Raw genomic sequence first — 57,671 nt, forward strand, 5'->3', positions numbered from 1 at the left:
TCGCCTAAGGGAGTGCTCTCCGAATTTGACGCCGCTGAGAACAGGGAGGGGGCGTCCTTCAGGGACGATTTTTATGGTCGCAGACTTAGTGAGCTTTATGATTTCTACAAAAAAGAGCTCGTGAAGCGAAATGCTATGACGTTTAACGACCTGCTTCTTCTTGCAAACAGGCTTCTTTCTGAAAACCAGGGGGTTTGCGTCCGTTACCAGGACAGATTCTCTCAAGTGCTAGTAGACGAGTATCAGGACACAAACGTTTCCCAGTACCGCTTCGCAAAGACCCTCTCGCAGCGCCATCGCAACCTCTTCGTCGTGGGCGATGACAGTCAGTCGATTTATGGGTGGAGGGGGGCCGACATAAATAACATTCTGAACTTCGAGAAGGACTTTCCGGGAGCAAGGGTCGTTAAGCTTGAGCGCAACTATCGTTCGACACTTAACATACTCGGCATTGCGAACTCGGTTATAAGGAAAAACCCGGGCAGAAAGGAAAAAACCCTCTGGACCGAGAATCCCGAGGGAGAAAGAGCGCTGGTGTTCAAGGCCTTAGACAATGCCGACGAGGCCCGTTTTGTTGCGGAGCGGATTTCGGATCTGGCCGAATCCGGAGATTTCAAGTGGAGCGACGTGGCGATTTTCTACAGGGCCAACTTCCAGTCAAGGGTAATCGAGGAGGGACTTAGGGTCGCCAAAGTCCCCTACAGGATAGTGTCGGGAGTAGGGTTTTACCAGAGGGCGGAGATAAAGGATGTGATTGCCTACCTGCGGCTGGTTCAGAATCCGAGGGACGACGTCAGCTTCCTTAGAATAGTGAATGTCCCGCCGAGAAAGATAGGGGGAGTCACGCTTCGGAAGCTTCGTGAAGCATCCCAAGCCGGCGGATTCGCTCTTTTTGAAGCGTCCGAATACTGCCAAGAACATGATCTCCTGCCTGCGCAGGCTCTAGGTGCCCTATCACGTTTTCTTGAAATCATAAAGGGACTTGGTTCGGCGGCGGAGAGTCGGCCGGTAGCACAGGTGATCAAGAATCTTCTTCAAAGTACGGCCTATCTGGATTACCTGGGGGATGATCATCAGAGGGCGGAGAACGTAAGGGAGCTTTTAAACGCGGCCGAGGAATGGGACGACATCACTCTTTCTGATTTCCTTGACCTCGTCCTGCTCGCGACCGATGAGGACAGGGGAGATTCCGGAGAGGAAAAGGTCTCCCTCATGACGATTCACGCGGCCAAGGGGCTTGAGTTTCCGGCGGTGTTCGTGGTCGGGGTAAACGAGGACCTTCTTCCGCACAGAAGATCTGCGGAGACCCTTGGGGGTCTGGAGGAGGAGAGAAGGCTTTTCTATGTCGCGGTTACCCGCGCCAAGCGGCTGCTCTACCTGAGTTACGCTTCCTTGAGAACTGCTTCGGGCGGGACATACCACACCCGAAGGTCTGCTTTCCTGGATGATCTCTCGCCCGAGCATGTCGTCTGCGAATCCCGCAAGAAAAAACTCTCTGGCCGAGATTCCGATTTGCCTTCGGAAGAAAAGACATACGAACTAGAAGATGTCGGCCTGAACTTAAGACCCGGACAGAGGGTCACCCATCACGTTTTCGGTCCCGGGGTCGTTAAACGGATTGACGGAAAAGGAGATAGGGCGGTGGCTACGGTCGATTTTTTCGGTTCCGGCGTGAAAAAAATTCTCGCAAGCTTTTTTGCCGACTAGGAAAAACAGCTCACGACGAGGCTCTTGGCCCACTCGGGAGAGGCGCCCGCGTAGCTTTCATGCTCCGGCTGCTCCGAGAAGGGATTCTCGAATATTTTTCTTACTTTTTCTATCTCCGAGTAGTCCTCCCGCTCAAGAGCCTCCTTTATTGCGGTCTCCATTATGTGGTTTCTCAAAACGTACCTGGGGTTGACGGAATCCATGAGCTTCTTTCTTTCGCGGTCGGGAAGCGAATTCTCCCTAAGCTCCCCGGCGTACTCTGAGATCCACTGCCGCCATTGTCCCGAAGCCGCGCAGAGTTCCGCAAGCCAGGGATTTCCTTCAAAAGAGCCGTCGCGGCTTACGTCGGAGAGGCTTCTGAGAAAGATATGATAGTCCGTCCCGGATTCGGCCAGCATCCCGAGGGTTTTTTCAACAAACCGAAGGGATTCTCTTTTTTCCTTTTCAAAGCCGAACTTGCGCAGCATGAGTTGTCTGTAAGTCTCAGAAAAGGTCTTGTTGTAAACCTCAATTGCGCGGACGGCCTGTTTTTTGTCCACTAGGCTTTCCAGGCATCTTGCGAATTTCCCGAGGTTCCAACGCGCGATTGCGGACTGGTTTCCGTAGCTGTACCTGCCGAAGTGATCCGAGTGATTAGAGACGTAATCCCTGTCGAACGTCTCCAGAAATCCGTACGGTCCGTAATCGAGAGTGAGACCCGTTACGGACATGTTGTCGGTATTCATTACTCCGTGGGTAAATCCGAAAGCCTGCCACTTGGCGACGGTGAATGCCGTTTTTTCTGCCGTCGCGAGCAGAAAAAGCCCGTAGCCCTCCTTTGCCCCGCTCGGAATCTCGGGGTAGTGGCAGGCGATTACGTAATCGGCAAGCGTCTGGATACTTTCCTCTTCACCTCGGTAGTAAAAACCTTCGAACGAACCGAAGCGCACGTGGGTCTCCGCGACCCGGAGCATCATGGCGGCGGGTTCCCGGGTTTCCCTCTCGATTTTCTCCATGCCTCCCACTATGCAGAGAGCCCTCGTGGATGGAATTCCCAGATGGTGGAGAGCCTCGCTTCCGAGATACTCCCTTATGGAGGACTTGAGCGTAGCCCTTCCGTCAAAGCCTCTTGAGAATCTGGTGGTCCCGCATCCCTTGAGGTGAAGATCCCATCTGCGGTTCCGCTCGTCGATTATCTGCCCGAGCAGAAGTGCTCTCCCGTCTCCAAGGTGCGGATTGTAGACCCCGAACTGCCAGCCGGCGTAGTACATAGCCAAGGGGTCTGCGCCCGCAAGAGGCCTTTTCCCGCAGAGGTACTCGGCAAGAAGGGGGTTTTGTTTCTCGCCCGGGTCTATGCCGAGTTCCGCCGCCAGGGTTTCGTTAAACGCCACCATATGGGGGCTCTTGAACGGAACAGGATCTTTTTTCTGGTAGAACTCGTGTGGCAGCTCCGCGTAGGAATTCTCAAAACGAAGGTCTGTTATTTTTCCCATCTCACGACGCCCCCTGCGCTTCGTTGCGGATTATGCCGACGGAGGACCGGGCAGCCCGAGAAATCCCCGCGCCCGGATACGTACTAACCCTTGGTCCTATAAAGAAGTATAATATTCCCCCGGGAAATCATGAAATATAGAAAAAACAAGATAAAAACCGAACATTCGATAATAAAGGGACTACGGCGTTTTCTCGAGAACAACATCTCGGACCTTGACCACGTAACGGGAATCATTCCCGGGGAGATAAAGGTCGGCCGCGCCACCGGGGAGAATCTGGCTGTGAGCTACAAATACAGCACCCGAAGCGGGGCCAAGCTCATAGCGAGAAGCGGCACTTCGGTGCAGGAGGTGTTTGTCATCACGAAGGACCCCGAGGAGCTAAAAGCGCTTATAGAGCGTCTAGGCAAATGAGCTTTCCCTGAGGGTCACCGCGCCTTCCCCGAGCAGTCCCTCGATGTTTTCTATGAGCTCGTCCCCGAAGTCGACCTTGCAGTTTCCGACCCTTAGGACGGCCTCTGAGTGGTTGGTCTTCATGTCGATTATAACGGTCGAGTCTCCCGGGAACTTCTCGAGGATATCCCTCAGGCTGAGTATGTTCTGCTCGCTTGCCGATTTGCGGGCGATGCTTATGCAGACAGCGGAATTCGTCCTGGTCTCCCTGAGCGAGGAGATGTCGCTTGCAAGAAGACGTATCTTGTCATCCGAGACCTCGATTTTCCCCTTCACTATCACCGGTTCCACCTTCTGTTCCAGAAGGGAACTGGACGTGCGCAGAGTGTCGTTGAACACTATTGCTTCTGTGAAACCGTTCAGATCCTCCAGGGTGAAGTAGCCGATGAGGCCGGTTCCCCTGCGGGTGTTTTTGGTTTCGAACGATCTCACCACTCCCGCGATTCTCACTTCGGAGCCGTCTCTTGCCCGTTTTATGGATTCGGTGTCGTGAAGGCGGCTGTATTTTTCAAGCTCGGAGGAGTGCTTTCGAAGCGGATGGGAAGATATGAAAAACCCGAGCACGTCAAGCTCGTTCTCGAGCCTGATGCGGTCATCCCAGGGTTCGGTTTCGGCAAGAGTCGGGGCGGCCACGGAATCTGGAAGGTCAAACAGCATTCCCTGCCCGTTCGCCGGCGTGTGCTGTTTCATGGAGTTGTACCCGAGCAGGGACTCGCAGGAAGCGAACAGCCGCGCCCTGCTTGGTTCCAGGGAATCGAAAACGCCTCCCTTTATCAGGCTTTCAAGTGCCTTTTTGTTTAGTTTTCTCGAATCCACCCTGGCGCAGAAGTCGAAGACGGATTCGAATACCCCGTCTTTTTCCCTGCTTCTGACTATTTCCTCGGTCAGGCCATCCCCGACGTATTTGATTGCGGTGAATCCGAACAGCACCTTTCCTTCCGACACCGTGAACCCGGAGCAGCTTCGGTTTATGTCGGGCTGCAGAACGTCGATTCCGAGTTTTCTGCACTCGGTTATGCCGGAGATCACCTTGTCCACGTTGTGGGCTTCCACGGACATGAAGGCTGCCATGAATTCAGCCGGGTAATGCGACTTGAGGTAGGCCGTCTGGTAGGTGATCATGGCATAGGCGGCGCTGTGGCTCTTGTTAAAGGAATACTCAGCGAATTTTTCGAGGGTGTCGAAAAGCTCCGCGGCCAGCTTGCTCTCGAGGCCCTTTTTTTCCGCTCCCGTAAGGAACCTTTTGCGTTGCGCCCTCATTTCGCTTGATTTTTTCTTGCCCATTGCCCTTCGCAGGAGGTCCGCCTCCCCCATGGTGAAGCCCGCAAGCTCGCTCGCGGTCTGCATTATCTGCTCCTGGTAAACGAAGAGGCCGTAGGTTCCTCCCAGTATCTCCCGAAGCGCGGGATGCGGAAAATCAACCGTGCCACCGTTTTTCCTCCGGGTGAACTCCTCCGCCATGCCGCTGTCAAGAGGGCCTGGGCGGTAAAGCGCTAGGGCGGCCGTTATGTCCTCGAACTCCGCGGGCCGCAGCTTCGCCAGAAGATCCTTCATTCCCTGGGATTCAACCTGGAATATCCCCATGGTTGCGCCTTCGCAAAGCAGGGCGTAGACCTTCGGGTCGTTAAGGGGGATTCTGTCAAGGTCGAATTCCTTTTCGTCTTTTCCCTGATTTTCCCTGACGTACTTAACAGCCTTGTCCAGTATTGTAAGGGTCTTTAGGCCAAGGAAATCGAATTTCACGTAGCCGAGCTTCTCTATGGAGTTCATGTCGAACTGGGTTACGATCTCGTTTTTGCTTCCCCTGTAAAGCGGTATGTAGTCGGCAAGCGGCTCATTCGATATCACCACCCCTGCCGCGTGGGTGGAGGAATGGCGCACCATGTTCTCAAGCGACCTCGCAAGTTCCACCGCTTCGGCAAGCTCCTTGTTCTCAGAAAGCCGCTCCTTTATTTCCTTTACCTTGCCTACGGCTTCCTTTATGCTGAACACCTTTCCCCGGAAAGAGGGGATCATCTTCGAGAGCCGGTCGACTTCCGCGTAGGGAAGCCCGAGCACCCTTCCCACGTCCTTTATCACGGCTTTCGAGGACATGGTTCCGAAGGTGCCGATCTGGGCAACCTTGTCCGCCCCGTACTTCTCCGTGACGTATCTTATTACCTCGTCGCGGTGCTCACCGCAGAAATCGACGTCTATGTCGGGCATGCTCACCCTCTCGGGGTTAAGAAACCTCTCGAAAATAAGGTTGTGCCTTATGGGGTCGATGGCCGTTATGCCGAGGGCGTAGGCGACCAGGCTCCCGGCGGCGCTTCCCCGCCCCGGCCCAACCGGGATATCGTTTTTTCTGGCGTGGAATATGAAGTCGGAGACCACGAGGAAGTACGCGGAAAATCCCATCTTGCAGATGGTGTCAAGCTCCGAGCGAAGCCGCTCGCGGTAGGTTTCGTGGGACTCTTCGGGTATTTCGTTTTCCCGGAGCATTCTCTCGAGATTCCTGCCCGAGATCTCGCGCATGAATTCGTCAAGCGACTTTCCCTCTGGAGGGACGTATTCGGGGAACCTGTATCCCTCGTTTCTGAATTCGAAGTCGCAGCGCTCAGAGATTTTCACAGACTCCTCAATGGCGTCCTCGAAACCCTCAAGTTCCTGCGTCATTTCCTCCCTTGTCTTGACGTAGAAATCATCGCTCTGGAATCTCATTCTCTTGCGGTCGGCCACCATGCTCCCAGTCTGGATGCACAAAAGTGCGTCGTGCGACTTGTAGTCCTCCCTGGTGAGAAAATGGCAGTCGTTGGTCGCCGCGAGCTTTATGCCCATGCTACTGGCGATTTTGCGAAGCTGACTGTTGATCCTGCGTTGCTCGGGAAGGCCGATTGCCTGCACTTCAAGATAGTAGCGGTCCCCGAATATCTCCTTGTATACAGAAGCGATTCTTATCTGCTCCTTCTGATCTTTTTTGAAAATGGCCTGGGAAAGCTCGCTGCTCATGCACCCGGAGAGGACTATGAGCCCCTCGTTGTGCTCAGACAGCATCTCGTGATCAACGCGCGGACGGCGGTAGAACCCCTCGAAGTATCCTTTTGTAACAAGTCTCGAGAGGTTCCTGTATCCCTGCTCGTTCATGCAGAGCACGGTGAGATGATAGTTCTTTCCGTCCGAAGGTTTTTCAAGCTTGAGGGTCGGGGTGACGTAGAGTTCGCAGCCTATTATGGGCTTTACGCCGCGGGCCTTTGCCTTTTCGAAAAACTCGTACGCGCCGAAGAGGTTTCCGTGATCGGTCACGGCAACGGCGGGCATGGCCTGGCTCTCGGCTCTCTCGATCAGCTCGTCGAACTTTATCGAGCCGTCAAGAAGCGAGTACTGCGAGTGTAGATGTAGGTGAACGAAGGAATCTGCCATTGCGGGTTATGAAGTTAAATTATACACCTTCCCTCGGTTTCATCCAGTAGCAGAAGGAAATGACAACCGGGCCTTAATCGAGTAAATTAATAGTCTAGTTTCCGACAAACCGGGTGGTTGAATCTTTACGTCATGTACGAGGAAACGGAATTCAAGCTGTCCCTTTCGCCCGCCGTGGCGAACCGGATTCTGCGTTACAAGGGGCTTAAGCCCCTTCGCAGGGGCCGTCGCACAAAGCGCCATCTCGTAAGCACCTACTTCGATACCCCGCGCCATGCGCTTAGAAAATCCGACATAGTCCTTCGGGTGCGCGATAACGGCAACGGCAAGCAGCAGACTATAAAGGTGCCGTTCCAAGGCCCCGCAGGACTTCAGAATTTCCGGGAATGGACCGTTCCGGTAAATGGCGATTCCCCGAATCTTCGCGCCGTGGACGACCCGGCGCTCGCTCGCGCTCTCTCCCGTCGGCGCTACGAAAAGCGCCTAGGCACCGTGTTCATCACGGACTTCGAGCGCGAGGCGGTTCGTATCAGGACCAAGGGTGCCGAATTCGAACTGGCAGTGGATCAGGGAGTGATTCACGCCGAAACATCCTGGGGACGCATTGAGGAGCCTATCTGCGAAGCGGAATTCGAACTGCTCTCGGGGGATCCGGCGCGGATGTTAGACGTGGCCCTTGAACTTTGCGAGGCTTACGACGTACGCCTTGCCCACCTTACTAAGGCGCAGAGGGGCTACGCGCTCGTAAGGCCGGCCCTTCGGCCAAGACCGCTTAAGGCCCCGAAGGTCACGCTCACAGAGGATATGAGCGTGGGAGAGGCGTTTAATTTCATCATTGCTGGCGCGCTTGAGCACATGTTCGCAAACGAGATTCCGACCCTAGAGGGAAGGGCGGAGGGAGTTCATCAGACAAGGGTGGCTATGAGGCGCGTGCGCGCGGCGCTTCGGGCCTTCAAAAGAATACTTCCATATGACAAGCGAAAGGCCTTTAACGGAGAGTTCCGCTGGTTCCAGCAGCGCCTGGCCCCGGCCCGCGACTGGCAGGTGTTTTTAAGCGAGACCCTTCCCAGGATAGCCTCCGCGGCGCCAGGGCAGGAGGAAGCGATAGAGCGCCTTCGGCGCATTGCCCGTGCAGAGCGGCGCCGCGCCGTCGGGGATGCGGCCGGCTATCTTGAGAGCCGCCGCTACGCCCGTCTTCTACTCCAGTTCGAGCGATGGGTCGCGTCTGTGGAGAAAGAGGTCGGCTCAAAGACTTTCAGCCAGCCCGTGAAGCCGTTTGCAAAAAGCGTGCTCAGGAGAACATGGCGCTATTTTCTCGAGGATACGAGGCCCCTTTCGCGTCTTCCTGACGAGGATCTTCACGAAATAAGAAAGCGTGGGAAAAAGGCCCGCTACGCAACGCAGTTTTTCAACTCGCTCTGGAGCGGTCCCGAGGTTCCGCCCTTCATGAAGCTCATGGGACGCTTCCAGGACAGCCTCGGAAAAACAAACGACGCGATAGTCGCGCGGCACATCCTTGCGGCGGTCAAGCCCGGAAGACTTGATCCCTCGATGGTCCGTCTTGCGCAGGAATGGTCGCAGGCTAGGGTTAGAAAGTGCCTTCGCACGGCGCAGCCGCAGTGGAGGCGCCTCGTGAGGATCACCCCGTTCTGGGAGACGGGGCAGTGAGTATGGCTTTTCACGCAGCAGGTGATTATGTAAACTCACGGGTTGTGGGTGTTAGGACGCAGAATCTTATCGTCCAAGGAGACTGCAGGTGGCTTCTTCGGTAACGGACATTTCGAGCAAGAGGTTCCCGCTTCGCCCTTCTGAGCGGTATATCAACAGGGAGCTTTCCTGGCTTGATTTCAATCTGCGGGTTTTGGAGACGGCGGCCAGCAAGAATGTTCCGCTTCTTGAGAGGGTGCGCTTTCTCTCCATCTCCGCAAGCAATCTCGATGAGTTCTACATGGTAAGGGTAGCGGGTCTTGCGGGACAGGTTATGGAAGGTGTGACCGACCGCAGCAAAGACGGCCTTACACCCTCCCAGTAGCTCGAAGCCATAAGGGGGAAGGTCCGTTCCCTGCTTGACAGCCAGTACGAGTGCGAAAAGGAACTGTTTTCCCTCTGCAAGAAGGCGGGGATCAAGATCGTAACTCCCGAGAAACTTGACCGCTCGGGCGCGAAGTGGCTCTCCGAGTGGTTCTCGAATAAGCTTTTCCCGGTTCTTACCCCGCTTGCCATAGACCCGGCGCATCCGTTCCCCTTCATACAGAGTGAGCGCCTTGTATGCGCCGTGCAGCTAAGCCGCGCCGAGGACGGAAAGCGCATGAAGGGTCTTATACTGCTGCCTTCCCAGGTGGAGCGCTTCATAGAGGTTCCGGGAGGAAAAAAAGTACAGTTTGTTCCGATCGAGAAGGTTATCGAGCACAACATGAAATTCCTTTTCCCGGGTTTTGAGGTTGAGGACAACGGAATCTTCCAGATCACCCGCGACAGCCTTCTTGAGATAGACGAGGACGCGGAAGACCTGGTAGAGACGTTTGAGACGGCGCTTAAGCAGCAGCGCAGGGGAGGCTCCGTGATCAGGGTTGACGTCAACGCGGATATGCCGGATGCGATAGTTGACTTCATAATGGAGAAGATTGAGGCCCACGACGCGCATTTTTTCAGGATCAAGGGGATGCTCGGGCTTGAAAGCGTGAAACAGATAATAATCGATGAGCGAAGCGACCTTCTTTACAAGCGCATGAATATCCGCTACCCCGAGAGGGTAAGGGAATTCGGGGGCGACGTAATAGCCGCCATACAGCAGAAGGATTTCGTCGTTCACCACCCTTACGAGAGTTTCGACGTCGTCGTTGAGTTCCTGAAGCAGGCCGCGGCGGACCCGGCGGTCGTCGCGATCAAGCAGACGCTTTACCGCACCTCGGAAGACTCCCCGATAGTGAAAAGGCTCATAGAGGCCGCCGAGACCGGAAAATCCGTAACTGCCATGGTGGAGCTAAAGGCCCGTTTCGATGAGGAGGCCAACATTCGCTGGGCGCACGATCTCGAGGACGCGGGGGTTCAGGTCGTGTACGGATTCATCGATCTTAAGACCCACGCCAAGGTGTCTCTTGTGGTGAGAAGGGAGGGTTCTGACATCCGCACCTACACCCACTATGGCACCGGCAACTATCACCCCGTAAACGCCAAGATATATACTGACCTCAGCTACTTCACGGCCGACGAGGCGCTGGGTCGCGACGCCGCCAAGCTTTTTAACTACATGACCGGCTACGCCACTCCTAAGAAGATGGAGAGGATATTCTTCTCTCCCGTAACGATGCGCCCGAAGGTGCTTGAATTGATAAGGGACGAGGTAGACCACGCGAAGGCCGGCCGTCCCGCGGTTATATGGGCCAAGATGAACTCCCTTGTGGACAGCAAGATAATAGACGCGCTTTACGCGGCGAGCCGCGCGGGGGTGCGCGTCGAGCTTTTCGTTCGGGGAATATGCTGCCTGCGGCCCGGGATGCCTGGGCTCTCCGAGAACATAAGGGTGAAGAGCATCGTGGGACGTTTCCTCGAGCACAGCAGGGTCATCTGCTTCGGCGCGGGGGAAGGGCTTCCCTCTAATGCCTGCAAGGTCTTCATCTCGTCCGCAGACTGGATGCCCCGCAATCTTGACCGCAGGGTGGAGTCGCTTGTTCCGATCGAAAACGCCACCGTGAAAAAGCAGCTCGTTGAGCAGGTGATGGTCGCTAACTTAAACGATGTAGCTAACAGCTGGGAAATGCTTCCCGACGGTTCTTTCCGCAAGCTTAAAAGCGATGCGGACAGCTTCTCGGCTCACAAGTACTTTATGACTAACCCCAGTCTTTCGGGACGAGGCAAGGCGCTTGCCGAATCCAGGCCGGTAATGCCGGCTGAGTTTGTGCAGGAATAATTCATGGCAGAGATTCTTTTCCCCGCCTCACCCTTCGGCAAAAACGGAAGTATGCGTGTATTATCTTAAGTTCAGGAGATAAAGCTGGCAGTGTGTAGTGATTAAAAATCAAGCAATCTTTTACAAAATTTGAAACCACGATTAAAAAAAGGATAATTGTTATCAAGTTATTTGAGTGATTCAGGAGGAGATTTAAAACATGGACCCCGAGAAACAACTTAAGTCCGAGGATAAGAAGAAAGATATAGATGATCAGTCGTTTGAACATCTGCATCGTAATTTGTTTGACCATCCGAACGACGAAGAATGGAGTGCGACTCGCTCACTGGCCCAACCTTCATTTCTCAAGCAGATTAACAGCCACGGTAGTGCCCACAGCCAACCAATGAAGGTTTCCCCAACCACTTCCGAACAATAATGCCTAACTGGTCAGAAGTACTGAACGAGATCAGGAATCTTGACGCTAAACTAATATCCCAGTCAGCGCCTGATCAGGTTCGTCGCAAATATCTTAAAAACCTGTTTGAAAAAACCGGTCGCAATACTGTTGCCTACTATTCGGGCTGGCTGTCAAAGCCCAATATAGAAGGCATTCATATTAACGACGAAGATAAGAACGGCTTTATGATGGCTGTTCATGAGCTTGACCGTTCAGTTGGACTTGACTTAATTCTGCATACCCCGGGTGGAGAGCTTCACGCAACGGAATCAATTATTCATTATCTTCACCAGATGTTTAATGACGACATTCGCGTTATCGTACCACAGATAGCCATGTCGGGTGGTACCCTTATTGCGTGTTCCAGCAAGCAGATACTGATGGGCGCTCATTCAAACCTGGGTCCGATTGATCCACAGTTACGGGGAGTGCCCGCATATGGTGTAATTGAGGAATTTCGAACTGCTGCGGCACAGATTAAGGAAGACCCCAGCAAAGTCCATGTTTGGAATCCAATTCTCTCCAAGTATCATCCGACATTTCTCAGCCAATGCAAAAACGCAATTGAACATAGCAGCGAAGTTGCCCAAAACTACCTAGAAAGAGTTATGTTTAAGGGTGTTGCTGACAGGAGGAAGATTGCCGAGAAAATTGTCAAAGGTCTGACTGATTACTCAGGCAACAAATCCCATGCCAGGCACATTCATATCGATGAATGCAAAGCTCTTGGATTAAAAGTTTCGGAGTTTGAATCCGATCAAGAGCTGCAGGAACTTGTTTTAACCGTGCATCATGCGTTTATCCATACCCTTATGAATACACCATCGGTTAAAATCATCGAAAATCACCTTGGTCGAGCTTTGATCAAGACTTTCGTATCAGGGTAGCAATAGCCGTTATGGCTAGACTGCTTCAAATAGAGAGTTTTTCCGACATTACGACAGGTCTAGGACGGATGAAGCTGCTTAATGCTATGGACAATCTGAATACCTGGAAACGAGGTGACAACCGAAAAATCCTTGCTTTTTCTATCTGCGCTTGTTGAGCAAGCCGGGAACAATCCATGACAGAAATCTCTCCTCCCGCCACGCCGTTCGGCAAGGCCGGAACCGTGGCGGTAATTGACGTGGGATCGAATTCCATACGTCTTGTGATCTACAAGGGCCCTAGGCGCGCCCCGCTTCCGATACTTGATGAGAAGGTTCCCTGCGGCTTGGGGCGCGGGATGGATTCTCAGGGCAGGATGTCTCCGCAGAGCATGGATCTCGCCCTGCGAACTGTAAGCCGCTTTGTCGATATCGCGCGGTCCATGAGGGTTTCCGGCGGAATAAAGGCGGTTGCCACCGCTGCGGTGAGAAACGCCGCAAATGGCCCCGATTTCAAAAAGGCCGTTGAGCAGCAATGCGGGATTTCTCTTCGGGTGCTCTCCGGCATGGACGAGGCTAGGCTTTCTGCTCTTGGCACTCTCTGCGCTATCCCTGACGCTGACGGCGTAATGGGGGACATAGGCGGCGGAAGCCTTGAATTGGTGGAGATCTGCGAGGGGGAAATAGGAAACCACGCTACATTGCCGCTTGGCACGATACCGCTTCTTGAAAGCGGTCTGAGTCCCGTGAAAGCCCGCAAGAAACTGATTGCCCCCCTCCTTGACGAGCTTCCCTGGCTTGAGAACGCGAAAAAGAAGACCTTCTACGCCGTCGGGGGTTCGTGGAGAGCCTTGGCTAAAAAACACATGGAGTCTGATGATTACCCGCTTCGAATAGTTCACGGCTACAGTCTTTCCAGATCAAGGGCAGTTGATATGGTCCGGGAGATAGCCGAGATGTCTTCAGGTTCGCTTCAGGACCTCTGGATTCTGGGGCGAAACAGGGTGGAGTCTGCTCCTTACGCCGCCACGCTTATGAAGAGTCTTTTAAAAAAAACGGACGTTAACAACCTTACGTTCTGCACGTACGGGCTTCGGGAGGGATGCATATACGACGATCTTTCCCCGGAGCAGCGTTCTCTGGATCCTCTGGTTGTCATGTGTGAGGAGATTGCCCTTAAGATGGGAAGATCCATTGAGGAGGGCAAGGCTTTCTGCAGGTGGATAGATCTGGCGATTCCTGATAAATACTCTAGGGACCCGAGGTTGAGACTCGCTGCATGCCATCTCTCGGACATAGGAATTTCCGAGCATCCGGAGTACCGCGCGGAGCAGGTGTTTTTGAGGATACTGCGGATGCCGTTTGTGGGAATTGCTCATCCGGAGAGGGTGATGGTAGCTCTGTCGGTGGCCTCAAGGCACGCAGCGATCGGAAACTTGGTCCGTCGCTGGGAAGTCTCGGATTTTCTTTCCGGAGACGATATTGAAGAAGCTAGGGTTACGGGGCTTGCGCTTCGCCTGGCCTACACGGTTTCAGGAGGAGTGGCGCGGATTCTTGAGAGCACTAGGCTTGAGAGGACCGGAGAAAAACTTGTTTTACATATGCCTGACCAGATTCCACATCCGGAAACTGTAGGTAGGCGTCTGGGCGCCCTTGCCAAGGCCGTCGGATGCGATTACGAGACGATTGCAGGGGAGGTGTCTTTGGTTAGAACAGCAAGATTTATGTAAGATTTAGAAGATTAAAAGCCTCTGTATATTTACCTTGTACTATCGAAAAAAGCTTATAATTCTTACAGAAAATATCAATCAGAAGGGTAAAAGGAATTGAACATCGACTCGCTAATAGACTTTACCAATGAAGCTACTAAAGAAATAGCCAAGTATAAACGTGATTTTATACTGTCTCAGCCGAAAATGATAAAGAAGGATAAAAAATACATTATTTCTACTCTTGATTGGAACTCTGTTAGCTATGGTCCTGCAGAAGTGAATAAGGTTCCGAATGATAAACGTGGTATATACGCTTTTGCGATTTGTCAAAAGAGTGCTGTGTTACCGCCACACGGGTATATTTTATATATAGGAATTGCGGGTCGTGATTCAAAACGCTCACTTAGAAAGCGCTATAAAGACTACCTGAATGAGCACGAAGTTAGAAAACGTGATGGGATCGCACGAATGATTGGGACATGGCATAAAGTCCTAAGGTTCTTCTTTGCTCCGGTAGATGACAATGTTTCTTCTGATGATCTCAAGAAATTGGAACAACAGTTAAATACGGCACTTATGCCACCGTTCTCTATAAACGATTTGGAAGCTGATACGAAGAGAAAGATAAGGGCGTTCAAGTGAGGAAAATCAAGCCAAAAAAAATTATCTTACCTGCTCTCCGCGGTATTATGGGTGATTGGGTGTACTATTCCTGTCTTTTAGATTTGCGAGAATTGAGTTTAAGAGTTGATTATGCAAAGGAAATTCATAATAACGAAAAGCTTTCGGACATGATACAGAGAAGGTTAGAAGAGTACCGAGGTAAACTAATTGCCGAATATCTCCATATGCAACCGGAGCGGTTTTTCAATTCTCTTATTGTTGCTGTATATGGTGGTCAGCCCAATTGGCATGCATTGTCCGATGTTCGGAGTAAAGGGGAGAATGACGAACTCAAGAACCTTACTGAATCGACTATTGCTTCAGTAGGGTTCTTAACTCTTAGCGGAGACGAGAAACTCTTTGCACTAGATGGACAACACCGGCTTGCGGGCATCAAAAAGGCCATCGAAGATGGCCTCATTCAAGATACTTATGATGAGGTATCAGTTATCTTGGTTGCGCATAAGAATACAAAAAGAGGTTTAGAAAGGACACGGCGCCTATTCACAACGCTGAATAAGACTACAAAACCTGTATCAAAGGGTGGAATTATTGCTTTGGATGAAGATGATGTTATGGCTATCTGCGTTCGACGTCTTATAGAAGAGACAGATTTATTTTCTGGTAAACGCATAGCATTTGTGGCGACCAATAATATGCCGGTGACAAATGTATCAAGTTTAACAACTATCGGAAATTTATACGACATACTGACAATATTGTTCTCAGTTGCTAAATCCTCACTGAAAAAACCAAAGACAGGTCTACAGAGAGTACGCCCGGATGATGAGAAACTTGATTTATATTTCGAATTTTCAAAAGATTTCTTCGTTCAATTATCCAGAAGCTTACGTGAGCTAAATGAATTTTTTGGTGCTAGCAGTACAACCAAAATTGTTAAGAAGTATCGTGGAAATCACGGAGGAAGTATGCTGTTTAGACCTATAGGGCTAGAAATTTTTGTGCGTATCGTAGCACGATTGACGGAAGACATGTCTCTTTCCAATGCGATAAAGTTAGCTGCGAAACTTCCTCGTGACCTTAGCAAAGTCCCATACAAAGGGTTGATGTGGGATGTCAATACCAAAAGAATTCTTAATTCCCACAGAGTGACGCTTCGTGAAATCTTACTTTATATGGTTGGGGTCTCAAAAATATCGGATGAAGATTTGCTGGAAAGATATCGTAAAGAGATTGGAAATGAGAGGGCAAAGTTGCCCACTGTTATAAAATAGCATTCAGGGAACATTTTGGTTTCTTAAGGCTTCGTCAAACTTGCACTAGAGATTCTAGGTGAGTACTGCATTTTTATCCTTTGTCATCTCAAAGACTTTTGGTAGCTCTGTCACTACAAGACCTTTTGGAGTTATCATTTTTGATCAATTCTATTTAGTTGGAACACCGACAGAATAGCCTATGTAATGTAAATGAAGCCGATTAAATCCTTTTGGCTTTAATGAGTTTTATCGAGTCTTGTGTCGTTTGGTATTCTGTTGGAAGAAAGTACGTGAACCAACGTTCAAGTATCTTAAGAACATCGCGGGGTTTGTGCTCTTTAACATTAACACCGATTTTGATAAGCAAATCGCTGAGCGTATCTTCAGTCATTTGTCCTTCCTCATTAATATGTTCAATTACTCGACTAACAAGAGGAGTTTGGGTGATTGTAGCAGCAACCCACGCTCGAAAGCCTTCCTCATCCATTCCTGAAACGATACCTATTTGTGCAAGGTCATTCCGCATCGTCTGTTGAGCAGAACGACTGATATCATCGTTGCCACAGTACATTGAATAGAGTTCTTCGGGATTTCTGACACGTGGAACCCAATTAGGAGGTAGTATCCCCATGTTTGTTTCTGGTGTTATAGAAGGTAGTTTACGGAGTTTGTCAAGTAAACCCTCAAGACGATTGCGTTGTTCCTCTGTAGCACGCACTGCTCCAGCAAGCAATGTTCCCTCAAACTTGACGATTTGATCAACAGTTCGGGGGACTGGTGTTAGTAGTTCTAAGTTTGCAGGTGTTTTCCAACCAAGTGCGGTGAGAGTTACGTTAGCCGATCCGATGAGGCACATATCATCTGCGGAAAAGAATTTGGCGTGCAGATCATGTCGTAAGTACAATGGTATAGATCTCGATTCAGCCAAGTCGTAGATCCCTAAGTCTGAAGTTCCCGCAAGTAGGTCTGCTAAGCGCCACCGTGTAACAACTATAGTTTTTGTACCGATTGGAATACTGTCAAGGAGTCGAGAAAATGCCTCGGATCGTATGAATGGTGCTACAATTAACACGTTTTGTTGAGCACCATTTAGGAGCGAAGAGAGTTCGTCTCCCAAAGTTTTCATGTTTCGATTACCTTTAAGAATTTGCGAGCTTCTCTCCCCCAATCCATTCGAATATCCTCAAGTCTTTCTTTGATTTCAGATGGAACCTTATCTTCGTGACGGGCCCAAGCGATCAAAAGCATTTTGAGTGTGAACTCAGCCTTGCGGAGGCGTTCAACAAGTTCTTCGGAAGATTGGTCTTCAATTTCAGCGGTTAATACCTGAATAAGGTGTTTATGGACCGGATGCTGGTCATTCAACCATATTTCCAGCACATCGTTGACCGACTCGACATCGAAAAAGGCATCCTGATGACCGAGGGTAACCGCTTTTATGAGTACACGGCGACCGCCACGAACAGTTTCTTCTGCCCATTCGTAAGCAGTTTTATCGCCTACTCTGACTTGCTTGGTTGACTCAACGATCTGTTGAATTTTTTCTTCTTCATTTGTCTCAGGGGCCTTATCGCTATCTCCAGTGTCACCTTTTTGCATCTGCTCATTTATGACTTTCGTCGCAACATCTTCCACTTCTTCACCAGTTTGTGGATGTCGAGTTTGTGGACCCGTACCAAGCATTATCATTCTGCGCTCTCTTCTCATCTGTGCAATCTGTTTATCAATCCAAATCCATATCTCAAGAAGATGGCCCATAGGGTCGGATGTTTCTTTAAGTCGTTCAGAGAACTCGCCGAATGTCTCTCCAGGATTGGACCACTCGTTCCAATCGAATCCGGCACCTTTAACGAATGTATGAGCGTGTTGTTTGTTATTTACAACTCCGAATATTTCATCAAGAATAGGATCGAACTCCACCTCTACTGACCACCAACGTCCCTCCGGTTCGTAGTTATTTACCCAAGCTGTACTCAGTTCAAGTTCACGCCGGGCCCGAACAATCGATACTCCTTTGTTACGAGCAGCATGCTTGCCCCATGGTGCATCTCCGGCCTTGGAGTAAGATCTCGGCCACTGAACCTCGGACTTCTTCTCATTAATTGCGTCTGGACGTGCCATAGTACAACGTACATGGACTTCCCCTTGGGTGTTATTATTTTTGATCGACCATGTTTTTTCGTTGAATAATTGGAACATGGATTTATCTTGGAATGGCTCAGGTGTTGAAGAAGGGCTCATCAGGTAAAGCGGGTCGTTGGGAAAACACTTCCCTTCCTGTTCAATGGCCAAGTGGGGGTCTTTGTCAGAAGCAAGAATTAGCTTAATCGTAACCGGCCTTTCGTGATCTGTGAGAAACTTACGGTAGATACGGCCACATAGGTCTGCTGTTCGCTCAATGGTTTTCGCTCCACCGCGCCACTGAACTCGATCAAGTTTGCTCCATACGACTAAGGTTCCGGTTGTTTCAGAGGTTATTGCTACAACCTCTTTCCACTGTTCTGGAACTGAAGAAGAGGTTGATGTGGGCACTTCCTGCTGTCCAGTAGATTTGATTTCGTCTAGGTCGAGATAGCAATGGAAAGCGTTGTCAGCACCGTTTTGCCATGTCCATACATCCACACGCCGACACTGCGAAATCGAGGACTGTGGAAGTCCCACGCCAAAGCGACCTATCCCCCTTTTTTGACGATTTAGACGGCGGGTTCCATCGCCAAATTTCAAAGCGCGTCTTAATGTTGTACTATCCATCCCCTCACCATTATCGGCAACAGCGATTTCGCTTACTTGAGGTCGCGCATAGGGCTTTTCTGGGTCCGATAGCTTTTCAACAGCTATAATCTCTACTAGATCGGCTTTAGCTTCGACAGAATTATCGATGAGTTCCGCAAGTGCGTGATCGGTGTCCTTATAACCACTATCGCGCATTGCTTCAATTGTCAGTTCCGCCGAAACAATCGAAAAATCAAATTCTTGTTGAGTTAGTTTAGAATCCATTATGCTACGTTCCATACATCCTCCCAGTTCATGAAGGCTTCAGCGACATCGCCGAAACCCGGCAAGTTAGTGTCAACTACCGTAACTACTTTACAGTGTTTTGTACCCCCCGCTTTAGGTCCTCTAATTACCCGGCCTACCATTTGGCTGTACAACACCAAAGATTTTGTTGGACGAGCAATCAACGCAGCACTTGCTGCCGGTGCGTCAAAGCCCGTTGTAAGTACACCGTAATTGATTAATATTCGGTGGGGACCACCGGGTCGCTTGAATCTTTGAATCACATGTTTCCGCTTCCAGGAATCAGTTTTGGCGGTAACTGCGTCTGCTTTGAGTCCCATGCCTCTACAAACGCTTGCCAGAAGCAATGCGTTATCGACCGAGGCTGCGAAAACGAGTATCCGTGAATGAGTCTCTACAAGTTCCAGAAGACATTGAATAATGCGTAGATTACGTTGTTCATCCTCGCCAAATCGTGCGGCAAAGTCGTCAGAAATGTCCAATGCTTTTGATATTTCCGCTAGATCTTCGGTAGAGAGCTGGAGCCCTGGTTCAACATTGAGAAGAGAGAAATCAACTTCGGCGAGGTAGCCTTCATCGGTAAGGTGTTTAATTGGGTTAGATCCGTTAAAACTAATCATCACTTTATTTCCACAAAACAACTCCGCTACAGCGGTATCTATATTTGGATCTCCCCATGTTCGTCCAGGCGTTGCACTCAATCCAAGGAGCGGTGTCTTGGGGTTTCGGCTAACAACTGTCTCGATAATATCTCGGTAAGTTGTGGCTACCGCTTGGTGTGCCTCATCAAATACTACCATAGTTGTCCGATCACCAAGACTCCATAGTTTCTTGCGTTCTTTTCCATAGGAATGCAGTTTAGCCAAGCCCGCAATAACCATACCATCTGTAATTTTATCAATCTGTGGGTTATGACTTGACCAGAATCGCAAACAATCAACTTGCCGATCTCCCAAAGCCCTCCAAGTCAATTCGAATTCTGTCGCCGCTTGTTCCAGAAGTTCACGAGTTGCTGCTAACCAGAGCACCAGACCTTTGGGACGGGTACGAAGGTGGGAAGCAACAATACTCATTGCCGTCCGTGTTTTCCCAGTACCTGTTGGGAGGTGTAGCATTGCGCGGCCTTCCTCAAAATATAGATATCGCTCAATATCGCTTGCGGCTCGTTTCTGGTGAGGAAATAATCCTCTTTCGGGCAACACGGTTTTAGCTGATTCGGAAATAGTAGTCATTTGATTAGCAATCGTTGTGAATCCAAAAAATCCCAAAAGATTTCGGCGTAAGGACTGCTCTAGCTTGTCTTTCTGTCGTAACTGATTGATGCTTATCCCGATTCGATCCTCTAGTTCACCGATTTTGGATTGTGGTACAGCATTCAATAGAATTTCTCGTCTTTGAGTATCATTTATGACTAGCTCAAGAGAGAGAGTTCTACTAAGAGTTTCTACACGTTTTGAGCTATTGATGCGTCCAGGGTCGATTGCATTGATTAGGTTGAATGCCCCGGTGGGTAGAAGCTGCGCAGCATGAAAATCATCTAGTTTCTCACAAATCTGAGATGGTTGAACTCCTGGTAATTCTGTGGAAACAGTCATAACTATTTGTTCGGATTTGCTACATTACATAGATAAAGGGATTAACCTCGGAAAACATAATTGAGTTAATGGATTTTTTCAAGATATACAAAGAAGCAAGTCTGGTGTCTCTAACTCAGACTGGTAGCGAATAATATTTGTAATACCATTGGGGATTATGGGTTAGGCTTTTAGTTTTAGAGAATAAAAATTATGAAGAAATATACTTGTGTAGTTACTTGTGGCAGACAATGCACGACGCAGCTACTTCTGGAACTCCATATATTTCGTCAATCTCTATACATTCAAGGCCTTCATGGAGCGGGTTTCTTTGTTTGCGCCTTTTCTCTCTTTCAACCCGTTTGTTATAGTCTCTTTTTATTTCTTCCATTCGCTTTGGGTGCTCAAGTTCCGTAAGAGACTCGTTCTCACTCCAAGTAAAAGGTGAACCATGTTGTAAAGCGGTTTTTTCATAACGTTTTGCTTCTTCAAAGGCTTCCGGATGCTCATGTTTTAGTCTTACCCACTCGATTTTCTGCTGAAAGAAGCAAAATGTACAACCACTCCGCGAACGCCAACGATAATAGCTAGGAAGTCCAAGACCCGAGGATTCAAGTAGGTTAATCACCCCAGCTTTGTCAATTGCATTTTCTCTAAAAGGAAATTTGATCTGAAGATTAGCATGAGTGGTTTGCATGCCTAGTCGTTCCGGCTCATCGGCCCTGATGGCAATATAGCTGAAGACTTTCACCCCAGATTCCAGATCATTCTTAATCCATTGCTCAAATGGTCTTAGCTTGAGTTGGCGTGTACACCACCGAGAGCGTGCCGAGGGAAGATAGTTGCCGTATTGATGAAGCCAGAAATCAAAATCTCGATCTGGGTTAAGTCTTTCTATAGGTTTCCCCAAAAACCCTTCAATGTGTCCGAGAAATTCATAAACCTCCGGTAGTTCTTTGCCCGTATCAGTAAAGAAGTAGTGAATATTAAGATCGGGGTAATTTTGCCGCATAAATACAGCTAGTGCTGCACTGTCACGGCCTCCAGATAAACCTAAAACATGTTTTTCTTTCACTGTGTGTTTTTCCTAAATATTTATTTCTCTATTGATATATGTTTTAACGTTTCCGCTAAAGCGGCTAATTTCTGTTTGTTGTTAATACCGTTTTTATTGAGAATGGATTCTATATCTCGTGCCAACATTAAGATTTCTTTTTTTTCATCTTCGGTGATATCAAAAGTCTCAATCATAGTATAGCCGTTTTCTCCTGTACCGAGCATTAAGGCTAAGGCTTCAGAAGTCGGATTTCGCTTTTTTAACTGTGCCAACATTTCCGCCTGACGGAACTTAAGAGTAAAGTTTGCAATCTCGAGCGCGGCGGCTTTAGGGTCATTATCAGACCAATCACGAACTGGCTTGTTGATTGCCAAGCTTGCGATTGATTCCATATCTTCTAGAGCATCGGAGAATTCTTCAAGTCTTCCCACGAATGCGTCAAGACGAAAGTTTCCGGTTATGCCGCGAATAATTTTCGCCCGCCTGTGCAAGCTTTCTAGGTTTAGTTTTTTTTGCCCTAGTCCTTCAAGCATGTTTTTGCGTAGACTCGCTACCATTTTCGGGTATGCGTCTTCGAGTTCTTTCAGTGTGTCTTTGATGAATACGCCGAAGTGCCCATAGGACTCCTTCTCATGAAGCGGATTTCCTTGAAGCTTGGCATCCTCGAATATAATTGGCAAATCCACAAACAATGCCTGAAGAGGGTCATTGGCTGATAAGAGCACGCCTCGTACCTTTCGGGCTTCATCAGAAATTGAAGATGCTCTTTTTGTCCATGTGGGAAGTTTGAATGCAAACCGGACTAAGGCCCTTGCAACCTCAAGCGGTTTTTTGGGAACTGAATTGTCGCTGGTTTGATTGGCTACATCCCAGAGATACTCAAGTAACCTCTCGTTACGTTCTCCTAGGTCAACCCAACGCAGCTGAATTGTGCTGTTTTTTTGCAAAAGATGGTCTACTACCAATTCGTTTATTTCCGTCTGGAATATGCCTTCGTTATAGACTGCGACCGATGTACGGTTTGTCATTACAAAGGCCATGGTGAGAACAGGAAGTACCCCGCGACGTATACCAAACGGAGGGGATGTCCAGTGCTTATATATTTTCGAGACAGAAACGATTTGGTTTTCTTTAAGAAGCTTTTCGGTTTCTTTCCAAAGTTCAAAAACCCCTTTGGTCTCCTTATTTTGCGATAAAGGCTTAAGAAATCCATAAGCGTCGTTTTTTGTCTTGCCGTGGAGTTCTAGGGCTTCAAGAATGCTTTTATATATTCCTAGTTCTGAGGGGAACCCCTTTATGTCGAGATTTTCTTGATCGGGATGTTTAACCATGCTGTAGAGCAGTTTTCGTATGGCTGCTTGTCCATTTCCCGAGGGTTTTTCCCGGTTAACTAACTCCGTACGAATCTTTGGCGCATGTGGAAATGTTTTGTATGCTAGGTTTGAGGCAAAGACGGACAAAGAAGATGTTGTTTTCCTTTGCTGCAGACGTCCTTCTATGAACCATCTAGTTTGATTAAGGGAAGTTTTTAGAATGGTCTGCAGTTGTTCTTTTACAATGGTGATTCTTGCCTCGATCTCTCGCCTTGCCACGGAATCACCTTCAAGTTCGGGATTGTTTCTTTTGATATCATGCAAGGCGCTTAATTCTTTGCCTAAATCGTTTATGCTTTTGTATTTAGGGCTGAATCCTACAGCAACCGGATAACCGCTGACAACCGACTTAGACGCTTCTCTGCAAATGGCTTTTATGTTTTCCATGTCATAATCTTCAGATGGAATTACTAGAAGGAATGTTCCCGCCATTCCATCGGCCGGTCGGAAGTTTTTTGCTAAATCGTGCACTTTTTCGGCCGACACGATTTCTACTTTGAACCACCTGAGAGTACCGATTTCGTGATAATGCTTTTTGGCTATAATGGGACGCATTTGAACTAGATTGCCAAGTTGTTCTATATCTAATTCTCTTACGATAAGTTCTTTTTGAAGCGAGCCTTCAATGTCAAAATCACTGCCCGCATATATGGCCCATGAATTAAAATGTTTTCTGAATATTACGGCTGACCATCTTTCTACATCCTTAAGTGCTTTTTCTATATCGCTTTCTCTAGCTTCTGCAACGCAGGCTTTTAAGACTTCATTTTCCGGCATCAGTCCGGATCCGTGGCGGAACATCTCGACAACCGCAATGGTTTTAGCAAGTTTTGCGTGTAGTGAGTCGCCCCTAGCTTCACAAAGCGCTATTGACTCTAGAGCCTGAGCCCACCTGTGACTGTCTGTAGATTCCATAATTGCCGATTCAAGGTTAACTCTCAGATAATTCCACAAGCGCCACGGTTCATATGTAGTTCCATTGACTTCGGTTGATTTTAGGAAATTTTGAAAACCTTCTGGTTCACTTGATCCCAGAAAACCAAATACGCTTCTTTCATTCTGTCCGAATCGCCGTCGCGACAGGGGACCAAGCAATACGGCCGTTGCGGGATGAATGGGCCAGCAAGAATCAAGACAAGCAGCAAAATCAGATGGAATGCCAGCCCGCCTGTTTCTTATAGAGTTTGCTATGACCTTCGCTGTTGAAAGACTTTCAGGGTGTTTCAAATCTGTATCTATTGCTTTGCCTATCAAGTCAACTACTTCTTCAACCGCAGTAACGAGAGGGATATCGACATAACGCCCCTGTACTTTAGCCCATTCCTTGCGCGCTTTTTCTCCAAGGCGGGAGGCGTATTGTTCAAATGACTGATGAAGAATTCCCAATACTACAAGGTGCCCCTTGGTGCGGCTTGCTGACTCAGCGAGTTCTTGGAAAAAGTGAATATCTCCTCCATGCCGGGTAGCTTCTTCGAGGTATTTACCCATCTCATCTATTACTAGCAGGACTCCATTGCCGGGGCGCTCTTCCGCTTTTTCCCGAAGAAATTTTATTACGTCTCTTGCTGATTTCTCAGTTTGGTTTTGTTTTCTAGTCTGAAAGAGATTTTTTCTGAGATCGTTTACTAAATCACCTCTGTGCCCCACCAACGGAATAACGAGCCAGCCCGATTCATCTGACGGGAAAGCTTTCTCAAAGTAGGGAAGCTCTTTTGTTAATTTCTTAGCTTGGCATCTAATAGGGTTTTTAGTAACAGAAGCACATAAAACCAAGGCTAGGCTTGATTTGCCCGCACCATAGGGCCCCGTGCAGGTAAATGCCCGGCGGTTGGATTCCGCAATCATCTGGGCCATTCTTTGCAGTGCATACTTGGCTGAATCGTGAAAGACGAATCCGTCAAGGGCTTCAGGAGTCTCTAGATCAGTATCAATGCGTGCAGACTGCTGAAAGGGTCTGGCTATCTTGATTTTTTCGAAAAGCAGCATTTCACTCTAAATCAATTGTCAGTATAAGAAAGATCAAGGAGACGCATTGATTCTATGTTCTCTTTTGCCTTAGCTACGTTTCTTATTCCCGAAGTATCGGTCCACTGAAAGCGCCCACCTGAACTTTCTCCTATCTTTACAAGTCGTTCAACTAGAGATTGTTCATCAAGCTTGAAGACTCGTCCGGGCGAACCAGGAGCATAGGTAAGAAGTTCTACCGAAGCGAAATTCTGGTTAGGTATCTCAGCTTGCCAAAATTCATTCAGGGAATAGAGAAAGACACCTTCGGGCAGGTTCGGTTTCGGTCCATAGTTAAACTCAAACATATGAGACCCTACTGCGTTGATTAGTTCTAATTCTGACAGAACAGATTCTATCGAGTCTTCAGAAAACTTTTCATCTCCTTGATGCACGTAGCTTCTGAGGAAGCAGTCGACATCTCTTTTGATGGTTGTCTCGGATGTACGTTTCCACTTCCGGTTTTCACATAGATTTTGTATGGATTTAACAATGTCCTCGCGCCCGAATTTCCTTTCGGAAAAATAGTTGAAGGCATAGTACCAAGTCGAGGTCCTTCCCCATTGTCCGGCTACCATCCAATGTATTAGCCACAAAGTCGCTTCTTTTTCCATAAAAGGGTCGCGACCGGTTTTGGGATTAAAAAGAAATTCGCCAATACTAGTTGGCTTAAATGATCCGTTCTTGTGTTCTATGATTTTACAAGCGAGGGACCAATGGCGAATTGAATTTACCATGTTTTTTCCCACACCGAAGTTTACTATGGCGTCGGGATCGGAGAACGGGTTTTTCCTGTGATTTTCTTCACTGAGATCGGCAACTTTTTCGTAAGCCTTGCATAACCAAAGATATCTAAGCGGAAAGGTCTCGTGACCTGTAAAATGTCCTTTGTTTTTTTCGTCTGCTAGGGGTCCTGTGTACACAAAAATAGCCTGACTGGATAGATTATCCAGTTTATACCCTACATTCTGTGCAACGGAAACTCAAGACTGTTAAGAATTGGAGGAAATAGCGCAATTTCTAATTTGGATAGCTTTTTCAGAAATCAGGTCTATGGCACGATTAACTTCTTCGAGCGAGGTAAACCTGCCGAAGCCGAGACGAATAGAGCAGTTTATTTCATCTATACTAAGCCCTAAAGCAGCGAGCACGTAGGAAGGCTCGACAATACCGGCATTACAGGCGGCTCCGGTTGAGAAGGCAACTTTATCTTGGAGCATGGTAACGAGTGCATCTGAATCAACGCCGGGGAGTTGTATGTTAAGATTGCCGGGAATTCTTTGGTTAAGGTCTCCGTTAATTACCAAACCTGGAAAATGAGTACGCAGTTTGTCTATCAAAGCGTTTCGGAGCAACAAATTGTGTGTTCGGTCTTTTTCAATTTCTTCATCAGCGATTCTGCAGGCTTCTCCTAGTCCTGCGCAAAGAAATGCGGGTACTGTGCCGGCACGTAAATTGTTTTGCTGTGCTCCTCCGAAAATAATCGGTTCAATTTTTGAAGAATAGTGGTGAGATACGTACAGTGCTCCTATACCCTTTGGACCGTAAACCTTATGGCCGGATATGCTGAGTAGGTCAATTTTCATTTCTTTAACATTTATTGGAACCTTTCCTACTGCCTGTGCCGCGTCTACATGAAACGCAATGCCTTTCTTATTGCATAGTTCACCGATTTCTCTAATCGGCTGAATGGTTCCGATCTCGTTATTGACTAGCATGACGGAAACAATGACGGTGTCCTTGGTAAGAGTGGATTCTATCTTTTTAATGTCAACGATCCCGTTTTTCTCCACTGGAACCACATCAACTAGGCACCCATATTTCCTCATGGCGCGTGCCGTGTTCAACACGCACTTATGCTCGATTGAACTTATAACTAAGTGTTTCGATCTAGATTTGTTATTGCGCAGAAGACCTTGAATGGCCAAATTGTTTGATTCGGTAGCTCCAGATGTAAAAAGTATTTCTGATGGTTCCGCTCCTATGATTGAGGCAATTAATTCCTGCGCTTTGTCAATTGCTTCGGCGGATTTCCAGCCAAAAATGTGTTCGGAATGTGGATTGCCAAACCACCGTGTCATGTACGGTTGCATTTTCTCAACAACTCTAGGGTCTAATGGGGATGTAGATTGATAATCAAGAAAGATCATGAAGAGTTCTAGGTTTTTCTATTTGATTTTATGTTAGCGATTCGGCAAAAGTTTTGACTCTGTTTATAGCAAAGTAAGCTAACCAATTTTTTATTGATATGAGATAGCAGCGACGGAAATCCCTAGGTTAATTCTTGTCTGTCCTTTTACACTGCTTGATTACGACTTGCTCTATGCGTTGCAGTGCCGGATATTCGCCGAACTGCTCCTCAAAAAAAGTTCTTGTTAAAATGAGATTCTCAGACAACTGGGCTGCAACCTCCTCGACAAGACCAACCAGGTATCGCGGTCGTATGTCGCACTGCCTAGCCATATCTTCCCAATGTTGCTTGAGAATGGCACTAGGATTCCTTTCTTTTCCAACGGACAATGCCAGGTGGTAATCGATTCTATCTATGGCCCGGGTACACACAAGATCGTAAAAGGGCGCCAGCCGAATCTCTCCATCTGGCGTATGCAGAAGCGATAGATTCTTGGCGTGACCGTCAGAATTGCCCGCAAGCACGTTGAATATCTGCCAGCGCAGCAGGTGCGGAAGATCCGTGGCCGGATCACTCGATACATTCCGTAGCATCCCGAAGCACTGTGCGAAGGACGGTCCGCCGTCTTCCTGATATTTTCTTTCATGACCGTACCCAAGCGCTTGGCAGAAATCTTCCTGGTGTGCTCGCAGAACCTCTCCATCGTCGCTTGGGAAGCGGTCGTAGCGCTGCGTAATCGTGTAATGGATCTTGTTTATGGAACGCAACTCGATGTCGATGACCGGCAGGCCGACGGCACGGGCGAGTAACGTGGTGAAGGTCTCATAGGCGGGCACGTTACGGTATCCTTCAATCTCAAACTTGAGTATGTGACTCGAAGGTGACTCTCCCTGCGGCAGCAGATATTTTCCTTCCCGCACGAGAATAGGGAATTTGTTCTGGGCACCGGCCAGTGAGAACCTTGCTCTTTTTTCTTCTGACCAGGAGTACGGCTGTCCGCGTTGAGCTATCAGACCGGCGAGTTCTTCATCGTCTATAGGGCGATAGCTTTGCTCCACTGAGGGTTGCCGCCCTTCCGGGAGAACGGATAAAGCGCCTGCGCACTCACCGCCTATAGCCCGCAACAGATTAAAGTCCGTGTCAGATATTTTCAGGTCGCGGACGATGCGCTCCCGAAAACCGCCTTCGGGAAGCAGGTTGGCGAAGAACCTGTGGGCAACGCCTTCTTCCGCTGTAAATTCCTCGGGACTGAGAGGAAGAGTCTGCGAGATAGCGAATCCCCCGCCCGAGAGCCAGTCGTTATCATAACGAAAGCTTATATGGCCGAAGGAATCTCGCCGCAGATGGCCTACCAGCCTGCGCCTGTTCCATATGTTTAGCGCATCGGGGTCACTCATCGGTTTCTTTTCCGTTCTCCGAAATCTTGGATAAGGGTGTTGTCCTGCGAGGCTGGATTACGACTTCAAGTCCGACGGTTTGCAGCGCTTTTAATACTTTGCCGATCTCGGCGGTCTCCTTGCCCCGCTCGAACTCGGAGAGAAAACGAGGACTCAAGTTTCCTAGTCCGGAAACCGTTTCTAGCGTAAGGCGGCGGTTCTTGCGATGGGCACGGGCTGTACGGCCCAATTCTTCCGTTGATCGGATGATGCCATATTCTGGGTTTTGTTTTTTCATTGTATCACCTAAAATATTCCTGTACGGTAAAAAATATCATATTGTACAGAGAGAGTCAATTAAAAGTTATCGTATGTGACTATATTATTAATAAAAGCTGTTTAATATAATAGATAATCACGTACGATAAAAATAAATCAATATAATAATTGGAACTTATCTTTAGACGGTATGTTGAGATAGAGACCGAGTTGAAAGATGTTTTCTTTCTACCTCTTTAACTTGTAGCCGGCTTCCACCATGTCCCAGGTGTCTTTGGTAACGCCCTGTTCGCGAAGCTTGTTCTTCTGAGTTCTCTGCGTGCCGGTTTTGGGGAAGGAATCTACAGACCTTATGAATCTTGGAATCATGAAATAAGGCATTCTGGGCTGCAGGTAGTCTATCAGTTCCGGGGGGTCTACCTCTTTTCCTTCCTTCGGAATCACTAGTATCATGAGCTCGTCTTCTGCGTATTTCCCGGCTTCTGACTTTATGCCTATAGCTGCCGATTCCTCGACATCAGGGTGGGAGTTGACAATTTTCTCCACCTCAAAGGAGCTTATGTTCTCCCCCCTTCTCCTTATGTAGTCCTTCACCCTGTCGACAAAGTATATGTAGCCGTCTTTGTCCATTCTTCCCGCGTCGCCCGTATGGAACCAGAAGTTCCTGAAGTCCTCGACGGTCTTCTCTGGCATTTTGTGATAGTAGTGAAGCATCACGTTCGGTATCTTGGGGCGGACTATGATCTCCCCTATGTCCCCCCTAGGCACCTCTTCGTCTGTTTCCGGGTCGGCGATCTTTATCTCGTAGTTTGGGGCTTCCTTTCCGCAGGACCCAACCCTGAAGGGCTCTCCCGGTCTCATCCAGGTGCACTGGCCTATCTCGGTCAGGCCATAGCCTTCCATGAACTTTATCCCGAAGCGCTCCATGAACTCCTCTATCATGTCGTGAGGGGCGGGCGAGCCGAGAACGAGCTTTATCTTGTGCTGCTTTTCCTCCGGCACGGGAGGGGTGTTCCAGAGAAAATACGACATGGTCCCCACGGTGTTGAACTTTGTCACCCCGTGGTCTACCATCCATTTCCAGAAGCGGCTTGAGCTGTATCTCTCCTCGACCACCGCTTTTGCTCCCTTTATCAGTGCCGGGTAGACGGTCATCACCATGGCGTTTGAATGGAAAAGCGGAAGGCACGTGAAGCACACGTCCTGAGAGCCGACATCCATTATCTCGGCGTAGTTCCTAGCGCTGCTGTAATCGGCGGCGCAGGGTCTCATTACCCCTTTTGAGCGGCCCGTGGTGCCCGACGTGTACATGAGCCTCGCGTAATCCATGAAGGTAACCTCGACGTCCGGCTCCTTGCCCGAACCCGAGTTTATGAATTCTGAGTAGGAAATCATCTTGCGGAACCTGTATCCGTGTCTTTTAAACTTCTTGCTCCCGCTTCTTGTCCAGACTATGACATGGCGAAGCTTTGAGAGGTTCTTCGCTATGGGGGGCATCCGGTCTAGGTACTCTTCCGCTATGAAAAGCACCTCGGCATCCGAACTGTCGATTATGTATTCAAGAAAATCCATCTTGTAGGCCGTGTTTATGGGTACCATCACGGCTCCCATCTTGAGGATTCCGAACCACGTTATTACGTAGTCGTCGGAGTTCGGCATGTAGACGGCGACTTTCTTTGCCTTTTCCACCCCGAGGGCGCAAAGGGCGTTTGCCACGCGGTTGGCGAGACGGTTTGTCTGGTAGAAGCTAAGCGGCTTTTTGTATCCGAACTGAAGAAAGGGCTTTTTGCCCAGTTTTTTCGCCTGTTCGCGAAGCACCTTGGGAAGCACCCAGTTCGACCTGTCTTCCTTGAGGTACCAGTTGACGTCGAATTTCCCGTTCTCCCGCTTGTAGGTGACGGGATGCATGAGGTCCTTAGGTTTTTTTCTTGTCATTTTTCTCTCCTTTTCCGCGTTGCGGCGGGGACTCTCGGTTAAGGGTCAGGTCTTTTTTCTTAACCGAATTCCTCTCCGGCCGGTTCTGTTTCAGGTTTTTTCTTTGCGAATACTTTTGCGATAATTATTCCAAGCTCGTAGAAGATGAAAAGAGGAACGAGCATGAACATCATCGATACGGCGTCTGTAGTGGGTGTTATGAAAGCGGCGAGAATGGCGTTTATCAAAAACGCGTATTTTCTGTTCCTAGCGAGAAATCCCGCTGTTACAAGCCCGAGCCTTGAGAGGATGAAGACTATAAGCGGAAACTCGAACACGAGCCCGAAACCTATCATAAGCGCCGTAAGGAACGACAGCGCCTCCTTTATGCTGGGAAACGCCTTTACGTACTCTGTAGTGTATTCCCCGAGCAGAAACCGAAGCCCCTGCGGGGCGGCGATGAAGTAGCAGAAAAGCGCGCCGATGATGAAAAACAGCGTTCCGAACGTGACAAGCGGAATAACGACCCTTTTTTCCCTCTTGTAGAGCGCGGGGGAAACGAAATGCCAGACGTTATAGAGAATGAACGGAACAGAAAGGAAGAAGGAGAAAAACAGCGATACCTTGAGATAGGTAAGAAACCCCTCGGCTGGGCGTGTGAATATGAGGGAGCTTCCCTCGGGCAGGCTCCTTATTATGGGTCCCATGAGCAGGTCGAAGAGCTGCTTTGAGAAAATGTAGCAGGGAACGAAAAAGACGAGTATCGGAATCAGGGAATATATGATTCTTTTTCTGAGTTCTTCTGCGTGCTCAAGAAAATCCATGCCGGTTTCTTCTTTCATTACGGCAGGTTAGGGTAACCCAAATCGCGGTTTTTAACAATTTCGCGCTTCCCCGCGGGTTCTTTTTGCCCGCTCCGGAAACACGCCCCGGCTGATTGACATTGTCTTTCGTTTAACTATTATCTTAGTGGTTTTTATCCCGCCATCCCGGAGGAATTTCTTGAAAATACTGATAACCGACGGACTTGCTAAGCAGGGCCTTGAACTTCTTAAGGCCGCCGAGGGGGTCGAGGTTGACGAGAGAAAAGGCATCTCTCCCGACGAGCTTGTCGATATAATAAAGGACTATGAAGGCCTCGTGGTAAGAAGCGCTACGAAGGTTACAAAGGAAGTCATAGAGGCTTCGGGTGGCAGGCTTCGGATCATAGGACGCGCCGGAATAGGGATAGACAACATAGACCTTGACGCCGCGACCAGAAACGGGGTGGCCGTTATGAACACCCCCGAGTCAAACTCGATAACCACTGCGGAGCACACCATCACCTTGCTGCTTTCCCTTGCCAGAAGGATTCCCCAGGCCCACTCCTCGATAAAATCGGGCAAGTGGGAGAGGAACAAGTACAAGGGAGTTGAGGTCTATGGAAAGACGATAGGTCTTGTGGGCCTCGGAAACATAGGAAAGCTGGTGGCAGAGCGTGCTATGGGTCTTAAGATGAAGGCGATCGCGTACGATCCTTACCTAAGCAAGGAAGCCGCGAAGAAGCTAAGCATCGAGCTTGTCTCCCTGGATGAGCTTTTCCGTCGCTCGGACGTTATAACGGTGCACACGCCCCTAACGGACGAGACGAGGGATCTGGTGAACTCTGAGTCTTTTGAGAAGATGAAAAAAGGTGTGATAGTGATTAACTGCGCCAGAGGGGGGATAGTGAACGAGGCGGACATGGCTGAGGCCCTCCGCGAAGGCAAGGTGGGAGGAGCGGCGTTTGACGTTTACACCTCAGAACCCATAGACCCCGAAAACCCCGTTCTCTCGGTCGATGAAAACATAGTGCTCACCCCGCATCTAGGCGCTTCAACGGAGGAGGCGCAGATAAAGGTCGGGACCACAATGGCGGAGCAGCTTATAGATTTCGCGCAGAAAGGGGTAGTCAGAAACGCGGTTAACATGCCGTCGCTTACAACGGAGCAGCTTGCCGTCATGAGGCCTTATATGTCAATCTGCGAGAAGATAGGCAGTCTTCACGGGCAGATCTGCAAGGGCGCGGTTCGCACTGTAGAGGTGACTTACGAGGGCGAAGCGGCCGAAATGGACTGCGGGTACCTGACGGTTTCCGTGCTGAAAGGCTTTCTCTCGCACATAATGGATATCTCGGTGACTTACGTTAACGCTCCGTCGATAGCCGAGGAAAGAAAAATAAAAGTGGTGGAGTCAAAATCCGCGGCCATGAGCCAGTACACAAGTCTCATTACCGTGACCGTTACGACCCGCGAGGCGACCAACGAGATTTCGGGAAGCGTTTTCAGCGGGAACCACGGGAGGATAGTCAAGGTGAACGGGGTCGAGATCGACGTCGTTCCCGAGGGATTCCTGCTCGTGAGCCACAACTACGACCGCCCGGGCTTCATAGGTTCCATGTGTACTGTTCTCGGGAAAAACGGCGTAAACATCGGTCGGATGCACCTTGGAAGAAAATCCGCCGGCGGGGAAGCCATAGTTTTTACGAACGTCGATACCGAGGTTAGCGAAGAAGTTATCCAGGAGATTTTGACCGTAGAGAATATTATTTCGGTAACCCAAGTCAGTTTTTCAGATGAATAGATTTTTGACACTGCCCCAGGGAGTGAAGGATTTCGGTCCCGTAAAGGCAGAGAACCTCAAGCGGATAGAGAACGTGCTCCTTGAGGAGTTTTCCTACTGGGGGTACAGGAGGGTTATAACCCCTCTTTTCGAGTATCTTGACACCATGTCCGCGGGCATCGGGGAAGACTTCAAGCACAGGCTGATGAAGTTTGTCGATCCGCACACGGGTGAAATAGTGGTGCTGCGCCCCGACATTACTCCGCAGATCGGACGCATGGTCGCCACGCAGTTAAGCGATTATCGCTACCCACTCAGGCTTTGCTATTCGGGAAGGGTGGTGAGGTACGAGGAGAAGGGCAGCGGCAAGGAGAGGGAAGTTTTTCAGCTCGGCTGCGAGCTTCTGGGGCTTAGTTCGACTGAAGGGGATTCCGAGATAATCGCGCTGGCCCTGAAATCGCTTAACCGTCTCGGCCTTAAAAAAATAACGCTTAACCTCGGGCATACGGGCATTCTTGATGCGGTTCTTCGCGACGCCGGGGAGATACGGGACGAGCTTGTGCAAGCTCTCGTGAAAAAGGACCAGGAGTGGATAAGAAGGATAGTGGAACCCTCCGGGATTCCCACGGACGTAAAGGATGTTCTTCTCTCCCTTTCTGATTACTACGGCGATGCCGATATCCTTCGCAGGGCCGCCCGGAACGAGGGATTCAAGCTCTACATTGAGGAAATCGTCTCTGTGATCTCCGTGCTTGAGGAATACAATATCGAATGCGAGATATCGGTTGATCTTGTTGAGGTCAAGGGTTTTGAGTACTACACCGGAGTTACTTTCGAGGTGATATCGTCCGTCGCTCCCGTTTCCCTGGCTACGGGCGGCAGGTACGACGGCTTAGTCAGCCGGTACGGGCGCAGCGTCCCCGCCGCGGGATTCGCGATAGACGCCGAGGCGCTTATGCAGAACACCAAGAGCAGAGACGGCGAGAACCAGGTCCATTTCATAATAGTGCCCAAGAGCCAGGATCTCAGAAGTGACGCCATAAGGCTTGCCGAATGGCTACGTTCAAGCAGCTTCAAGGTCATACTTGACTTAACCGGAAGCCATGCGGACATGATCGATTCCAATAATTTCTTCGACGGGGACGGCTCGTTCGCCACATACGGGATCATAGAGCTTGAATCTCCTTCCAAGATGAAGCTGGTCGAATCCCGGACCGGGTCGATCAGGGAATTCTCCAATCTCGAGGAACTTCTTACCGGAGGAGGGCTCTAGGCTTGCCGAGCATAGTGGTCCTTGGTACGCAGTGGGGGGATGAGGGCAAGGGAAGGATAGTGGATCTCATAGCCTCAAGGACCGACCTGGTGGTGAGATACCAGGGCGGAAACAATGCGGGCCACACCATTGTTACGGACGGAAAGAAGATCATACTCCACCATGTGCCCTCGGGCATACTCAGGGAAAACAGCCTGTCTCTTATCGGAAACGGGGTGGTCGTTGATCCCAAGGTGCTGGTCGCGGAAATAGACGCGCTCAGAAGTGCCGGGTATCCGGTGAGCCCCTCTAATTTCCTCGTAAGCGACAGGGCCCATGTGATAATGCCCTATCACAGGGAAATAGATCTGCTTAGGGAGAAGCGGCGCGCAAGCGGAAGGAAAATAGGCACTACCGGCAGGGGAATAGGCCCGGTCTACGAAGACAAGTACGCAAGGCGGGGCATAAGGATGCTTGATCTTACCGAACCCGAAGCCTTTCGCCAGAGACTCATTTCCGTCATGACCGAGAGAAACGCGTATGTAGAGAAGGTTCTCGGGGCGGAACCCCTCGATCCCGAGAGCGTGTATGAAGAGTACGTCGGGTACGGCGAGGTTCTCGGACCCTTCATCGCGGATGTCTCCGCGATTGTCCGCAGAAGCGGCGATGAGGGCAAGAGGATCCTTTTTGAAGGGGCTCAGGGGTCACTTCTTGATATCGATTTCGGCACTTATCCCTACGTCACGTCGTCAAACGCGGGTCTTGGGGGTGTGTTTTCCGGTACCGGCGCGGTACCGGCGCTCGTAAGCTCCATAGTGGGAGTTGCTAAGGCGTATACCACCAGGGTCGGGGAAGGTCCCTTCCCAACGGAGGAATCGGGCGAGATACAGGATGCCCTCAGAAGGGAAGGAGAGGAATACGGGGCTACCACGGGGAGAAGCAGAAGGTGCGGATGGCTTGACGCAGTCGCGCTTAACTATACGCTGAGAACAAACGGCGTAACCGCCATTGCCCTTACGAAGCTTGACGTGCTTTCGGGCTTTGAAAAAGTAAAGATATGCACAAGCTACGGATATAACGGATCGAGCATGAAGGAATTCCCCGCAAGCCTCTCCGTTCTTGAGAACTGTGAGCCCTCATACGAGGAGATGGACGGGTGGGATGAGGATTTGGCCGGGATAAAGAGCGCCGAACAGCTACCCCAAAACGCCCTGCGTTTCATAAAGAGAGTTGAGGAACTGACCGGAGTTCCGGTCTGGATCGTTTCGGTGGGACCGCAGCGCGACATGTACTTGGAGTTAAGCGATTGCGTATTTTCCCGGTAGTTAGTCCTCTTTGAGAACCCTGATCGACTGCGCCGCAAGCTTGGGATCGAACCTGTTCTCAGATGAGATGAAGTTGCTGTCGAAAAGGCCCGAAGCTTCCACTATGTCCCCCTCGGCAAAAGAGAGTTCTTTTTCCCAGACGACAGTTATGTAGTTTCCGTCGCTGTCGGCGAGCTTAAAAGTCGCCGATTTCGCCGGTTCCCCCATCGTTTCGATCTCCCACACCTTTCCTTTGACGCGCACTTCCTGCATCGCGTATACCGAGGGATTAAGCACGAGAACCACTACGGATTTGTCAGCCGAGATCATTGAAGTTGCCGGATTCTCCCATCTTTTGCACGAGGGAGCAAGAAGCATGGCTGCGAGAAGAAAGGCGGCGAGTGTTTTCATCTGTTTTCTCCTGTTACGGGGTACGTCCGCTCACATTATCCTTAATTTTTTCGTACGCGTCTATTATTTTCATCACTAGAGGATGCCTTATGACGTCAGTTTTCGAGAAGTTGACGAACTCTATTCCCTTTATTCCGGAGAGGATGTTCATGGCTTCGATCAGCCCGGAGTTCTGGTCCTTGGCAAGGTCTATCTGGGTAATGTCTCCCGTTATGACCGTTTTTGAGCCGAATCCGAGCCTTGTAAGAAACATCTTCATCTGTATGGCTGTCGTGTTCTGCGCTTCATCGAGAATTATGAATGCGTCATTCAGCGTTCTTCCCCTCATGTAGGCTATCGGGACGATTTCAATCATGTTTTTCTCAATCAGCCTGTTTGCCCTCTCAAAATCCATCATGTCGTAAAGAGCGTCGAAAAGGGGCCTCAGATACGGATTCACCTTTTCTTGGAGATCGCCGGGGAGAAACCCCAGTTTTTCTCCCGCCTCCACGGCGGGCCGAGCGAGCACTATTCTGTTTACTTTCTTGTTCGTAAACGCCGAGACGGCCATCGCCATCGCCAGGTAGGTTTTTCCCGTTCCCGCTGGTCCTATGCCGAACACCATGTCGTTTCTTCTTATGGCGTCGATGTAGAGTTTCTGGTTTATTGTCTTGGGGGTTATTATTTTTTTCCGTACGGATATGCAGACCGTGTCGAGGAATATCTCTTCAAGGGAGGCGTCTTTCTGGCTTAGAAGCCTTTTCGCTATCTTTATGTCCGAAGGCTGGAGAAGGTACCCCTTTTCTATAAGAGAATACATCTGCCCCATGAGCATGCCCGCCTCCGCGGTCCTCTCCTCGTTCCCCTTGAGAGTGATTTTGTTGCCCCGGGTGTGGATGCTTATGTCGAATTCGTTCTCTATTTCCTTGAGATTCGAGTTAAATTCCCCGTAGAGGACCTTTACCGCTTCTATGTTCTCAAGTTCGAGTTCCCTGATTCCGTCCATAGGCACCTAGGCTGCCGCGCGGGAGAAATTACGCTTCGTGTTTAGAAATTTTATGGCATCCACCCGAAACCAATACTGTACAACTTGGCGTCTCACTTCTGTTTATTTTCCCTTTTTTAGTATTTTTCTCAACAGTTCTCCAGTTCTTTTCCCTGTAACGGATATATCCTATGAACTGGGCATTCTATTCACTACCTTGCCGATTCGGCGGCTATATGACCCGCAAGTTCCGTTACAAAGGTGCGAAGCCCTGTAATTTCACTCATTTCGGTATATTTGCCGGTGCTTGCGGCGGAGCGGGGGGACATGAGGACGCATGCGGCCGAGTAGAGTCGTTCCTGAACGAGTTTTTTGCAGAAAACGTCGTAGCGATCCGCATAGGAAGCGTTCTGAAAATCCGGGAACAGTTGGAAGTGGGGAGACCGATTTTTTACCGGTTTGCGCGATACATGGGTATCTTCAAGAAGGATCAGCCATCCCAGAAATGGTCGTGACTGTTCACCGAACGCGCCTTCGCGATAGGCCGTCCACAGATCGACAGCGGTTCCTATAGCTTCTTCGGTACGGTTGTTAAAATTGTTACCGAATGAGGGGCCGACCTGTGATTTCAACTCGATAGCCGCAACTAGGCGGCCTCTCCTCAATATCAACAAATCCCAAATCTTTGTTGGGCGGAAATAACCGGGAAGAGTCAATACGCGTCCTTGTTTCAGAACTTTTGCATCCTTCATACCGTTTCTACGGACAAGACTGGAGACCAGGTCGAGAAAACCGTCCATATTCTTTCCGGCCGTGACGCTTGCGCGCTCCCCTTGGTCGGCTCTCCCAGAGTCACTTTGTCGCTTGCGCGCTGCTTCTCGGTTTTTCCAGAACTTTCTTACCGCTGTTGCGGTTTTTCTCTCGTAGTTTGCAAGATCAAGTGCCATAATTTTTCAGTTTCCGGTTCCGCAGAAGGCAAGACGCTCATTTCCCTTCATTCCGTATAACTCGAAGATTGCTTCATTACGTTTACCGATGTCCCTGTTTTTAACTGTGGTGGCAAGTTCACAACGAAGATGTTCCGGCACATCTTTCCAGAACGGTATGCGTATGCGACGCAGGTACTGAGCCTGAAAACGGAGATATCCTCCGCGCATTTTCGTTGAGTAGGTGTTTACGAACAGTTCGGCAACACCTGATTGCAAAACGGCCTGCAGCACCTTCAAATCCCACCGTTTCGAGGTTATGTAGTAGAGATTATGGTGCGGGTAAAATATCCCGTCTTCGTATACTATCTGCGCTTCCCCTTTGATGTCCGGAATCAGCAGTTTCGGCTGTTTTGCCAGTGCCGGATAGATGCGGTCAATTGTTCTGTACCAGCTATGCGGACTCTTTCTGGAGATATGACGTTTCCTGATTTCATGCTCGTAGCGCCTAAGATAGTCTGCTAGCTTCGGGTAGTCGTCTAAAGAGACAAGACCATCTTCATCATCAAACGGGTTAATGACCCCGTATCCCTGCCACCGCACTTGTCCCGAGACAATGTCGCGCGTAGTGACAAGGGGAAGCTTGCGGTCCTCCTCAACGTCAAGTGCGTCAAACGGTGCGATGAAAAACTTGTCCGCACCTGTGGCTACTCCGATTCCCACATCGCAGCCAGCATCTTTGAGCGAAGGAAACTCTCGTTCAATCCGCCGTACTAAAGCCAATCTGTCAAAGGACTCCAATATCCATGGTTCGGTCCCTGCTGCGACTCCGCTAATTTCCTCCACGTCTTCTGTATCGGCTGGTTCTTGGGACAACATCTTCTGAGATAAAGCGGCCAGACCGTCAACGCTGATCTCAGGTTGGCGGGCGAGACGAGTTGGGCCTGAGGGTTCTTTGGAGATGATTGTTATCGCCGGATAGGCAATAACATCGGAATTGAAGGCAGGTGTATCAACCATGTCCACGTAGAATTTTAAGCGATAATTTTCTGCCACCAGTTTACGAAGAGGTCCCCCGTATCGGTTTTTCATCCACCTGTCCGCGCAGATAAATCCCAGTGTTCCATCTTTGGACAATAGCGACAGGGATTTTTCAATGAATGGGATATATATGTCCGCGCGGTCGAAGATCGTGGTAAACCGACGTCGGTATTCCTTCATCAAGACGTCGGGAATCATTTCATGTCTTACATAAGGCGGATTGCCGACCACATAATCAAAATGGCCGTTTATAGATTCCAAAAGAAAGTCTCCTTGAGTTAACCACCTGTTCAGTAATGCGACCCGCGTCTCTGCCGTGAGTTTTTCCCGGGAGAGAATATTGTCCAAACGCTCGCGAGTTCTTTCAAAGGTGGGGTGATGTAATTCCACCGCACAGATAGCATCTTGCAGGGCAGTGTCGGGAATTTCAGAATTGCGCCAAGTGGCCAGAAGACGTTCCACGGCAGCCAGGAGGAATTCGCCATCGCCGAAAGAAGGTTCAAGCAGGCGCTGCTTGTAAAGCACCTTGTCAGTTGTGTATTCCGTCAGATCAAGGATGAAGTCCACTACTTCGCGACGGGTTGTAACTGCACCGCGCTCTTTTACCCCGCTTTCCGCCATTGTTGTCGCTTCGGCTTCAGCGGTATAAATTCCAGGCAGAAATGGTTGGCGTGTGAAACGGATTGCTCTGACCATTACCTCAGTTCGACTTCTTTTTCTCTAGGAATAACGCACCCTGTTCCTGACGTAAAACCATTAAACATGTTACCATGCCTCGGGAGAAATACATTTGGAAGTACGAGTTATAATCGGGATTTCAAGCGAAAATATTTTCCGCCGGAACCGACAATTGACTGTAAGATGCCGTTAGGCGTTTTTCATATAGCTTTTGTCTCTTTCAGGGTATGGCAAGCGGATCCGGGTAAATGAGCCTGTACCCGAGTGTTCTCTTCAGTTTTTCGTTCGAGACTATCTTGTATTGCGGGGGATTTTCCGTTTCGAAAAGCGGCGGCGGGATTCCGTATTTCTGGGCTTCACGGGAGTAATACTCCCTTCTTGTGGGATGTTCGTCGCAGGTGGCGTTAAGCACAGTGTTTCTCACGTCAAGATCTATTACGCTTCGGACGATTGCTATGCAGTCGTCGCGGTGTATGAGGTTAAGGGGGCAGTCGGGGTTTAGCACCAGTTTTTTTCTTCTGATCGATTTTATCGGAGCCCTGTCGTAGCCCATGAGTCCTGAAAAACGTATCACGGTCGTATCGAATTCAGGATTATCCATTAAAAGCCTCTCCACGTGCAGAAGAGCCTTTCCCGACGGCTTGTCGGGATGGAGGGAGTCCTCTTCCCTCACGACTCCGTTTGTGTTCGGATAGACCGAGGTTGAACTGGCGAAGATGACCATTTTCCCCCGGGGGCCCGGTATCGCTTCGATGAGATTTTCGATCTGCTTTTTATGATAGGTCTCGATGTCGTCTCTTCGCTCGGGGGGGAAGTTTATGAAAAGAACATCAGAAGAGAAAAATTCATCCGCCCTCTCCGCGTTTACCTCGGGGGCTATATCTATAAGGTAGGGTTCTATCCCCTTTTCCGAAAGGGCGGGGAGCCCCTCGGGTTTTCTTGCCGACCCTCTTACCGAAAAACCCGCATCCTTAAGAGATAAAGCGAGCGGCTCTCCGAGCCAGCCACAGCCAAGGACGCTGACGGTCTTCACTGGTTCTGCTCCGCTTCCCGCTGCGTTATTTCACGCATGACCTCGGCTCTCTGCTCGTCTGAATAGTCCTCCCAGCCTGCTATTTCGTCGCTTGTGCGAAGACATCCGACGCAGAGCCCCGTGTCCTCGTCCATTATGCATATGCCGTTACATGGAGAATTCGTCTTTCCCAAAACCCTATCCTCCGCGGAAAAGCCTGAGCATCTCGAGATACTTTTCGCTTGTTTTCCTTACTATGTCGGGTGGGAGTTCGGGAGCCGGGGGATTTCTGTTCCAGCCCGTTTGCTTGAGGTAATCCCTTACGAACTGCTTGTCAAAACTCATCTGCGGTCCGCCGGGAGCGTAGTTCTCCAGGGGCCAGAATCTTGAGGAATCCGGCGTCAGGGCTTCGTCTATCAGGATGAGCTCTTCAGTGTCGCGGTCTATCCCGAACTCGAATTTCGTATCGGCTATTATCACTCCCTTCTCCTCGGCTATTCTGGCGGCGGCAGTGTAGATCTCGATGCTTGTGTCCCGTACCCTGCCTGCGAGTCCCCCACCTATCATATCGCGCACTTCACCGAACGTTATGTTCTCGTCATGGGTTCCCTGCTCGGCCTTGGTTGACGGGGTGAAGATGGGTTCCGGAAGCTTCTGGGACTCAACTAGGCCTTTCCCCAAGGGGATGCTGCAGACGGAACCGGTTTTTCTGTACTCCTCCCACCCCGAGCCGCTTATATAGCCTCTCACTACGCACTCCACGGGAAGCGGGTCGGTCTTTTTCACGAGCATTGAACGGCCCGAGAGTACCTTGGCATGGTCCCCGAAGGGATCGGGGAAATCCTCGGGATCCGTCGAGACCATGTGGTTCGGGATTATATGCTCTGTTTTCCGGAACCAGAACTCCGAGATTCGGTTCAGCACCTCACCTTTTGAGGGTATTCCGTTTGGGAGTATCACGTCAAAGGCGGAGATGCGGTCGGTGGCTATCATCAGGATGCACTTGCCGAGATCGTAGATGTCTCTTACCTTGCCCCTGGTGGGTTCTGCGAATCCGATGAATTCTGTGCTGAGTATCGTTTTGCGAATGGTTCCGTCACTTGATTCCCGTTTTTGCGGGATGCTTTGACTGAATGGTGAAACTACCCGAAACCGAAGTCATTCTCAAGCGTCCCCGCCGTTGCTGTAGGACTTCCTGTTTTTTAGCAAGCTTAAATTTATGTATAGTGCGAATTTCCTTTTTTAAGATTCCTCCTCGATTTTCTCTGTTCTTTTGTTCTGCTTTCCCTGACGATTTCATTCCTGCTTGGTTTCCATTCACACCGCAATATCCTCCAAGGGTTTCTTGAACTCCTTGTCGAACAATTCTCCCTTTTTCAGTATAGCGCAGGCAACCGATAAAAGACGATCGCATACAGTACGAACAGATCTGCAATGACGATGGCCTTTTGCGCGAAGTGCTTTATATTTGGCCTTGCTCGCCGGATCATTGACTGCGGCTATCCTGCCCAGAACATGAAACGCGTCGGCGAGGTTCCTGCATACCGCTCTTCGCAGAACAACCTGTCTGCTTTTGCCCGACTGTCTCGTTACAGGGGCCGTACCTCCAAGACATCGAAGCGCCTCGCGGTCTCGACGACGTATAAGGTCCCAAGCCTCGGCAATCAAAGTAGCGAGAACTACATGTCCCACCCCCGGAATGGAGATGAGTATCTCAATGTCGGTTGGCCCTTGGCCCTCGGTCTTGAGTTTTGAGTTCATGGTCTCAACAATCTGTTTGATAGAGTCTTCGGTCTCTTTTATCTGGCGGTCTATCACTTTCATGCGTTCAATGATTTTCCTTATGTGCCAAACGCAGCTCTCGGTGGTTGCATCGTTTAATTCTATTTTCTTGTCATGCAATACCCTGAGCACCTCCTTCGCGTTAAAACGCCTCACTCCGTTGCGTCTGAGGAGGTTCTTGACCGTTGAGACTCTTTTTCCTTTTGTAGAGTCAGGACAAGGCATAAGCTCCCATAGTTCCAGGTGCCACGCGCTTACCTTCTTGCCCAGAAGCTCGCCGAACTGGGGGTAATACCTGAAGAGCAGTCCGCGGAGACGGTTTACCAAGCGGGTGTGTTCTGCTGTGAGCTCCTCTCTGGTTCTGTTGAATTCCCGCAGGATTATGACATTGGGGTCCTGGGGTTCAATAAAGCGGAAGTGATAACGATCCGTTCTAAGCGCCGAAGCCAGTACCAAGGCGTCTCTTCTGTCATCCTTGGCTCCTGAGACGCAGAATCTGTCCCTGAAGCGGTCAAGCTGTTTTGGGTTTATGGAATAAACCCGGAAGCCCTGTTCAACAAGACTTTCCACGACAGGGCCGTGGTTTACCTCAATAGCTGCTGCTATGTCGCAGACCTCAGAGTCTGAGATCTTTCTCATCCACTGAGCCATTTCCAAAAGACCGCCTCCTGAGTGCTTGAAGCTTTTTTCTCCGATGACGGAACCTTCGCGATCAACAACGCAGACCTGGTGGGAATTTCTCCCCCAGTCAATGCCTGCAAAAAATAGAGATTCATGATTCTTCATGTAAATTAATACCTCCATGTAAATTCGGGTTAGCCGTGATGTTTGTCGGATCCAGTACGGGTGCTCGATGGCACGAACTTCCTGTTGGACATTTATCACGGTGGTGCTTGACCGAGGCGCTTGTCCTACACAGGCGCTCTTTGGCGCGGAAGCAAATTAGGCAGCTCTCGGTCAGGCAACCCGTGAATTTAAGCAAACTCGATTTTAAATTTTTTCGCTTGATTTAAGCTTTCAGAAGGGTACTGGAAGTAAATTATCCGGTCTGATAATGGGCCGGGAAGTGATTTGGACGTAACTGTATAATGACGGAATCTTGGGGAGAGCCCTTTTCATCTGGATTTCTCAACCTACGGAGTCATTAGGCACGCCAGAGTTGTAGCGGTGTCCATTCTGAGATGTGGCTGAAATCACGGTCAGTCGTCAACATAACCAAATTGTGACGGATGCAGAGTTGCGCGAGCAGTGCATCAATAGTTCCAACCTGAATGCCGTGGTGGCGGCACGTGTTGCGGAGTTCGGCCGCGTCGATATGGTCATCACGTGCCGGGACAATCAGAGCAAGGGCGGTGAAACGTTCCACAATCTGTGCCTTGGCCCTTGGTCCCCGATAGCCTTGCAACAATTCTTGGAGCACGATTCCGGTCGTGTGAACCGCTTCACCGCCGCTGAGCGCATCCCGCAGGCGTCGCACATGGGGTACTTCGGGAGACGGGTCTCGTCGCAAGGCAAGCGACCAGACGCTGGTGTCTGCAAACAGCATTACCGGCGCGTCCGTTCCCGCTTGTAGTCGTACTCGTCGTCCCAGTCGAGTTTGCCGAACAGCTCAAGCAAGCGTTCCTGCTCACGCCGTGCAATGAACTCCCATAAGGCCCTGTTGACGGTTGCCTTCTTCGTTTTCTCGCCACCGACTTCAAGCGCCCTGTCAAGCAGTTGTGGGTCTATCGCCAAGTTTGTAGCTATTGTGTAATCCTCCACACATAAGAATACACATAAAATACCTGCCAGAGGATAACGTGGTCAAGTATCGTAACAGGCATGTAACAGGCATCATCGCCGTTCTTGACAATACGGCATAATTAAAGACAATACCAAGTTTTTGAGCACGTAGCTCAGTGGCAGAGCACTTGCTTGACGTGCAAGGGGTCGCAGGTTCAAATCCTGCCGTGCTCACCATGGAGTCCAGGGGACGAATCGGTTGGATATGCAGGTAAATATCGACGGAAAGCAGGGCATTTTTTCTTCGGGAACGACCGTCGGGGAAGCGCTCGCGGAGCTTGACGCAGACAAACGCACCGTAGGGGCCGTAGTAGATGGCCAGGTTGTTGATTTCTGGCACCGCCTTGAGGGTGACTGCGATCTTCTGCCCGTAAAAAGCAATACCGAAGCATCTCTGGGGCTCCTTAGGCACACCACGGCCCACGTTCTGGCCGAAGCCGTCCAGTCTCTTTTCCCCGAAGCCCGTGTCACCATAGGTCCCGTGATAGAGAACGGCTTTTACTACGATTTTGATTTCAAAAGAGGCTTTACCCCCGAGGATCTTGAGAACATCGAAGCGAGGATGCTCGAGGTAATAAAGAGAAACCGTCCTCTTGTAAGAAAATCGGTCACCAGAGAGGAGGCCGTCGCCATTTTCTCCGGGATAAAGGAGAACTACAAGGTGGAGATAATAAACGATCTTCCCGAAGGGGAGGAGATAACAATATACGATCAGACTGACTGGTATGATCTCTGCAGGGGACCGCATCTTCCCTCTACGGGGCTCATAAAGGCCTTTAAGCTCACGAGTTCCGCAGGGGCTTACTGGAGGGGCAACGAGAACAACCCGATGCTCCAGAGAATTTACGGAACGGCCTTCTGGGACAAAAAGGATCTGCGCAAGTATCTGCGCGACCTTGAGGAGGCCAAAAAAAGGGATCACCGCAAGCTTGGAAGGGAGCTTGATCTTTTCAGCGTGAACGATGAGATAGGTCCCGGTCTCATCCTCTGGCATCCGAGGGGGGCCAGGGTAAGAAGCGTGATAGAGGATTTCTGGAAGAAGGAGCATGTCTCAAGGGGCTACGAGTTGCTCTACACTCCGCACATGGCCAAGCTTGACCTCTGGCGCACAAGCGGTCACGTGGACTTCTACTCGCAGAACATGTTCTCGTGCATGGAGGTTGAGAGCTCCGATTACCAGGTAAAACCCATGAACTGCCCTTTCCACATACTGATTTACAAATCAAAGACGAGGAGCTACAGGGACCTGCCAATCAGGTGGGCGGAGATAGGAACCGTTTACCGCTACGAGCGCTCGGGGGTTCTTCACGGTCTTCTCAGAGTGAGGGGTTTCTCCCAGGACGACGCCCACATATTCTGCCGCCCCGACCAGATACGCGAAGAGGTCTCCGGGGTGCTTCGCCTCACTCTGGATTTTCTCAGAACTTTCGGGTTTGATAATTACGAGATTTTTCTCTCTACGCGCCCGGAGAAGTTCGTCGGAAGCGAGGAGAACTGGGAGAGGTCGATAGAGTCAATCGAGCAGGCTCTCTCAGATGCCGGTCTTCCCTACGGAGTGGACAGCGGCGGGGGAGCCTTTTACGGTCCCAAAATAGATCTTAAAATAAAGGACGTGATAGGCAGGGCTTGGCAGTGCTCAACTATTCAAGTAGATTTCAACCTGCCCGAGCGGTTTGAAATGGAGTTTGTGGGTGAGGATAACGCTAGACATACCCCGATAATGATACACAGGGCCATATTCGGCTCGATCGAGCGGTTCTTCGGAATCCTGATAGAACATTACGGGGGAGCGTTTCCGCTCTGGCTCAGTCCCGAGCAGGTAAGGGTGGCATCCGTGGGACAAAGCCAGGCCGAGTACTGCGAGGAAGTCTGCGCCGAGCTTCGCCGCCGGGGAATCAGGGTCGCAAGCGATTTGCGAAACGAGAAGCTAGGATATAAGGTTAGGGAAGCGCAGGTAATGAAAATCCCCTATCTGCTGGTTGTAGGAGACAAGGAGGTCGAAACGGGAACGGTTGCTCCCAGAAAATACGGTGGGGACGCCATGGAGGCGTTGCCTGTGGATGATTTTATCGAAATCGTCACCGGGGAGAACGATCCCTACAGCTGGATGGAGGTAAAGGCATAGCTAGAAGGAGAAGGAGTAATTCCCGGGCCCGCGTCCCTGAGACTCGCGTTAACAGGAGGATTACCTCAAAGGAGGTCAGGCTCATAGATGTCGAGGGTGAGCAGCTGGGAGTCGTAAGCATTGAAGACGCCTTGCGGATTTCGGAGGAAAAAGAAGTCGATCTGGTTGAGGTCGCATCAAACGCTACCCCGCCCGTATGCAGACTCATGGACTACGGGAAGTTCAAGTACGAACTTAGAAAACAACGGAGCGCGAAAAAACAGAAAGATCAGACGGTAAAGGAGATAAAATTTCGACCCAACATAGGGGAACACGATCTTGAAGTCAAGGTAAACCGGATGAGGGGTTTTCTTGAAGCGGGTCACAAAACCAGGATGAGGATATTTTTCAGGGGCAGGGAAATAGTTCATCCGGAACTCGGCCGCGAACTTGCAAATGAGGTTCGCGAGAAACTGTCCGATGTGGCCTCGGTGGACATGGAGCCCAAAATAGAGGGCAAGAACCTGATAATGATTCTTGTACCGGCAAAAAAACAGTGAGGGATTTACCAGATGCCTAAGATGAAAACGAACCGCAGCGCGGCGAAAAGATTTTCCGCTACGGGAAGCGGGAAGATAAGAAGAAACAAGGGTGGCAAAAGCCATATAAACGTAAAGAAAAGCTCAAAGAGGATGCGGAGACTGCTGGAGCCGGATTTCCTTGAAGGTTCCGCCGCCAAGAAGATCAAGACCTATGTTCCTTACCTGTGAGCTGATACAGACGGAGAATACCGATGCGCATAAAAAGAGGAGTCACTTCCAGAAGACGTAAAAAAAGAGTTCTTAAGCTTGCCAAGGGGTACTGGGGCAGAAGAAAGAACAATTTCAGAAGGGCTAAGGAAACCATACTCAGGGCGCTTGCCTATTCCTACAGGGACCGGCGCCGCAGAAAAAGGGATTTCAGGGCGCTTTGGATCATGAGGATAAACGCCGGCGTAAGACCCTTCGGTCTTTCATACAGCAGGTTCATCGACGCGCTCAAGAAATCGGGGGTCGAGCTTGACCGCAAAAGCCTCTCTGAGCTTGCCGTAAGAAACCCCGAGAGCTTCAAGGCCGTAGTGGAGTTTGCGACCTCGAAAAAAGGCTGATTTCCGCCCCGACCGGGGCTTTGTTCTTATTTCCTGCTAAACCAAATCTATTCCGGGATCGTGCGGGTCGTGCTCAAGCGGGCAGCCCTCGCAGTGGGGTGTCTTCCGGCAGTGGAGTTTTCCCGTTTTTACTATGAGCGCGTGGTACTCTCCGAAAACTTCCACATCGACCGAGAGGCTTCGTACAAAAAGTTTCTGCATTTCCGAGTAGCTTGCTCCCTCGGGAATCAGGCGGTGGCGGCGGAGAATTCTCCGGGAGTAGTTATCGACCACGAACACAGGTTTGCCGAGCGCATAGAGCAATATTGAGTCAGCCGTCTCTTCGCCGATGCCGTTCACTGAGAGCAGCTTTTCCCTGAGTCTGTCGGTGTCCTCAGCCAGCATGTTCTCCATCACTCCTCCGTAACCGGCAAACAGGAAGTCGATGAAGTTCTTAAGCCTCTTTGCTTTTAAGTTGTGATATCCGCAGGGGCGGATCAAGACTGCGAGCTGCTCATGGGATACCGCTCTGAGTTTTTTTGCAGAGAGCATTGAATTCTCCCTGAGCGCCTCTATGGCTTTTTCCACGTTCACCCAGGAAGTGTTCTGAGTGAGTATGGCTCCCGTCGCGCACTCAAGCCTCGTCCGGGCGGGCCACCAGTTCTGCGGGCCGTATCTTCCGTAAAGAACTGAGTAGAAATCCCGTATTCTTCGGGAGTTTCCTCTATCGGTCAACCTGCTGCGCCCCCGCCGCTTTTGCGGTTAACGTGGGAGACAATCATGAAAAAGGCGGCTGAAAGAGCATATCCGACTGCCCACTTGGCTCCCGTTCCGAAACCGAGAGAATAGAGGTTTCCCTCAACCGAGATTTCTCCCGCGTGTATGAAGCCGAAAAACGCCATCACGGCTCCCGCTCCCATCCACGCTGCCGCCTGGTTTAGCCTGCGTTCAACGAGGCAGACGGCTGTTGCGGCCCAGACCACCGACGAAAGCATGAATCCCTGGGAAAGTGCTACCAGCCCGGGCAATTGAAGACCCGAAAAGACAAACGCGTTGAGGTTCTCAAACGCACGGGTGGCCACCGAACCGTCCGATATAGCGGCTCCCACCGCCGAGACGGTCTGGGAAACCACCACGGTTCCCCACGCCGCAAGTGCTGGTATCAGTCCCAAGGCCACGGCGGGAGCATGGGAGCGGGGAGTGGTCTGAAACGCTTGAGATGTCATCGCGAGCCCTATCCATATAAGTATTATTCCCGCGGCTTCGATCGGCACCAGCGCCGAGACCAGGGAACCCAAGCCGACAAGCGATACCACGGCGAAGAAAATTCCGTTTATTACCGAGTATCCTCCTTTCGCCCCCATTTCCTTCCATCCCGGATGTCCTATATATATGGTCGTTGGGAAGCACGACCCGAAAAGTGAGGCAGCTATCGATCCCGCACCGTTAACCGCAAGGCACGATCCGGTGGGGTAGGGGTCTCCCGCGGCCTCGGCGGACTCTATGTTCTGAAGGGACCCGAGGATATTGTAAAGACCCATAGGAAGCACGACCGGAATCAGCACCGAGCGCACGAGGGGATCAGAAAGCCCTGCTACAAGATCCCCCAGGATCGGAACGGGCAGATAGAATCCCACGTCGCCAAGAGCTTGGCTCACGGCAGGTCCCGACACCGTTGTTTCCGCTCCGAATCCCACCGCAAAGAGAAGCCACGCGGTGAATATTCCCAGGACGAGCGCCAGGCCGACTCCCGGAATTCCAAGCGGAAGCCTCGTTCTTGAGAGCAGGGTGAACAGCAGCACTCCCAGAGAGAGCAGGGCGACCAGGGGATAGGCGAAGCATCTTGCGGCAAAGTCCATGCAGAGAAACGCCACGGCTATTCCGGCAAGGGAAGTGAGCAGCGCGGCGCGCGGAGTCGCCTTTCTGATCCTCTCGGCTACAAGGGATCCTGCGAGTTCAATGACTCCGGAGAGAAAGCAAGCCGCGACCCCGACGCGCCAAGCCACAAGCGCGGCTTCCTGAGGGGGGACTCCCCGGCTTTCGGCCGCCAGTTTCGCCGGGATCATTACCAGGAAGATGAAGGCGAACAGGGAAATCGTGTTTACTCCGTAGGGAAGCGCCGTTACGTCTTTTCTTCCGGTGGCTGCCGAGAGTCGTTGCGCAAGCCATGCGTAGTAGAGATTGCCGATAATAAGCGATATCGCTATGGCAGGGAGGACCGAGGAGACGACGAACTCCCTTTGCAGACCCACAAGTCCGGTGAGCAGTATCATGATCAGAACGTACTGGACGAGGTTGTCCACCATGAGGCCGAAAAAGCCTTCTGCGTCGGAGAACGAAAAAAGAGGCTGTGCCCCCGCGGGGAAAAAGAGGTGTCTCATGTCTTATTCCGGGGTTGCGTGGAACCGCAGAAGCAAACGGCGAACCTGCGATCAACTATCGATTATAATGAAAAAGACAGCACAGGCAAAGACGGACCCTCGCGCCTGATTCCCGCGTATGTGACCGCAGCCGACGATTTTCCCGCTGTGCCCGGCAATGGGTATCAGCTACAAGTTCACCCTTATCATTGCCTGAACAACTGATTCCTTGACCCCCGAGATGCCAAACTTGTTGTGCCAATACCACCACTCAATACCGACATATACCTTCCCCTGCCTATTCACCAGACGACCCGCATCCAGCAGGAGCTGGGGCTGCATAAGAAAGTTTTGTTTTTCATAGGCGGATGTTTCAGCCTCACCCTCTGAGCCGGCCCAGTCGAAATAGCCATTAAACATCCAGTGCGCCGGCCCCGTTTCGAAGGTCGTATTCCAAACCACTGTCACCTGCCAAGTTGTTCCGGCAAGGTCCGGATTCTCCCTTAAGTAGCCGTTTGTCTGGACGAAGTTAAACCCGGGCACATCAAGGTCCACCGCGGCGCCAACGAGATAGTTGGTAAAGTCTTCTCCCTTTTCCAAAGTGCCGGACAGAAGCACGTCTTTCGCCGGCCCTGCGGAAAAAGCTTTACCGCTTATTTTGGAGAAGCTCAGACGGGGCGACCACTCCCCATAGAATGAACTGTTACCTCTCAATGGTCGGATATCCACAAAGGCAAAGTTATCGCCATAGGCCCATCCGTTAATCCATTCCAGAGTGAGGGTTTCCGCTTTCTCACGCTCCAGTTTGAAGTCCGCGCCATAGAGCAACTGGGCATTGAATGCATTCCAGGTCTGCGCTACTGCCGGCGCAGACGGTAACAAGACAAGCAAACAGAGGCATACGGCGTAGACAGTTATTTTGGGGTAATTCATCTTGCGTTCAGCTTCCGGCTTCCGCCCGCCCGGCACACGGCCTGCCAAGGCGGCATTGACGATGGTCTGTCCTAAATTTGGTATTCCGACTCCATTCAATCATGAAATCATTATACGGAGTTTATCATAAAGATAATTTTCATGTCGTATATCCAGTTGTCCATTACCCGCACCGCTGGTGAAGGGGAATTTAGGGCGGTTCCTCGAGGTTATTTTGACAGTCCACTTTTTTGGATGTTTAATCTAGTATATGACTTACACCCCTTTATACGAAACACACAAGAGTTTCGGGGCGAAGATGATCGATTTTGCCGGGTGGAAGCTTCCTCTTCAGTTTGAAGGTATAAGACGGGAACACATGGCGGTCAGGACGGCCTGCGGCCTTTTCGACGTAAGCCACATGGGAGAAATAGAGATCACGGGGACCCAGGCTGAAGCCGTCTGTCAGAAGCTTAACACCAACGACATGGCGGGGCTCCGGGACGGCCGGGCCCGCTACGGTCTTTTCTGCTACCCCGACGGTGGGGCGATTGACGACCTTATAACCTACAGGTTTTCGGCTGATCATTTCCTTGTGTGCGTAAACGCGTCCAACACCGAGAAGGTCTACCGCTGGATCGGTGATAACTGCGAGGGATTTGATGTTGAGATAACCGATGCGAGTTCGGCCTACGCGCAGATCGCCGTTCAGGGACCTCGTTCTGTATCAGTAATGGAAAGGGCGCTTGGCGAAGAGAGCGTGCGGGATTTTCCGAGGTTCTCTTTCAGGATCCTTGAGGGTGATGCGGCAGGGGCTATAGCGGCCAGGACGGGTTACACGGGTGAAGACGGCTTTGAACTGTTCGTGCCCGCGGGAGACGCGGTCGGGATCTGGGAGAAGCTTTTTGAAAGCGGGAGCGAATTCGGGATTGCTCTTTGCGGTCTGGGAGCGCGCGACACGCTTAGGATGGAAGCCGGATATCCTCTTTACGGAAACGAACTGGATGAGAAAACGACTCCGGTCGAGGCTGGCCTTAATAGATACGTGAAGATGGACAAGGGCGATTTTATAGGCAGAGACGTGCTCTTGGAGCAGGTGGAGAGCGGAGCGGCCAGGGAAAGCATCGGTTTTAAGATGCTTGATAGGGGGGTTCCCAGACACGGCTATGGGGTAGTGAAGAACGGAAAAAAAATAGGAGAGGTTACAAGCGGCACCATGTCACCGGTTCTTGGTATTGGCGTGGGCATTGCTTCGGTTGCCTCGGGTGAAGTTAAGTGCGGAGATGAGATAGGAATTGAGATCCGGGGAGATGTGAGAAAGGCGGTTTCTTCTGAATTTCCGCTTCATAAAGACGGTATGTCTTAATCAAAGAACATAAAGGAGCATTTAGGTTATGAGTGTACCGAAAGACTTGAAATACACTGAGGAGCATGAGTGGGTGAGATTTGAAGAGGACAGGGCCGTGATCGGAATAACGGATTACGCCCAGGAAGCCTTGGGGGAGATAGTTTTTGTTGAACTGCCGGTTGAAGGAGAAGAACTCGTTCAGGGAGACTCCTTCGGTGCGGCGGAGTCGACAAAGGCGGTTTCTGAGCTTTTCGCTCCGGTCTCGGGGGAAATTGCCGAGGTGAACGATCTTCTCGTGGATTCCCCGGAACTTGTAAACGCCGACCCTTACGGTGACGGATGGATCGTAAAGATTCATACCGACGAACTTGACGCAAGCGAAGTCGAGAGTCTTCTTGATCCTTCCGGTTACGAAGAACTGATAGAAGACGAGGAAGATGCCTGATATGTCCCGGTGGCATGGATGGGGCGATTATTTGGGGAGAATTGTGATTGCGAAACGAAAACGGCATTTATGAACAAGAGGATTTTTTCTCGGCGAGGCACATAGGTCCCACGCCCGAGGAAGCACGCCAGATGCTTTCGTGCGCTGGGGCGGAGAGCCTTGAGGAACTGGTGCGGGAAACCATACCGGCTGACCTGCTTTCAGAGATTGAGATGGCCGTTCCCGCTGCCATGACCGAGAGCTCCTATCTTGACCATATAAGGGCTATTGCACGCGAGAACACTATATTCAGGTCGTACATAGGTCTGGGTTACTACGACTGCGTGGTCCCGGCAGTCATCTCAAGGAACATTCTCGAGAATCCAAGCTGGTACACCCAGTACACTCCTTACCAAGCCGAAATATCGCAGGGACGGCTTGAAGCCCTCCTTAACTTCCAGACGGTGATTTCGGAACTTACGGCTATGGAACTTTCAAACGCCTCGCTGCTCGATGAAGCAACGGCGGCTGCCGAGGCCATGGCCATGTTTCACAGGCTGAGCGGCGCTAAACGGGAGAAGGCGGACGCAGACAGGTTTTTCGTTTCCCGAAGATGTTTTCCCCAGACCATTGATGTTCTGAGGACACGGGCGGAGCCTCTTGGGATAAGGGTCGTGGAGGGAGAAGAGGATCAAATTTCGCTTGACGGGAGCTTTTTCGGTGCGCTTCTGCAGTATCCGGACGCCTTCGGTGAAGTCAGGGACTACTCGGAATTCGTAAAAACCGCTCACGCTCACGGCATAATGGTTGCAGTTGCGGCCGATCTCATGAGCCTTGCGCTGCTTACGCCTCCCGGGCGCTTCGGCGCCGACGCCGTCGTGGGAACTTCGCAGAGACTCGGGGTTCCGGTCGGCTACGGCGGTCCTCACGCCGCGTATTTCGCCACGAGGGAAGAGTTCGGAAGGCAGGTTCCCGGAAGAATAATAGGGGTGTCTCTTGATGGCAACAAGAACCCCGCCTACAGAATGGCCCTTCAGACAAGGGAACAGCACATAAGAAGAGAGAGGGCCACTTCCAATATATGCACCGCCCAGTCTCTGCTTGCCATAATGTCCTCGATGTATGCGGTTTACCACGGTCCGGCCGGGCTGCGGCGCATCTCAGGGAGGATAAACACCCTTGCTAAGATGCTTGATCTGGGCCTCAGGGAAATGGGGCTTTCCCAGTTGAACGGAACGTTTTTCGATACCCTGCTCGTGGATCTTTCGTCATGCGGAGAAGGGGCCTGCGATGTACTTCGTGCAAATGCCCTCAAAAGGAAGATCAATTTCAGGTATCTTCCGGACCAGAAAATCTGCATATCACTTGACGAGACCGTCACCGAGGGGGATGTCGCGGAGATACTTTCGCTTTTCTCAGAGTCCCTCGGACTTGAGGAGAAGGTGTCCGTTGCCCCGGACAGCGTTTCTGACATTGCGTCTGTGCCCGATAGTCTTGTGAGGAAAGGAGATTTTCTTTCTCAGCCGGTATTTAACCGCTACCACTCGGAAACACTTATGCTCAGGTACATAAAGAGCCTTGAGGGCAGGGATCTTTCTCTGGCTAATTCCATGATCCCTCTTGGCTCCTGCACAATGAAACTCAACGGCACGACGGAAATGATTCCGATAAGCTGGGAGGAGTTCTCGAGAATACACCCCTTTGTGCCCCGCGACCAGGCAGCGGGTTACGCACAGGTGATCAACGATCTCGAAGAATATCTATGCGAAATAACGGGGCTTAGTGCCTGCTCGCTTCAGCCCAATTCGGGAGCTCAGGGGGAGTACGCGGGCCTCATGGTAATACGCAGGTACTTTGAGGAGAGAAAAGAGACTGAGAGGAACGTGGTGCTGATTCCCTCTTCTGCGCATGGAACCAATCCCGCAAGCGCCAGGATGGCTGGAATGGACGTCGTGGTAGTAAAATGCCGGAAAAACGGGGATGTGGACATAGATGACCTTCACCGCTGCTGCCGGAAAAACGAGGGGAAAGTTGCATGTCTTATGATTACCTATCCTTCGACTCACGGGGTATTCGAGTCCGGGATAAGGGAGATATGCGACATAATTCACTCAAACGGCGCGCAGGTTTACATGGACGGGGCCAATCTTAACGCGCAGGTAGGTCTTTGCTTTCCCTCTCTCATCGGCGTTGACGTATGTCACATAAACCTGCACAAGACTTTCAGCATTCCCCATGGAGGCGGAGGTCCGGGAATGGGTCCCATATGTGTCGCGTCCCATCTTGCTCCGCATCTCCCCGGACATTGCGTTGTGGAAGGGGTAGGGGACGAGAAGCCCTGCGGAGCGATATCCGCCGCTCCCTGGGGAAGCGCTAGCATACTGCTTATATCCTACGGATACATAAGGCTTCTTGGAAGGGATGGAATGACCGAGGCTTCCCGGCACGCGATACTGAACGCCAATTACATAAAAGCCCGTCTTGGGGAGCACTACGATATTCTCTACGAAGGTGAGAACGGAAGAGTTGCCCATGAATTCATACTTGACCTGCGCGAACTTGGAAAAAGCGCGGGAATAACAGTGGAAGATGTGGCCAAAAGGCTCATGGACTACGGATTCCACGCGCCGACTATGTCATGGCCGGTTGCGGGAACCCTTATGGTGGAGCCCACCGAGAGCGAGTCCATGGAGGAAATGGACAGATTCTGCGAAGCTATGATAAAGATACGCGGGGAAATCCAGGAGATTATAGACGGTGTCGCAGACTCTTCGGACAACCTCCTTGTAAACTCTCCGCACACGGTTCTGGATCTTGCGTCTTCTGACTGGAAACACCCCTATTCACGCCAGCAGGCATTTTTCCCGCTTCGGTATCTGAGGACCAGCAAGTTCTGGCCGCCGGTTTCGAGAATAGACAACGCCTACGGTGACAGGAATCTGGTGTGCACGTGCCTTCCCATCGAAGCCTACTCGGATGAAGAGTAAACTTGGACTTATCTCTACATGTAGCAGTTGTGCCTGACGTCCTCAAGCCACCAAGTTACCTGAAAAGAGTTCCGGTTTCGCAAGAGCACAGGAGTTCTGTAATTCAAAAGACTTGCGGAGGACCCAATGCTCGGACCGCAGGCGGAATGTCGTTACGCTCAGACGGCCTGTTTTCAGGACAGAAAAACCCCGGTTCTTCCACAAACTTTCTTATGGTCTCCGCATTAGGTCCCTCTGAGTAGTCCTGTCCTATATAAACCGGAAGGCGGTTGCGGATCACAAGAGGCCCTGGGTCATTCCATTCTCCTTCTTCCCCTGCTCTGCCGACAGTTCTCGAATTTATGGAAACTACTTTGCCGTCTCTGTCTACAATGGGACCGCCGCTCATGCCTGGGACAGTGAAGTGGGAGAGAAATTCGGACATGTAGTCATATGTCAGCATGTAAACGGCCCCGACTCCCTGGAGGGGGCCTACGTTGTCGTATAAGTCTCCGGAACCGATAGAGACAAGAGGGTCTCCGCACTTAGGTGAAGAGGAGTCGGCTATCTCGAGCTCTGGATACTCTGACAATGCGCCTGGCTTATCCATTTTTATAACCGCGATGTCACATTCCCCAAGCCCACCAAACTGCCTTTTTGAAACAGTTCCCTCATATTCCTTGTTGTCGTAGGCCGTAATTGTTGCTTTGAGGCCTGTCTTTATGCCCAAGTGTCCTGCAGTGACGATAGTATTCTCGTCGTATATGAACCCTGAACCAAACGCAACGGCGTCGTTGAATCGTATCCCGATAGTCACGGTGGCTTTACGTGCTTCTTTATATGTCCTGTCCATATGCTCGAACTGATCAAGCGGAAACGGGCTGTATTTGTCGCCGAACTCATGACCGGTTGGCCATACATTGTCATTCCTGTAATTACCGGCGTTATGAGGCTTTTCATCATCGGGGATCCTTTCCTCATAAAATTCTTTAAGTTGTTCAATGTTCGGTCCGGCGGAATATCTGTACGGATGCGGTTGCTCAAAAGCGTAGACCCAAAGGCGTTCCGGAGGATCCTCGGGAACCTCAGACGGCATGACACCAAATGCGTTCCTGATTGTATGTTCGCTTAGAGGGGATCCCGCGGACACAATGGAAACCACTTCTCCATCTTCGTTGAATATTGGTCCTCCGCTCATCCCTCCAGAGGTCGGCACCGCGTGATACATCCTGTCAGTGCGCAACGGATATCCGCTTTTTAACTCAAGTGCCGGTCCCGCGGAAACTGTCCATCCGCCGATGCCTTTCTGCCACTGCCCCCCGCCTATAGCCATCAGGAATTCGTTTCTTAAGGGTTTTCTGTCCGCTATTTTCAAGGGGGTGGCGTCAATTTCCCTCTCAAGGCGGAGCAATGCCAGATCGGTTGCCCTTGTCACTCTCGGATCGGCATATACTACTTCCGCTTCTATTCTGTCACCGTCAAAGGTGTGGATAAACACCCTTTCTGTTGGTTTTCGCTCTAAGGTCTGGAAGTCAATGAATGCATGGGCGGCTGTAACGGCATATTTCGGGGCAATAAGCCATGCGCTGCCCACTCCAAGATCTTGGCTGTTGGTTTCTCTGACTTCAAGCTCTAGTACGGAGCGGCTTACTTTTCTTGCGATATCCTCATGCTTTTTTGTGGGAGATATATCGGCACTGTAGTTTTTCTTGAAATTACGGCTGAACCTCTTTGGATAATAATCGTCTCTTCTCTCGCCTGCTCTCTCAAGGTACAGTCTCTGTTCGTTTCTCTGGGAGGTAAGATCGCACACTGGTGGAGGGGTGTAATCCGTATCACCGCCACCGCAGGAAGTGGACCCCATAGCGCCAAGCGCAATGAGGACGGGGAGAAAGATTTTTAACGATAAGCACTTTTTCAGGCGCATAGGCTGCTTACCCTAGAAGACTCAGAATTCTTTGCCAACTGCTTACATTGTGCACGGAATAAGACAGAAAGTAAATTTTCGGCCATTGTTTTACAGATGTGCGGCATGAATTCCCGTTTCAGCCGCCGTTGTGTTCTGCGGCTGAATGGTGGTGAACGGCATTACGTTCCCATCTAAGAGTTTTTCTCAAGCCACGAAGTTATCTGAA

45 protein-coding genes, 1 tRNA gene and 1 pseudogene (1 of these 47 running past the window's edge) are annotated in these 57,671 nt (G+C 50.5%); 20 read left to right on the forward strand and 27 right to left on the reverse strand.

The window, feature by feature from the left end; genetic code table 11:
- Positions 1–1,707: the 3' portion of a UvrD-helicase domain-containing protein gene (locus OXG75_00285; GenBank protein ID MCY3624430.1), read on the forward strand. Its footprint begins 411 nt before the window's first position; only the last 1,707 of its 2,118 coding nucleotides appear in the window; its start codon lies off the left edge, out of view; its stop codon occupies positions 1,705–1,707.
- Here the strand turns inward: OXG75_00285 and OXG75_00290 are convergent.
- Positions 1,704–3,179, reverse strand: coding sequence for a YdiU family protein (locus OXG75_00290; protein ID MCY3624431.1), 1,476 nt, complete (start codon positions 3,177–3,179; stop codon positions 1,704–1,706). The genes OXG75_00285 and OXG75_00290 overlap by 4 nt on opposite strands.
- A 129-nt stretch (positions 3,180–3,308) precedes the next feature.
- Here OXG75_00290 and OXG75_00295 point away from each other — a divergent pair, with 129 nt between their 5' ends.
- The gene (locus tag OXG75_00295; protein MCY3624432.1) at positions 3,309–3,593 is read left to right on the forward strand and encodes a DUF2103 domain-containing protein; all 285 of its coding nucleotides are present in this window, start codon (positions 3,309–3,311) and stop codon (positions 3,591–3,593) included.
- Here OXG75_00295 and dnaE read toward each other — a convergent pair.
- Positions 3,582–7,031, reverse strand: a complete 3,450-nt coding sequence (gene dnaE, locus OXG75_00300) for a DNA polymerase III subunit alpha (protein ID MCY3624433.1) — start codon at positions 7,029–7,031, stop codon at positions 3,582–3,584. The genes OXG75_00295 and dnaE overlap by 12 nt on opposite strands.
- A gap of 117 nt (positions 7,032–7,148) precedes the next feature.
- Here dnaE and OXG75_00305 point away from each other — a divergent pair, with 117 nt between their 5' ends.
- The 7 genes and pseudogenes from OXG75_00305 to OXG75_00335 all read left to right on the forward strand — a co-directional run bounded on the left by OXG75_00305 (position 7,149) and on the right by OXG75_00335 (position 15,856).
- On the forward strand, positions 7,149–8,699 hold the full coding sequence (locus tag OXG75_00305; protein MCY3624434.1) for a CYTH and CHAD domain-containing protein: 1,551 nt from the start codon (positions 7,149–7,151) through the stop codon (positions 8,697–8,699).
- Between the two features lie 88 nt (positions 8,700–8,787).
- Positions 8,788–10,941: pseudogene (locus tag OXG75_00310) on the forward strand (RNA degradosome polyphosphate kinase).
- A gap of 199 nt (positions 10,942–11,140) precedes the next feature.
- Positions 11,141–11,359, forward strand: coding sequence for a hypothetical protein (locus OXG75_00315; protein ID MCY3624435.1), 219 nt, complete (start codon positions 11,141–11,143; stop codon positions 11,357–11,359).
- Complete coding sequence (locus OXG75_00320; GenBank protein MCY3624436.1) at positions 11,359–12,267, forward strand: S49 family peptidase; 909 nt, start codon at positions 11,359–11,361, stop codon at positions 12,265–12,267. The genes OXG75_00315 and OXG75_00320 overlap by 1 nt, the downstream gene beginning before the upstream one ends.
- Positions 12,268–12,443: 176 nt before the next feature.
- On the forward strand, positions 12,444–13,976 hold the full coding sequence (locus OXG75_00325; GenBank protein MCY3624437.1) for a Ppx/GppA family phosphatase: 1,533 nt from the start codon (positions 12,444–12,446) through the stop codon (positions 13,974–13,976).
- Positions 13,977–14,072: 96 nt separating this feature from the next.
- Entirely contained in the window at positions 14,073–14,600 is a 528-nt protein-coding gene (locus OXG75_00330) for a hypothetical protein (protein MCY3624438.1), read from the forward strand.
- Positions 14,597–15,856 carry a DGQHR domain-containing protein gene (locus OXG75_00335; GenBank protein ID MCY3624439.1) on the forward strand — a complete coding sequence of 420 codons (1,260 nt, stop codon included), beginning with the start codon at positions 14,597–14,599 and terminating at the stop codon, positions 15,854–15,856. Before OXG75_00330 ends, OXG75_00335 begins: the two co-directional genes overlap by 4 nt.
- Positions 15,857–16,058: 202 nt before the next feature.
- On the opposite strand, the gene OXG75_00340 is transcribed toward OXG75_00335, so the two are convergent.
- From OXG75_00340 to tatC, 11 genes are all read right to left on the reverse strand, one after another.
- Entirely contained in the window at positions 16,059–16,694 is a 636-nt protein-coding gene (locus tag OXG75_00340; GenBank protein MCY3624440.1) for a hypothetical protein, read from the reverse strand.
- Between the two features lie 266 nt (positions 16,695–16,960).
- Positions 16,961–18,850, reverse strand: coding sequence for an ATP-binding protein (locus tag OXG75_00345; GenBank protein ID MCY3624441.1), 1,890 nt, complete (start codon positions 18,848–18,850; stop codon positions 16,961–16,963).
- Positions 18,835–20,451, reverse strand: a complete 1,617-nt coding sequence (locus tag OXG75_00350) for a DEAD/DEAH box helicase family protein (protein MCY3624442.1) — start codon at positions 20,449–20,451, stop codon at positions 18,835–18,837. Before OXG75_00350 ends, OXG75_00345 begins: the two co-directional genes overlap by 16 nt.
- A gap of 214 nt (positions 20,452–20,665) precedes the next feature.
- The gene (locus OXG75_00355; GenBank protein MCY3624443.1) at positions 20,666–21,505 is read right to left on the reverse strand and encodes a phosphoadenosine phosphosulfate reductase family protein; all 840 of its coding nucleotides are present in this window, start codon (positions 21,503–21,505) and stop codon (positions 20,666–20,668) included.
- 20 nt (positions 21,506–21,525) lie between these two features.
- The gene (locus OXG75_00360) at positions 21,526–24,846 is read right to left on the reverse strand and encodes an AAA family ATPase (GenBank protein MCY3624444.1); all 3,321 of its coding nucleotides are present in this window, start codon (positions 24,844–24,846) and stop codon (positions 21,526–21,528) included.
- Positions 24,847–24,857: 11 nt separating this feature from the next.
- Entirely contained in the window at positions 24,858–25,787 is a 930-nt protein-coding gene (locus OXG75_00365; GenBank protein MCY3624445.1) for a DUF4007 family protein, read from the reverse strand.
- 69 nt (positions 25,788–25,856) lie between these two features.
- Positions 25,857–27,014 carry a cysteine desulfurase family protein gene (locus tag OXG75_00370; protein ID MCY3624446.1) on the reverse strand — a complete coding sequence of 386 codons (1,158 nt, stop codon included), beginning with the start codon at positions 27,012–27,014 and terminating at the stop codon, positions 25,857–25,859.
- A 127-nt stretch (positions 27,015–27,141) separates the two neighbouring features.
- Positions 27,142–28,392, reverse strand: a complete 1,251-nt coding sequence (locus OXG75_00375) for a type II toxin-antitoxin system HipA family toxin (protein MCY3624447.1) — start codon at positions 28,390–28,392, stop codon at positions 27,142–27,144.
- Positions 28,385–28,669 carry a transcriptional regulator gene (locus OXG75_00380; protein ID MCY3624448.1) on the reverse strand — a complete coding sequence of 95 codons (285 nt, stop codon included), beginning with the start codon at positions 28,667–28,669 and terminating at the stop codon, positions 28,385–28,387. The genes OXG75_00375 and OXG75_00380 overlap by 8 nt, the downstream gene beginning before the upstream one ends.
- 209 nt (positions 28,670–28,878) lie before the next feature.
- The gene (locus OXG75_00385) at positions 28,879–30,585 is read right to left on the reverse strand and encodes an AMP-binding protein (GenBank protein MCY3624449.1); all 1,707 of its coding nucleotides are present in this window, start codon (positions 30,583–30,585) and stop codon (positions 28,879–28,881) included.
- Between the two features lie 59 nt (positions 30,586–30,644).
- Complete coding sequence (gene tatC, locus OXG75_00390; GenBank protein MCY3624450.1) at positions 30,645–31,406, reverse strand: twin-arginine translocase subunit TatC; 762 nt, start codon at positions 31,404–31,406, stop codon at positions 30,645–30,647.
- Positions 31,407–31,566: 160 nt separating this feature from the next.
- Between tatC and serA the strand changes: the two genes are divergently transcribed.
- The 3 genes from serA to OXG75_00405 are packed head-to-tail and all read left to right on the forward strand — an operon-like array spanning position 31,567 to position 35,721.
- Positions 31,567–33,165, forward strand: a complete 1,599-nt coding sequence (gene serA, locus OXG75_00395) for a phosphoglycerate dehydrogenase (protein ID MCY3624451.1) — start codon at positions 31,567–31,569, stop codon at positions 33,163–33,165.
- Positions 33,158–34,417, forward strand: coding sequence for an ATP phosphoribosyltransferase regulatory subunit (hisZ, locus tag OXG75_00400; protein ID MCY3624452.1), 1,260 nt, complete (start codon positions 33,158–33,160; stop codon positions 34,415–34,417). The genes serA and hisZ overlap by 8 nt, the downstream gene beginning before the upstream one ends.
- Before the next feature lie 2 nt (positions 34,418–34,419).
- Positions 34,420–35,721: an adenylosuccinate synthase gene (locus OXG75_00405; GenBank protein ID MCY3624453.1), complete on the forward strand. Its 1,302-nt coding sequence runs from the start codon at positions 34,420–34,422 to the stop codon at positions 35,719–35,721.
- Here the strand turns inward: OXG75_00405 and OXG75_00410 are convergent, their stop codons facing one another.
- The 10 genes from OXG75_00410 to OXG75_00455 form a co-directional block, all read right to left on the reverse strand.
- The gene (locus tag OXG75_00410; GenBank protein ID MCY3624454.1) at positions 35,722–36,111 is read right to left on the reverse strand and encodes a hypothetical protein; all 390 of its coding nucleotides are present in this window, start codon (positions 36,109–36,111) and stop codon (positions 35,722–35,724) included.
- A gap of 13 nt (positions 36,112–36,124) precedes the next feature.
- Entirely contained in the window at positions 36,125–37,096 is a 972-nt protein-coding gene (locus OXG75_00415) for a PhoH family protein (GenBank protein MCY3624455.1), read from the reverse strand.
- A gap of 191 nt (positions 37,097–37,287) precedes the next feature.
- Positions 37,288–38,022 (reverse strand): restriction endonuclease, encoded by a 735-nt coding sequence (locus OXG75_00420; protein MCY3624456.1) that lies wholly within the window; start codon positions 38,020–38,022, stop codon positions 37,288–37,290.
- Positions 38,023–38,028: 6 nt separating this feature from the next.
- Positions 38,029–39,663, reverse strand: coding sequence for an Eco57I restriction-modification methylase domain-containing protein (locus OXG75_00425; protein ID MCY3624457.1), 1,635 nt, complete (start codon positions 39,661–39,663; stop codon positions 38,029–38,031).
- A 277-nt stretch (positions 39,664–39,940) separates the two neighbouring features.
- Positions 39,941–40,753 carry an SDR family oxidoreductase gene (locus OXG75_00430; protein ID MCY3624458.1) on the reverse strand — a complete coding sequence of 271 codons (813 nt, stop codon included), beginning with the start codon at positions 40,751–40,753 and terminating at the stop codon, positions 39,941–39,943.
- Positions 40,750–40,926 (reverse strand): DUF1289 domain-containing protein, encoded by a 177-nt coding sequence (locus tag OXG75_00435; protein ID MCY3624459.1) that lies wholly within the window; start codon positions 40,924–40,926, stop codon positions 40,750–40,752. Before OXG75_00435 ends, OXG75_00430 begins: the two co-directional genes overlap by 4 nt.
- A gap of 4 nt (positions 40,927–40,930) precedes the next feature.
- On the reverse strand, positions 40,931–41,821 hold the full coding sequence (locus OXG75_00440; protein MCY3624460.1) for a phosphoribosylaminoimidazolesuccinocarboxamide synthase: 891 nt from the start codon (positions 41,819–41,821) through the stop codon (positions 40,931–40,933).
- Between the two features lie 228 nt (positions 41,822–42,049).
- Positions 42,050–43,300, reverse strand: coding sequence for an IS110 family transposase (locus OXG75_00445; GenBank protein MCY3624461.1), 1,251 nt, complete (start codon positions 43,298–43,300; stop codon positions 42,050–42,052).
- 358 nt (positions 43,301–43,658) lie between these two features.
- Complete coding sequence (locus OXG75_00450; protein MCY3624462.1) at positions 43,659–44,060, reverse strand: PIN domain-containing protein; 402 nt, start codon at positions 44,058–44,060, stop codon at positions 43,659–43,661.
- Positions 44,060–44,260 (reverse strand): type II toxin-antitoxin system VapB family antitoxin, encoded by a 201-nt coding sequence (locus tag OXG75_00455; protein ID MCY3624463.1) that lies wholly within the window; start codon positions 44,258–44,260, stop codon positions 44,060–44,062. The genes OXG75_00450 and OXG75_00455 overlap by 1 nt, the downstream gene beginning before the upstream one ends.
- A gap of 138 nt (positions 44,261–44,398) precedes the next feature.
- Between OXG75_00455 and OXG75_00460 the strand changes: the two genes are divergently transcribed.
- The 5 genes from OXG75_00460 to rplT all read left to right on the forward strand — a co-directional run bounded on the left by OXG75_00460 (position 44,399) and on the right by rplT (position 47,547).
- Positions 44,399–44,473 (forward strand) — tRNA-Val (locus tag OXG75_00460).
- Between the two features lie 28 nt (positions 44,474–44,501).
- On the forward strand, positions 44,502–46,421 hold the full coding sequence (gene thrS / locus OXG75_00465; GenBank protein ID MCY3624464.1) for a threonine--tRNA ligase: 1,920 nt from the start codon (positions 44,502–44,504) through the stop codon (positions 46,419–46,421).
- Positions 46,418–46,960, forward strand: a complete 543-nt coding sequence (gene infC, locus OXG75_00470) for a translation initiation factor IF-3 (GenBank protein ID MCY3624465.1) — start codon at positions 46,418–46,420, stop codon at positions 46,958–46,960. The genes thrS and infC overlap by 4 nt, the downstream gene beginning before the upstream one ends.
- A gap of 12 nt (positions 46,961–46,972) precedes the next feature.
- Positions 46,973–47,170, forward strand: coding sequence for a 50S ribosomal protein L35 (gene rpmI, locus OXG75_00475; GenBank protein ID MCY3624466.1), 198 nt, complete (start codon positions 46,973–46,975; stop codon positions 47,168–47,170).
- A 23-nt stretch (positions 47,171–47,193) separates the two neighbouring features.
- Positions 47,194–47,547, forward strand: a complete 354-nt coding sequence (rplT, locus tag OXG75_00480; protein ID MCY3624467.1) for a 50S ribosomal protein L20 — start codon at positions 47,194–47,196, stop codon at positions 47,545–47,547.
- Positions 47,548–47,583: 36 nt separating this feature from the next.
- On the opposite strand, the gene OXG75_00485 is transcribed toward rplT, so the two are convergent.
- The 3 genes from OXG75_00485 to OXG75_00495 all read right to left on the reverse strand — a co-directional run bounded on the left by OXG75_00485 (position 47,584) and on the right by OXG75_00495 (position 50,918).
- Positions 47,584–48,261, reverse strand: coding sequence for an endonuclease III domain-containing protein (locus OXG75_00485; protein ID MCY3624468.1), 678 nt, complete (start codon positions 48,259–48,261; stop codon positions 47,584–47,586).
- Positions 48,258–49,907, reverse strand: coding sequence for an NCS2 family permease (locus OXG75_00490; protein ID MCY3624469.1), 1,650 nt, complete (start codon positions 49,905–49,907; stop codon positions 48,258–48,260). The genes OXG75_00485 and OXG75_00490 overlap by 4 nt, the downstream gene beginning before the upstream one ends.
- Before the next feature lie 168 nt (positions 49,908–50,075).
- Complete coding sequence (locus tag OXG75_00495) at positions 50,076–50,918, reverse strand: DUF5020 domain-containing protein (GenBank protein MCY3624470.1); 843 nt, start codon at positions 50,916–50,918, stop codon at positions 50,076–50,078.
- A 151-nt stretch (positions 50,919–51,069) separates the two neighbouring features.
- Between OXG75_00495 and gcvT the strand changes: the two genes are divergently transcribed.
- The 3 genes from gcvT to gcvP are packed head-to-tail and all read left to right on the forward strand — an operon-like array spanning position 51,070 to position 55,557.
- Positions 51,070–52,164: a glycine cleavage system aminomethyltransferase GcvT gene (gcvT, locus tag OXG75_00500; GenBank protein MCY3624471.1), complete on the forward strand. Its 1,095-nt coding sequence runs from the start codon at positions 51,070–51,072 to the stop codon at positions 52,162–52,164.
- Between the two features lie 28 nt (positions 52,165–52,192).
- On the forward strand, positions 52,193–52,591 hold the full coding sequence (gene gcvH, locus OXG75_00505) for a glycine cleavage system protein GcvH (GenBank protein MCY3624472.1): 399 nt from the start codon (positions 52,193–52,195) through the stop codon (positions 52,589–52,591).
- A gap of 47 nt (positions 52,592–52,638) precedes the next feature.
- Positions 52,639–55,557 (forward strand): aminomethyl-transferring glycine dehydrogenase, encoded by a 2,919-nt coding sequence (gcvP, locus tag OXG75_00510; GenBank protein MCY3624473.1) that lies wholly within the window; start codon positions 52,639–52,641, stop codon positions 55,555–55,557.
- 103 nt (positions 55,558–55,660) lie between these two features.
- Here the strand turns inward: gcvP and OXG75_00515 are convergent, their stop codons facing one another.
- Positions 55,661–57,400 carry a trypsin-like peptidase domain-containing protein gene (locus OXG75_00515; GenBank protein ID MCY3624474.1) on the reverse strand — a complete coding sequence of 580 codons (1,740 nt, stop codon included), beginning with the start codon at positions 57,398–57,400 and terminating at the stop codon, positions 55,661–55,663.
- Positions 57,401–57,671 lie beyond the last annotated feature (271 nt).

The sequence above is a fragment of the Candidatus Dadabacteria bacterium genome (genome assembly GCA_026705445.1).
Classification (GTDB): Bacteria; Desulfobacterota_D; UBA1144; order Nemesobacterales; family Nemesobacteraceae; genus Nemesobacter.

Coding starts and splice junctions, on each gene's coding strand:
- OXG75_00290 (MCY3624431.1), bottom strand. CDS start 3,179: ATGGGAAAAATAACAGACCTTCGTTTTGAGAATTCCTACGCGGAGCTG.
- OXG75_00295 (MCY3624432.1), top strand. CDS start 3,309: ATGAAATATAGAAAAAACAAGATAAAAACCGAACATTCGATAATAAAG.
- dnaE (MCY3624433.1), bottom strand. CDS start 7,031: ATGGCAGATTCCTTCGTTCACCTACATCTACACTCGCAGTACTCGCTT.
- OXG75_00315 (MCY3624435.1), top strand. CDS start 11,141: ATGGACCCCGAGAAACAACTTAAGTCCGAGGATAAGAAGAAAGATATA.
- OXG75_00320 (MCY3624436.1), top strand. CDS start 11,359: ATGCCTAACTGGTCAGAAGTACTGAACGAGATCAGGAATCTTGACGCT.
- OXG75_00325 (MCY3624437.1), top strand. CDS start 12,444: ATGACAGAAATCTCTCCTCCCGCCACGCCGTTCGGCAAGGCCGGAACC.
- OXG75_00340 (MCY3624440.1), bottom strand. CDS start 16,694: ATGTGCCTCATCGGATCGGCTAACGTAACTCTCACCGCACTTGGTTGG.
- OXG75_00345 (MCY3624441.1), bottom strand. CDS start 18,850: ATGGAACGTAGCATAATGGATTCTAAACTAACTCAACAAGAATTTGAT.
- OXG75_00350 (MCY3624442.1), bottom strand. CDS start 20,451: ATGACTGTTTCCACAGAATTACCAGGAGTTCAACCATCTCAGATTTGT.
- OXG75_00360 (MCY3624444.1), bottom strand. CDS start 24,846: ATGCTGCTTTTCGAAAAAATCAAGATAGCCAGACCCTTTCAGCAGTCT.
- OXG75_00370 (MCY3624446.1), bottom strand. CDS start 27,014: ATGATCTTTCTTGATTATCAATCTACATCCCCATTAGACCCTAGAGTT.
- OXG75_00375 (MCY3624447.1), bottom strand. CDS start 28,392: ATGAGTGACCCCGATGCGCTAAACATATGGAACAGGCGCAGGCTGGTA.
- OXG75_00380 (MCY3624448.1), bottom strand. CDS start 28,669: ATGAAAAAACAAAACCCAGAATATGGCATCATCCGATCAACGGAAGAA.
- OXG75_00385 (MCY3624449.1), bottom strand. CDS start 30,585: ATGACAAGAAAAAAACCTAAGGACCTCATGCATCCCGTCACCTACAAG.
- tatC (MCY3624450.1), bottom strand. CDS start 31,406: ATGAAAGAAGAAACCGGCATGGATTTTCTTGAGCACGCAGAAGAACTC.
- hisZ (MCY3624452.1), top strand. CDS start 33,158: ATGAATAGATTTTTGACACTGCCCCAGGGAGTGAAGGATTTCGGTCCC.
- OXG75_00410 (MCY3624454.1), bottom strand. CDS start 36,111: ATGAAAACACTCGCCGCCTTTCTTCTCGCAGCCATGCTTCTTGCTCCC.
- OXG75_00415 (MCY3624455.1), bottom strand. CDS start 37,096: ATGGACGGAATCAGGGAACTCGAACTTGAGAACATAGAAGCGGTAAAG.
- OXG75_00420 (MCY3624456.1), bottom strand. CDS start 38,022: ATGGCACTTGATCTTGCAAACTACGAGAGAAAAACCGCAACAGCGGTA.
- OXG75_00425 (MCY3624457.1), bottom strand. CDS start 39,663: ATGGCGGAAAGCGGGGTAAAAGAGCGCGGTGCAGTTACAACCCGTCGC.
- OXG75_00445 (MCY3624461.1), bottom strand. CDS start 43,300: ATGAAGAATCATGAATCTCTATTTTTTGCAGGCATTGACTGGGGGAGA.
- OXG75_00450 (MCY3624462.1), bottom strand. CDS start 44,060: ATGCTGTTTGCAGACACCAGCGTCTGGTCGCTTGCCTTGCGACGAGAC.
- thrS (MCY3624464.1), top strand. CDS start 44,502: ATGCAGGTAAATATCGACGGAAAGCAGGGCATTTTTTCTTCGGGAACG.
- rpmI (MCY3624466.1), top strand. CDS start 46,973: ATGCCTAAGATGAAAACGAACCGCAGCGCGGCGAAAAGATTTTCCGCT.
- rplT (MCY3624467.1), top strand. CDS start 47,194: ATGCGCATAAAAAGAGGAGTCACTTCCAGAAGACGTAAAAAAAGAGTT.
- OXG75_00490 (MCY3624469.1), bottom strand. CDS start 49,907: ATGAGACACCTCTTTTTCCCCGCGGGGGCACAGCCTCTTTTTTCGTTC.
- gcvT (MCY3624471.1), top strand. CDS start 51,070: ATGACTTACACCCCTTTATACGAAACACACAAGAGTTTCGGGGCGAAG.
- gcvH (MCY3624472.1), top strand. CDS start 52,193: ATGAGTGTACCGAAAGACTTGAAATACACTGAGGAGCATGAGTGGGTG.
- OXG75_00515 (MCY3624474.1), bottom strand. CDS start 57,400: ATGGGGTCCACTTCCTGCGGTGGCGGTGATACGGATTACACCCCTCCA.